This is a genomic window from Arthrobacter globiformis (assembly GCF_003261175.1).
In the GTDB taxonomy this organism is placed as follows: domain Bacteria; phylum Actinomycetota; class Actinomycetes; order Actinomycetales; family Micrococcaceae; genus Arthrobacter; species Arthrobacter globiformis_A.
The window spans coordinates 1-57,671 of the sequence record NZ_QLNP01000090.1 but is presented as its reverse complement, the minus strand read 5'-3'; the positions used below and the strand labels follow the sequence as shown (position 1 = coordinate 57,671).

The window sequence follows — 57,671 nt, the reverse complement described above, 5'->3', positions numbered from 1 at the left end:
CGTCACCACGCACATCGGCCTCATCGACGCCATCAACAGGATCGAGCCGGGCCTGGTGGAGCGGACGGTGCGCCGCGGCAACAGCGCCATGCAGCGCGCCGGCATTGCCACCCCGAAGATCGGCGTCTGCGCCATCAACCCGCACGCCGGCGAGAACGGCCTCTTCGGCTACGGCGAGGAAGCGGAGAAAATCACCCCGGCCATCGAGAAGCTGCAGGCCGACGGCATCGACGCGGTCGGCCCGCTCCCGGCCGACACCGCGTTCTTCCTGGCGGGCCGTGGCGACTACGACCTCATAGTGGCCATGTACCACGACCAGGGCCACGGGCCGGTCAAGGTACTGGGCATCGAGGCAGGCGTCAACATCACGGTGGGCCTGCCCGTCATCCGCACGTCAGTGGACCACGGCACGGCGTTCGACATCGCGGGCAAGGGCATCGTGGACGTGCGCAGCATGATCGAGGCGCTGCGCCAGGCGGCGGAAATGTCGCCCAGTCCCGCGGCAGCCTAGTCGGGCCCGCCGCAGCCTGAGCACTGCCGCGCAGGGCTGACTGTCAGGAAACCTGCAGGCCGCCGTTGATGTCGTACGTAGCGGCGGTGATGTATCCGGCGTCTTCCCCCATCAGGAATGCCATGAGGGCGGCGATGTCGCGGACTGTGCCCACCCGGCCCATGAGGATGTCCCTGGACATGTCGGTCTTGCGTTCATCGGTCAGGGTGCCGCCCATGATGTCGGTGTCCACGGGGCCGGGGGCGATGCAGTTGACGGTGATGTTGTACTGGCCCATTTCCCGTGCCAGCGCCCGGGTGAAGCCGATGATGGCTGCCTTCGATGCGCTGTAGGCCACCTTGGAGTACGTGCCGCCACCGCGCTGCGCGGAGATGGAGGAGACGCTGACCACCCGGCCGAGCCTGCGTTCGATCATGCCGCGGAGCACGCGCTGCGTGACCAGGAACGTGCCGGTCATGTTGATCCGGAACACCCGCTCCCACGCCTCGAGCGTCTCGTCCATGAACTCCGTGGGCGAGCTGATGCCTGCCAGGTTGGCCAGTCCCACAATGGGCGGCAGGTTGGCCTCCACTTCGTCGATGGCGGCGTTCACGGCGGCTTGGTCGGAGACGTCGGCGCCCACGCCCCTGGCCTCCCCCCCGTACACCGAGGAGATATCCTCCGCCGCGCGCCGTGCAGCGTCGCCGTCGATATCGAGGATGGCCACGGACCAGCCCTGGCTGGCGAGCATTTCCGCCGTTGCGCGGCCAATGCCCCGTGCGGAGGCGGCCCCGGTCAGCACCGCGGTGCGTTCGGCCGGGAACTTGTCGTGGTGCGTCATGTCCGTGATCCCCTCGTCGTTAGCTGCAGCGTCAGTACTTGGTGTCGTCGAACTCGTCGGCGGCGACTGCCTCTTCACCGACAGCAGCGTGGGTGCCCGGCTTCACATGCCCTTCGGGACGTTTGCGGGCGTACAGGAAGGTGGCGACGGCGGTAATAGCGAGGCAGGCGGACAGGAAGAGGAGGCCGGACCGGTTGTCGCCGGTGGCATCATTGAGCACACCCACGATGTACGGCGCCACGAACCCGCCCAGGTTGCCGAGCGAATTCACCATCGCGAGGCCGGCCGCGGCGGCCGCTCCCACCAGCGCGGTGGAAGGCATCGCCAGGAACGGGGCAATGGCCGAGTAGATGCCCATGGCCGCGAGGGTCAGGGCGATCAAGGCCAGGATGGCGTTGACCTGCACCAGGCTGCCGGCAGCTACCAGGCCGACGGCGGCCATCACCATGCTGATGCTGGCGTGCAGCACGCGGTTGCCGGTGCGGTCGGACCGCCTGCCCCAGTAGTACACGAACACCGCCGCAATCGTGTACGGGACGGCGACGATGAAGCCCACCTCCGTAGTGCTGAACTTGCCGAGCGCGGCGACGATGGTGGGCATCCACAGGCCCAGGCCGTAGATGCCGCAGACCAGGCCGAAGTACAGCGCCGAGTAGGCGATGGTCCGGGAATCCTTCAGGCCGGCGAGGAAGTGGTGAGGCTGGCCCTTTTGCTTGTGGGCCAGTTCCTCGTCCATGGTCCGGGTGAGCCATTCCCGTTCATCCGCGGCGAGCCACTGGGCGTGGCTTGGCTTGTCCGTCATCAGCACCGGGGTGAGCAGACCGAGGAGGATGGCCGGGATGCCTTCGATGATGTACAGCCACTGCCAGCCGTGCAGGCCTGCGATGCCTTCCATTTGCAGCAGAAGGCCGGACACCGGGGCGCCGAGCGCGTTGGAGACTGGCTGGGCGAGGATGAAGATGCCCAGCACCAGCACACGTTGCGCGGCGGGGAACCACAGCGTCAGGTAGAACAGGATGGCCGGGAAGAACCCGGCCTCGGCCGCTCCGAGCAGGAAGCGGATGATGTAGAAGGTGGTCTCCCCGTTCACCAGCGCCATGGCCGTGGCGAAGATGCCCCACGAGATCAGGATGCGGGCGATCCACTTCCGGGCGCCAAACCTGTACATGCCGGCGTTGCTGGGGATTTCCAGCAACGCGTAGCCGATGAAGAACATGCCCGCACCGAGGCCGTAGGCTGCAGCACTGAGGCCGATGTCCTCGCTCATGGTCAGCTTGGCGAACCCCACGTTGTTCCGGTCCAGGTACGCCACGAAGTAGAGCAGCACAATGAGCGGCATGAGGCGGCCGCGCACTTTTCGAAGGGTCCGCTGGCCCAGTTCGTCCAGGTGGTTCGCGGGATTCGCAGCGCTCATGGTGCACCTCGCAGGGAGAGACGGGGCCGCCGGGGTTCCTCGGCGGAACAATTAATGTTTACCACTCAACGCGCAGATAGTCATTATGCTTACTAAATTCTTGAGCGAGCGCTCCCCTTCCAATGAATGCTATTTCCTGCTGTTCAGCCATCCCAGCAGCCGGTCCAGCGGCCAGGTGGTGATGACGCGTTCAGCCGGAACCCCATTGCGTTCGGCCCGCTCGGCGCCGTACTGCAGGAAGTCGAGCTGCCCCGGCGCGTGGGCGTCACTGTCGATGCTGAAAAGGCAGCCTGCCTCGAGCGCCAGCTGCAGCAGGTTGTCCGGCGGGTCCTGCCGCTCCGGCCGGGAGTTAATTTCGACGGCGACATTGGCTTCCGCGCAGGCCGCGAAGACCCGCTCGGCATCGAATTCTGACTCGGGACGGGTCCCGCGGGACCCCTGCAGCAGGCGGCCGGTGCAGTGGCCCAGCACGTTGGTGTGCGGATCGGAGATGCCGCCGAGCATCCGCTCCGTCATGGTGCGCCGGTCCGAGCGGAGCTTGGAGTGCACGCTGGCCACAACCACGTCCAGCCGGTCCAGCATCTCCGGCGTCTGGTCCAGCTCGCCGTTTTCCAGGATGTCCACCTCGATGCCGGACAGCAGCCGGAAGCCGCCGTCGGCGTCGCCGTTCAGCCCGGCCACGACGTCCAGCTGTTCGGTGAGCCGCTCGGCCGTCAGCCCGTTGGCGATTTTGAGGTTCGGCGAGTGGTCCGTCAGGGCCAGGTATTCGCGGCCCAGGTGCCGCGCGGCGGCCGCCATCAGATCGGGAGGGGAACCGCCGTCGGACCAGTCACTGTGGCTGTGCAGGTCGCCGCGGAGCTGCGCACGGAGCCCGTCTCCCCCGGCCGCGAGTGGCTTGGTGCCGCCCTGCCGCAGCTTGTCCAGGTAGTCGGGCACATCGCCCTCCACAGCCTGCCGAATGACGTTGAAGGTGGTGTCCCCGATCCCCTTCGTTCGCTTGAGCCTGCCGTCGCGGGTGCGCTCCGCCACCTCATCAGGTGTCAGTCCGCTGATGACGCCGGCCGCCTTCCGGAAGGCCTGGACCTTGAACGTCGGCGCGGCGGAGCGCTCGAGCCAGAAGGCGATCTCGTTGAGGGCGTCGGCGGCGTCCATTCAGTGCTAGTCCTGGTGCAGCTGGATGTAGTTGCCGCAGCCGTCGTCGAACACGGCGGTAATCCCGAAGGGGTCCTCCGCGGGCTCGCCCTGGAACTGGACGCCGGCAGCGGTCAGCCGCTCATATTCAGCCCGCACATCCGGGGTTCCGAAGACTATGGCAGGGAGCCCGGCCTCGCGCAGTCCCTTGCTGTAGGCCGCGGCGATGGGATTGTCGCTGGGCTCCAGCAGCAGGCCCACGGTGCCGGCCGCTCCGGGGTCCTTGACGATGAAGAGGTTGTGTTCCGGCATGGCCATGAGCGTTTCGAAGCCGAGGGTCTCCGTGTAAAAGGAGTGCGCTGCGGCAGGGTCTTGGACGTGGATGCTGCACATTTTGAGTCGCATGGCGCCTACGCTACGCCGCGGCCGCCGCTGCAAACCAGCCCATTGACCAGCGCTTCAGTACAGGATGCAATTTAAGTGCGGCCCGAAATGCCGGGCAGCGCCCGTCCTTGGGAGGTGCAGTGGTGCCCGCAGTTTCCGAAGCCGCCCCGTTGGGGCTGCTGCAACTGGTCCTCTGGAGCGCAGTACTGGCGGCCGCCGTCGCCTGCACGGTTTTAGTTGTCCGGCACCATTTAGGGACGCCCGACGGCGACAGTCCAGATTTGTTGTTCTGGGACCTTTTCGGTGGCGCCGCAGTGATCGCCCCTGCGCTGCTCATCCCTGCGGTGGCCTCGCCGGCGGCAGGCCTGGCCATGGTGGCCGTGGCGGTGCTGAGCGGCGTTGCCGCCTACCGCGGCAGCCCTGCGGTGCTGTCTTGGTACGAAACCCGGCGGCGCCGGCGGGTGGACGACCCACTCTGCCGGGCGGCCGCCGTCGTGCATGACGAAATCCTGGGCCGCTGGGCGCGCTACGAGCTCGACCCCGCACTCGCCATCAGTTATCCGGACCTTGCGGACGTCGCACGGCCTGAGACCGCTGCTTTGGTGAAGGCCCTGCGGGAGGCGGAGACGCTGAAGACTGTCGGGGATTCGGGGTATCCGCGTGCCGTGGATCGCCTCGGCAAGGCGCTCGAGCGCGCCGAAACCGCAGCGGGGGTCCCGGCGGGCCTGCGGCCGTAGGATGGGGCCATGTCAACGTACTCCGTCACGCGCAGCACAGTCATCCCCGCCCCCGCCAAGGACGTGTTTCCACTGGTCAACAGCTTCCGCGAGTGGCCCAAGTGGTCGCCCTGGGAGTCTGTGGACCCGGACATGAAGCGGACTTACTCCGGCGCGGAAGCCGGCGTCGGCGCCAAGTATGCCTGGAGCGGCAACCGCAAGGCCGGTGCCGGCAACATGGAGATCACTGAATCGCGGGAACCTGACGAGATCCGGATCCGGCTTGAGTTCAGTAAGCCGTTCGCCGCAGTCAACCCCACTGCCTTTACTTTCGTTCCGGAGGGTGGAGGAACCCGTGTCACCTGGACCATGGTCGGCGAGCACAAGGGCATCGGCAAGGTTTTTGCGCTGTTCATGAACATGGACAAGATGGTGGGCGGCGACTTTGAGAAGGGCCTGGCGTCGCTGGCTGCAGCCGTCGGGAGCCGGCCGGCTTAGTCTGCGGTTCCTCGGCTACGGTTCTTGACAGCCCTTGTTCGAAGGGCCTTTTTCCGGAAAGGTAGTAAGCACCCTTAGCAGTTCCGGAAATCGCAAAGGAGAACACCATGCAGATCGACAAGTCCCAGATCCTCGAATTCCTCAAGTCCCGAGGCGACAACGACAAGGCCGCACAGGCCGAAAACGAGCTGCCGGACCAGGTGGACACCGACCAGCACGCCGGCCTCCTCTCCAAGTTCGGCATCAATCCTGCGGACCTGCTGGGGAAGCTTCCCGGCGGGTTGGGGGACAAGCTTGGGGGCCTCGGGCTGTAGCCGGACCGAGGTCTAGCTCGAACCGGCTCCGGCCGGACTGCAGTACATGGGCGACGGGTTCCCTCAAGGGGCCCGTCGTCCGTATGTTGCCCGGCCATGCCACCCGTCCGGCGGCATCACGGAGAAAATATAGTCTTAGACGACGTACCAGCGGGCGGGTCCAACCTCGTTCGGCTCGCGAGCGGAACGAATTGAGGACAGCGGCTTGGATGGAGTCTTAAAGGGATTCTTTGTGGTGGGCATGGTCCTGCTCGTCGGCTACATCTTGGCCAGGACAAACGCCCTTGGGCCGCACGGGACGAAGGTGCTGTCCACCCTGACCTTCATGGTCGGGCTGCCGAGCCTGATGTTCTCCACGATCGCTTCGCGGCACATCTCCGAAGTCCTCAGCCAGACAGGCCTCATCTCCGTCGTCACAGCACTTTGCTGCATGGCGCTGTTCGCGCTCAGCGGGGCAATCGGCAGGTGGGGCGTGCGGCGCACCACCGTCGGCGCGCTGGCCACGGGAATCGTCAATTCCACGAACCTCGGCGTTCCGCTGTCCCTGTACATTCTCGGCAGTGCCACGTTCGTCACGCCGATCATGTTGTTCCAACTGGCGCTTGTGACGCCGGTGGCGCTGACCATCCTGGACCTGACCGATCCTGACGGGAAAAAGACGTCTATGTGGAGCATCCTGTCCACTCCCCTGCGCAACCCTGTTACCGTGGCAGCCATCCTCGGCGTCATCGTCAGCGCAGCCGGGATTGAGCTTCCGGACCTGGTGCTGGATCCCCTGAAGCTGGTGGCCCAGCTGACGGTTCCGCTGATGCTGATCATCTTCGGCATGTCGCTCCACGGCCTGTCACCGCGCCAAGACTCGGTGGACCGCGTCCCCACCCTGTTCGCCGTCATTCTCAAGTCAGCCGTCCAACCGGCTCTCGCGTGGCTGCTGGCCGTGTTTGTGTTCCACCTCGACACCTTCAGCACCTTCGTTGTCACGGCCTGCGCGATCCTTCCCACCGGGCAGAACGTGGTCCTTTACGCCGTCCGGTACGGCGTAGGCCAGAACCTTGCGCAATCCACGGCCGTCATTACCTCGGCTTTGGCAATCCCCCTGCTTCTGGGGGCGGCCTGGCTGTTTGGCTGAGTCCTGCCCAGCTGCTGACGGCGGGCGCATTCCCGGCATAAACTCTGCCATGGACTTCGTGAACAGTGATGGGCCTTCGCTGGATCCCTTCCCGCAGTACGAAAAGATGCGGGAAGCCGCTCCCGTCTTCCACGACGAGCAATCCGGAAGCTGGCATGTGTTCCGGTACGACGACGTCCAGCGGGTTCTGTCCGAACACGGGACGTTCTCTTCGAGGATGGGAGGCGACGATCCATCCGAGACGGGCCAGCTGTTCGCGGCGAGCCTGATCACCGCCGATCCGCCGCGGCACCGGCAGCTGCGTTCGCTGGTGACCCAGGCGTTCACCCCGAAAGCAGTGGACGCCCTTGCGCCGCGCATCTCGGCGCTGACGGACGAACTGCTGGACGGGATTGCTTCCCGGGGTTCGGCAGACCTCATCGACGAGCTGGCCTACCCGCTGCCGGTGATTGTGATCGCCGAGCTCATGGGCATCCCCGCCGAGGACCGCGACCGCTTTAAGCACTGGTCCGATGTGATCGTCAGCCAGACGCAGACCGGTGCGCAGACTGCCGACCACAGTTCCACCAACCGGGAAATGACCGAGTACTTCCTGGCCCTCATCGAACGCCGCAGACGCCAGCCCGGAACTGATCTGATCAGCAACCTTCTGGTGGCAGAGATCGAAGGGCAGAAGCTGAGCGTGGCCGAACTGCTCGGCTTCTGCAGCCTCCTGCTCGTGGCCGGCAATGAAACCACCACCAACCTCATCGGCAACGCGGTCCTCAGTTTCACCGAACAGCCCGGAACGATGGAACGGCTCCGGGCCGAGCCGTCCCTGCTCACCCAGGCCATAGAAGAAGTGCTGCGCTACCGCTCTCCCGTCCAGTCGATGTACCGGGTGACAGCTGCTGACACCACGGTAGGCGCCGTCCAGGTCCCGGCCGGCGCCCCGCTGGTCGCCTGGATCGGCTCAGCCAACCGTGATGAGCACCAATTCCAACGTCCAGAACAGTTCGATATAGACCGGACACCGAACCGGCATCTCGCCTTCGGCCACGGCATCCATTTCTGCCTCGGCGCCCCGCTGGCCAGGCTCGAAGCCAAGATAGCGCTGCAGGGCATTCTGGACCGGCTCCCCGGGCTTACCCTCGCACCGGGAACCCGCCTCGAACGGATGGACAGCACCATTATTTACGGAGTCAAGGAGCTGCCTGTCTCTTGGCAGGCGTCAAATGAGCAGCAGTGACTGCGCTCAGCGACGACGCGCCCGGAGTGCTCCAGGCCTACTACCGCATCCTCGGTGCAGGAATGGGGACCTACGATCCGGCCGGCGAATTGTGGACGCTCCTCGCGGACGACCTGGAGTTTGAAGGGCCCTTGGCCGGCAGACGCACAGGTGCGGAAGGCATTAATTGCTGCCCTGCGCTTGCATTACGACGCCGCCGACTACACGGAAAAGGGCGGCCGCTGAAAGGCAGGTCGACCCCGCGGCCTCTTGACCTCGGCAGCCCGTGGAACGGATGCTTGTTCTTCGTTTTGTCACCGCGCGAGGAAGGCCGATCATGTCCGCTACTCGATCTGCTCTGTTAAAACTCCGGTGGCTTCCGGCGTTGGCCGCCACCGTTCTGCTGATGCTTCAGGCCGTACCGGCCGAGGCAGCCACCGCGGGCGTAGGCAATGATGTGTCGTGGCCCCAGTGTGGCAAGGCCCTGCCGAAGGGGCCGGCTTTCGGCATCGTGGGAGTCAACAACGGCCTCGCAAACACCACGAACCCGTGCCTGGCCCCGCAGCTGACATGGGCGGGTTCGTCGTCCGGCACCACAGGACAGCCCAAGGTGCAGCTGTACGTCAACACCGCAAACCCTGGACTGGCCGGCAGCTGGTGGCCCACCAGCAACGCCTACGCCGGAACCAAGGTCTTCAACCCCTACGGCGACTGCAAAGCGAACGACGTCGGTCCGGCCTGCTCCTATATGTACGGCTGGGCCAAGGCCTACGACGACGCGAACATCCGCGGCATCAGCAACCCGTCCGGCTACACGTGGTGGCTGGATGTGGAAACCGGGAACTCCTGGTCGGGTGACAAGGTGGCGAACCGGGCTGATCTGGAGGGAATGGTCGCCTACTTCGGCAGCATCAACGCGAGGACAGGCATCTACTCCACCGCCACCCAGTGGTCACAGATCGCCGGCACCGTCCGGGCTACCAGCCCGCTGTTCACGCTCCCCAGCTGGCTGGCCGGGGCACGCACCCTAAACGCTGCCGCCCGCAACTGCTCCAATGCCGCGCTGACGGGCGGCGGCTCAGTCTCGCTAACCCAGTACGTCTCCGGCGGCTTCGACTACGACTACTCCTGTATCTGACTTCCGAGGTCAAAGTGAGCTGCCGACTGCCGCTGCTCCTCGAGGTAGCCGAACAGCTGCCGGGGGTCCGAAGGTCTGCTCCGGGAGTTCCTCTGCCGCGCCGACCCGGTTGATGAGGGCGCCGTGGATGGCCCTCGCCCTGCTGTCCGTGGCCTACTCCAGCCTGACCGTTGCGGAGTTACAGCTCCACCGTGCCGCTTTCGCCGACGCTCATGCGGCTGTGGGTGACCTTCGACTTGACCCACTGCAGGACAGTCGCCGCAGTCCCGCCCGGGCTGGTCCAGTACTCCGCGGAGTCGGAGTCCACGCGCAGCAGGACCACCTCTGGGGTGTCCGGCCCGTCCGGGAACCAGGCATCGACGGACTGGTTCCATAGTTCGCGGATCTTGGCCCGGTCGCGCACCACTTCGGCGGTCCCGGCGACCGAGACCCACTCGGCCCGCTTGCCGAAGGACACATTGACCCTGGCGTCCGCAGTCACGTGGGCCACCTGGGAGGTTCCCTCCCCTGTGAAGAACCACATGTCGCCGTCGTCCTTCACGTCCTGGACTGCCAGCGGCCGGCTGACCAGGGCGCCTTCTCCGTTGATGGTGGTGAACATTCCGATGTGGGAATCGTTGATGATGTCCGTGACCTTGCTGATGCTTTCCGTGCCCGTCATGCTGTCACCTCGTTCTGCTCGAGTTCGTTCTCAGTACGTTCAGTTGGACCGGGTCAATGCCCTGGCGGCCACTCTATTAGTAAGTGTGCTTAGTTTCCAGTCAGAGTCCCCGCGCCAGCACCTTGCCCTTGAAGAACTCGGGCCGGACCCGGGCCATCACCAGCATGCTGACCACGCCGAGCAGGATGACGCCCATGCCCAGGATGAACACCATGCCCACCCCGCCCACGGATGAACCGGAACCGTACTCGGGGTCCATGGAGTCGTACGCGGTTTTGACGAACATCACCAGCAGAATCACCCCGCCCAGCAGCGGGGCCAGGAACTTGAAGAGGAAAGCCCGGGCGCTGCTGAACGCCATGGCACGGAAGAACCAGACACACGCGAGCGCCGTGATCCCGTAGTAGAAGCAGATCATCATGCCCAGCGCCGTGATAGTGTCCCACAGCGCATTCTCGGACGTGGTCCGGGTGATCACGTAGAACGCCGCCGCGGCAACAGCCGCCGCAATCGTGGCGTAGCTCGGTGACTTGAAGGTGGGGCTGACCTTGCCGAACTTCCCCGGCAGGGCTTTGTAGTGGCCCATGGCCAGCAGCGTCCGGGCCGGGGAGACGAACGTGGACTGCAGCGACGCCGCGGAACTGCTCAGGATGGCCAGCGACATAAGGATGGCGAACGGCCCCATGACCGGCCCGGACAGGACCGCGAAGATGCTGGACTGGTTGTCCGGATTGCCGGTGCCCAAGCCAGCCTCCCCCACGCCTGCGAAGGACAGGGTGGCCAGCGCGGCCGTCATGTAGATGGCCACGATGACGACGACGGTCACGGTCGCCGCCCGCCCGGGGGTCTTCTCAGGGTTCCGCGTCTCCTCGTTCATGGTCAGGGTCACGTCCCAGCCCCAGTAGATGAAGATCGACAGTGACACCCCGGCCGCGAAGGCTGAGAAGGAGTCCACGGCGAAGGGGTTGAACCAGTCCGGCGAGATGGCCGTGGCGTCGAAGGCGGTCCCGTTGGCCACGTGCACGAACGCGGAGGCGGCGAACCACCCCAGCACCAGCAGCTGGAACCCCACCAGGACGTACTGGACGCCCTTGGTGGTTTCCATGCCGCGGTAGGAGATCCAGCACGCCGCCGCGATGAACACCAGGGTGGTGGCGATGTTCAGCGGCAGGTTCTTAGACAGCTCAGCGATCCCGGGGTTGCCGAGCAGCTGGGCGAGCATCAGGTAGAAGAAGTCGACGGCGACCGCCGCCAGGTTGGACAGCACGATAATGGTGGCGGCGATCAGCCCCCACCCTCCCATCCAGCCGATCCACGGACCAAAGGCGCGCGTTGCCCACGTGAAGGAGGTTCCGGCGTCGGGCATTGCGTTGTTCAGCTCCCGGTAGCCCAGCGCCACGAGCAGCATGGGGATGAAGCCCACGAGGAAGACCGCCGGCAGGTGCACACCCACCTCGGACACGGTGGGGCCGAGGGCCGCGGTGAGCGTGTACGCCGGCGCGATGCAGGACACCCCGATCACCACCGCGCCGATCAGCCCGACGGACCCTGCCTTGAGGCCCTTTTCACTCAGGCTCTTGTGCGCGTCGGGGGTGACTGCGGCTTTTGTACTCATGGGATTGCCTCTTGTCATTCATCGTTGAATGGGAAATGCGCGGCTGCGCTGTTAGCCGGCGGCGGCCGTTGCGTTCGCCAGTTCAGGTGCACCCTGCGCTTCGGCGGACGCCGCAGCTGCGGCAATGCGGGCGGCCGTTGACTGGCCCATGCGGACCGCCCCGTCCACGTGCTGGTACCCTTCGGCGGCGAGGTCGGAGGAGCACCAGTAGATGGGGCCGACAGCTGCGTGCTGGTCCTTGCCGTACCGGTGCAGCCCGCCGAGGTCGTAGCTCGCGGCGTAGGCGCCGCGAGTCCACTCCTCGGAACCCCAGTCGGATTCGTAGTACACCTCGGGCTCGAGGGCCTTGTCCCCCAGGAAGCCGGCGATCGACTCCAGGATGGCCTTCTTGCGCTCCCCGGCGCTCAGTTCGAAGACGGCGTCGGCCTTTTCGTCGGAGATGAAGCCGACGAGTGTTCCGCGGGTGTCGCCGTGGTTGGTGTTGTCGTAGACCTCCTGGACCAGCGAGCCGGCGCCGAATCCGGTGCCGGAGAGCCCGTCCTCGCGCCAGAACGGCGTGCTGTAGACGGCGTGGACCTTAATGACCAGGCCCAGGGACTGGTGCTGGTGCATCTGGTGCTGGCGGCGCGGCAGCGGCGGGTTGAAGGAGACCCGGGAGTACAGGTTGGGCGGCACGGCCATGATCACGAAGCGCGCGTTCACCGTGGCCCGGTCAGAGACGGCGGTGACACGGTGGCCGTTTTCGCCGTCGGCCTCCCAGTTGATGGTGCGCACCGGGCTGTTAAGGACGACGTCGGCCCCGAGTTCCGCTGCCTGAAGCAGCGAGACCTGCTGCATCCCGCCGATCACCCGCTTGTCCAGAATAAAGTCCTCATCTGTCAGGTGGGTGAAGGAACCCGCGGAGGCGGCCATCAGGACGGCTTGCAGGGCGGAGAACGCGTGCGCGGGCTTGGTGAGCATGCCGCCGGCGATGAAGAGCCCGATGTTGTTGCAGGCTTCCTCGTCCGGGGAGTTCTGGCGCAGCCAGTGGTGGAAGGAGATGGTGTCCAGCTCCCGCGCCTTGGGGTGCGCCCAGGGTTCGGTAGCGCCGACCTCGGCCGCCAGTTCGTCCAGCAGTGCGATGAGCTTGTCCATCTCGGCAGCCGTGGTGGCGCTGACCGGAAACATGTCCCCGGTATAGCGGACCGGCGCGCCGTCCGCCCCGACGTAGACGGACTCGCCTTCACGGTAGCGGGAGTACGTTTTCAGGCCGAGCTCCTCCAGCAGGGCTAGCAGTGCGGTCTGGTCCGGCGATACCCACTGGCCGCCGACCTCGAGCATGGCTCCGTCCACGGTTTCGGTCCAGGTCCGGCCGCCCACGCGGTCTCGGGCTTCCAGCACGGCGACGGTCAGGCCGGCGTTTTTCAATTCGCGGGCGGCGGTGAGGCCGGAGGGGCCGGCACCGACGATCACTACGTCGCGGTCAAGATTCAGCATGATGTCCTCTCTCTGTGGCCGCGAGTGATGCGAACCACTAAATGAATGCCATTCATTTACAAAGAACTATAGAGCCTTTGGCGAGGGAGCGGAAGAGGCTGATGGAATAATGCGAAGGACGTTCACCCGCAGAAAGGTCAGCCATGCCGGCATCACCAGCCGTAGCAACAGCCGGTTCAGCCACAGCTGGCTCAGCAAAAGATGCGCAGGGCAGCCGGCGCCGCGCCGGACGCCCCGTGGGAGGCGTGCTGGACAAGGCTGGCATCACGGAAGCCGCGCTGCGGCTGATCGAGAAAAAGGGCTACGACGGCCTGACCATGGCCGCGCTGGCCCGCTCACTCAACGTCGCGCCGTCGGCCCTTTATAACCATGTGAAATCCAAGCGGGACGTGCTCCTGCTGCTGGAGGACCATCTCGCCTCCCTCGTGGATGTCTCGGCGTTCGGCGTCGGCCAGTGGGAGGATGCCGTCCGGACGTGGGCCTGGAGCTACCGCGACGTGTTCTCCCAGCACACCCCGCTGATTCCGGTCATTGCCGTACTGCCGGTAACCGACGCGCCGCAGACCCTGGCCATGTATGAAACGGTCAGCGCCGGCTTCCGTGACGCCGGTTTTCCCGAGGAGCGCATCGTTTCCTCCATCGTCGCGCTGGAATCCTTCATCTTCGGCTCGGCCTACGACGTAACGGCACCGGCGGACATCTTTGATCCCGGAAGCATGGCGGAGGCGACACCCAGCTTCACTGGTGCCGTCCGGAGCCTGGCCGAGCAGGGGCACGAACGGCCGGCCGACGTCGCCTTCGGTCTCGGCCTTGAGGCACTGATCAGCGGACTGGGCGGGCTGCGCGGCTGATCCCATTTCCCACACCGTCCAAGACGACTAAAATTCCTTAATACGCAACGTTGCGAGCTCAAGGACGGCGCCATGACCGTGTTCGACCCGGAATCGCTGTTCTTTGAGTACAAGCTCCGGTACCGCGGCACACCGGGACTGGAGCATGACCCCGCGGACTACCCGCTGCGCTGGGAAGTGGCGGTGAGCTGTCCAAGTCCCACTCCCGGCGGCGACGGGGAGCGGCAGCTGGGGAGCGCCGTCGTCCAGGTTGTTCCCAAAGCCGGCATGATCAATCTCTTCCTCACCACCGGCACGGCCGACCGGGAGATGGCCAAGGCCGTTAAGATGCTCACCGTGGACCGTCCGGACCTGATCAGGGAGTACCTGCAGGACGGCGGGGACCTGATGATCGTCTCCGCGCTCGAGATCTTCCCGGAGTACCGCGGCGGCAGGACGGGCTACTCGGTGCTCAACGCCGTCGTCGAAACGGTGGGCCGGTCCGTAAACCTGGTGGTGGTCCACGCCGCGCCGACGGACGGCGAAGGATCCCCGCCCGAGGGCTCGCTGGCGTATGACGAGGCCAAATCGGCTCTGCGGGCGTATTGGAAGGACTTCGGGTTCGAGGACGCCACGGGCGACTACCTCGTGTTCTTCCACAAGAAGATCCTGGCCTGACAACACGCCGGCTACAGCGCCGACACCGTGAACCAGTCGTCCAGTTCGGCGGCAGGTACGGGGCGGAGGATATGGAACCCCTGCGCCTGGTCGCAGCCGTAGCTGCCCAGCTGCTCCAGCGCACCGCCGTCCTCCACCCCTTCGGCGACCACCGTCAGGCCAAGGCTGTGCGCAAGGTTGATCGTGGAGGCCACCAGGGCAGCAGCCCGCGGGTCCTGTGTCATCGAAACGACGAAGGAGCGGTCAAGCTTCAGCTCGTTGATGGGGAGGTCCCGGAGGTAGGCCAGCGAGCTGTAGCCCGTGCCGAAGTCGTCAATGGCCACCCGTATGCCGCGGGACTGCAGCCCGGACAGGATGTCCCTGGCGCGGACCCGGTCAGGCATCATGAAATCCTCAGTGATCTCGACCATCAGGGCCGACTCCGCGAGGCCCCGCTCCTTGATCATGGCAGCAATCCGGTCCGGCAGTTCGGCGTCGATGAGTGAGCTGGCCGAGAGGTTCGCAGCCACGGTCATTGGCCTGCCTTGCGAATGCCAGACGGCTGCCTGGTCCAGGGCCAGGGTGAGCACGCGGTCATTCAGCGCGTTCATGAGCCCGCCCTCCTCTGCCAGCAGGAGGAACGAAGCGGGGGCCAGCAGTCCGTGCCGGGGATGGTTCCAGCGGACCAGCGCTTCCACGCCCTTCGCTTCCCCCGTGAGCGCGTCCACCTTGGGCTGGTAATGCAGCACGAGCTGGTCCTCGATGAGCGCGGCGCGGAGCTCCTGGAGCATCCTCAGCCGCTCTTCCCCGGGACTGTGGTCCTCGCTGGCGTACACGTGCCTGCCACTGCGCGAGGCTTTGGCCCGGTACATGGCCGTGTCCGCCTTGCGCAGCAGCGTCTTCAGGTCCTCTCCCTGCTCCGGGAACAGGGCGATGCCGACGCTGACACCGACCTGAAGGGCAATGCCCCTCAGCGTGAGGGGCTCACTGAGCGCTGCCCGGAGCCGGTCGGCGAGCTGAAGGGCCTCGTGCTCGCCGGCGTCAAGGAGGAGGATGGCGAATTCATCCCCGCCCAACCGGGCTATGAGGTCGTCGGGGCCCAGGCAGCGGCGAAGCCGTTCGCTGACCTGGATCAGCAAGCGGTCCCCCACATCATGGCCGAGGCTGTCGTTGATTTCCTTGAATCTGTCTGCGTCCAGCAGGAGGAAGGCGCACGGCGCACCCTGCCGCGCCTCGAGCACGGCGGGAGCGTCGGTGTACAGCGCCCGCCGGTTCGGCAGCGCCGTCAGTTCATCCGTCCTGGACTGCCGGCGCACCTCGGCGAGGGTGACCAGCTGGCGGAAGGCCAACTGGGTCCTGATGCCCGCTGACACCAGGGTGGCTGCGGCGAGCCCGACGGCGAGTTCCGGCACCGGTATTCCAGTGCCCACGATCAGGACCCCGAGCCCGGCGGCGGTGGCAACCATCGGAACCGCCGGCGTCCACGAGCCTTCACTGGTTCCCTGGGCTTTCTCCTCCTGCCGGGCGAACCCGTCCGCCCAGGTTGCAATGAGGCACAAACCCGCTGTCCAGCCGGCATCCAGCGGCGTGCCGAGGACGTAAGCGTCCGTGGCCAGCATGGAGGCGTACACAACGTCAGCGGCGGCGAACACCGTGAGCCCCAGCATCAGAGTTGGCCCGGTACGGGCCGTGGCAAGGCCAGGTACTGCCGCCATTCCGGCGGTCACGGCAAGGACGATGAGATCCAGGAGAGGGTAGGCCACGGCCACGGCCGTAGCCAGAGAGGAAAACCCGCCGGCGGCCGAGAGCAGCGGGCTGAGCAGAACCACCAGGACGGAGGCGGCACCGAGTGAGCCGACGACGGCGTCCAGCAGCACGGAGCGCGCCAGCCGCTGGCGGACCGGGAGCAAATAGACGAACAATCCGCCAAGTGCGAGCGGATAAAACAGCAGGTAGCCGGTATCCGCAGGCGACGGGAAGGGCAGCGAGCTGGCCCCCGCGAGCGCGGCCACGTAGTAGGTGCTCCCCGCCGCAAACGCAGACAACGCCATCGCCACCAGGGCGAGGGCCCAGTGGTCCCTGGCGCGGTAGGCCGCCAGCCAGGCCACGGCCGCGGGCGCCCACGCCGCGGGTACCCCGATCCAGACATTTACAAGCGGACTGAACCCGTCGCTGTCCAGCAGCAGGCCAGCCAGGTACAGGCCCAGCAACACCCACATGAGCCACAACAGGCTGCGCCGCGGACCCTTCCCTAGGCCCAGTGGATGGCCGTTTGGAATCACGCCTGCTTTCATCCGCCCCCCAGCATCAGATGCGCCCCACAGCACCCGACGGGTACAGGCAACCACATGTGACTCGTATCGTACGGCACGTGCAGGTTCCATCCGATAGCCGTCTCGTGATTGTGACCGCCTCTTGACTTCTGGTTACCGGACGGTAGCTTTAGGGAAGCGCTCCGGGACCCCAGATACCCGGAGGATGCGCCAAAGAAGCCCCGCACCGCCCTGTCACGGACGGTACGGGGCTTCCGCTTTCCCAGCTCAGGAAAACCGTCCTGTCAGGAGAACCGGGCCGGACGGAACGTGGACAGCATGGGGTGCCTGTTGCCGCTCAGGATCTCGCCGGCCAGCAGTTCGCCGACAACGAGGCCCAGGGTGGCTCCTGAGTGGGTGAACGCCACGAAGCAGCCGGGGACCTGGCCGAGCTCGCCCAGCACCGGCTCACCGTCACCCGGAATGGGTTTGTAGCCGATCTTCCAGCTCGCGGGCTTCAGCTCAGGGTTGCCGGCAATGAGCTTGGAGGCCTCGTCGGCGAGTTCCTGGACCACGTCGTCCGGGATGCTGAACGAACCGTCCCCGTGTTCCGTGATGTGCTCCTCGTACCAGTCGTGGTCCAGGGCAAAGGTGCCGCCCGGGTTGGGTCGCACGGCGGCCCGCGGCGTGTTCATCACCGTTCGGACGTCGTGCTCCACCGGCTTGGTCAGCACCAGCATGGACACCGGCGAACCGTTGGGGATGTCCACGCCGAGGGGCGCGACGACGGCGGGCGTCGCCGCCCCGCACGCCACCAGTACCGCGTCGGCGTCGTACGTCTCTCCCGCCTCCGTCTCGACGCCGACGGCCCGGCCGCCGTCGACCACCACGGAGGACTTGCCGGCACTCAGCACCAGCCGGCCGCCGCGCTCGTGGAACTCCTCCATCAGGAACTCCACCAGGTCCGGCAGGCTGACCCAGCCCTCGCCCGGGTTGAAGATCGCATTTTCCGGAACAGCGGCCGAATCGATGCCCGGAGTGAAGGCGGCAATGTCCTTCGGGGCCAGGAGCTTGGAGTCGTAGCCGATGGACTTCTCGTAGGCATGGCGGGCCTCTGTGACCTCCCGCTGGCCTTCGGCGTTCCACATCAGCCCGCCGCAGAACTGCAGCCACTCCCGGCTGGGGTCCGCAGCGAACAGGGTGCGGTACCGGTCCACTCCGGCGAGGCGGAGCTGGTGGTAGGGCGCGGAGCGTTCACCGGCGGAGTTGAGCCAGGAGAGCGAACGGCCGGTGGCTTCGCTCGCCAGCCCCTTCTCGGTCAGCAGCGTGACGGAGGCGCCTTCGCGGAGCAGGTGGACAGCGGTGGAGACGCCCAGGATGCCGCCGCCGATGATGGCGACGTTCTTGGTGGCGGTGGAGGACATGAGTTCTCCCTTTCTATGGCTTTGGACACGGTTGATAAGGACGCGGCTTTGGGTTCCGCCGCGTCCGGAATATTCAGGCGATGAGGGTCAGGCCAGACCCTAGACGACGGCGTGGATGCCTTCGATGATTTTGAGGACCTCGAGCGGTTCAGCAGGGTCGACGGGCAGCGGCCCCTCCCCCCGCAGGGCGGCGGCGAGTCGGACGTAGAACTCGGGGTACGCGCCGCGCTCTGCGGGAACCGGATCGGCGGCGCCATCCACGCCCAGAAGACCCCAGGACTCCTGCGGATCAACACCGTAAGTCGGATCCGACGGCATCATGCCGGCTGCGAGCGCGGGTTCCTGGCCGTCCAGACCCCACTTGGTGTAGCCGGATTCCGATCCGAGGACGTGGAAGCGGGGGCCCACCTGTGCTGCCATGCCGTTCATCCACAGCCTGGTGCGGACGCCGGACTCGTGCAGCAGGGAGACGAATGCCTCCGTGTCGGCGGCGCCGGGCTCGGACCCCCGATTGGCGGTCTCGCCGTAGCTCTGTTCCACCGGCCCGAACAGCTGGACGGCCTGGTCAATCAGGTGCGCGCCAAGGTCGTGGAGGATTCCGCCGCCCTGGGCCAGGGAGACGCGGTCCCGCCAGTTTCCAAATCCCTCCGGCCGCCACCATTCGAACCGTGATTCGAAGGTGCGCACCTCACCTAAGGCCTGCTGCCGGAGCAGCTTCTGCAGGGTCAGGAAATCGGCGTCCCACCGGCGGTTCTGGAACACCGTGAGCTGCACCCCGCCGTCGGACGCCAGTGCGATCAGCTCCGTCCCCTGGGCGGAGGTTGGCACGAAGGGCTTGTCCACCACCACGTTGAGGCCGTGGGCGATGGCTGCAGCCGCGAGGTCGAAGTGCGTGTGCGGCGGGGTGCCCAGGATGACGAGGTCCAGCTCCCCGGCCCGGGCAAACATCGCCTCCGGCGTCGGAACGATCCGCGCCTGCGGGTAGAGCCGCGCCGCCTCGGCGGCACGTGCCGGGTCCGCCGTCACGATCACGTCCAGTGAATACTGCGGATCCGCCGCGAGCAGCGGGGCGTGGAAAACCTTGCCGGAGATTCCAAAGCCGACGACGGCGGTCCGGATGGATGCCGCTGTAGCGTTCCCCATCACAGCACCTCCGAGAGGAAGCGCTGCAGGCGTTCGCTGCGCGGGTTGTCGAACAGTTCGGCCGGGGTCCCGGCCTCAACGACTTCCCCTTCGTCCATGAAGACCACCTGGTCGGCGACCTTGCGGGCGAAGCCCATTTCATGGGTGACCACCAGCATGGTCATGCCGCGCCGGCCGAGCCCGGCCATCAGGTTCAGGACGCCCTTGACCAGTTCGGGGTCCAGGGCGCTGGTGGCCTCGTCGAACAGCATCACTTCCGGTTCCATGGCCAGCGCCCGGGCGATTGCCACGCGCTGCTGCTGGCCGCCGGACAGGTCACGGGGCCGGTGGTCGGCCCGTTCGGCCAGGCCTACTTCGGCCAGGCCGCGGCTGGCGCGTTCCCTCGCTTCTGCCTTGGACATTCCTTTGACGCTCCAGAGGGCCAGCGCCACGTTTTCGAGTGCCGTGTGGTCCGGGAAGAGGTTGAAGTGCTGGAAGACCATCCCGATGCGGGCGCGCAGGATGTCCGGCTTGACCTGCAGGGCACTTTCGCCGGCCAGCAGCACGTCCCCGCTCTTGGGCTCATGCAGCCGGTTGACGCCGCGCAGCAGCGTGGACTTGCCCGAGCCCGAGGGCCCGATGATGCAGGTGGTGGTGCCCGGGGCGACTGAGAGGCTGACGTTGCGGAGGACCTCAATGTCCCCGTAGGCCATGGTCAGGTTCATAAGCTCCAGGCTGGAGCCGTGGAAGGTATGGCTTCCCGCGACCGTCTTGTTGGTGCTGGCGGTGTTGCTTGCGAGGTTCATGTGTTGCTCCCGGTGATCAGCGGCGAGGCCGCGTCGAGTTCGGTGACTTCCTTCAGGCCGGACGTGGGCGGAGTGGGCCGCCGGCGGCCGGTCCGGAACCTGTTGTCGAAGTAGTTGACCAAATGGGTCAGGGGCACGGTGATCACCAGGTAGAAGATGCCGGCCATGACCAGGGGCGAGAGGTTTCCTGAGAGCACGGCGGCGTCCTGGCCCACGCGGAAGAGTTCACGTTCGCTGACCAGCAGGCCCAGGAAGTAGACCAGGGAGGAGTCCTTGACGATGGCGATGAACTGGTTCACCAGGGCCGGCAGGACCCGGCGGACGCCCTGCGGGACCACCACGAGGGCCATGGACTTGGCGTAGCTCATGCCCAGGGCCCGGCAAGCCTCGCCCTGGCCCTTGTCCACGCTGAGGATGCCGGCGCGGAAGATCTCGCCGATGTAGGCGCTGGCGATGAGGCTCAACGCGATGATTCCCAGCGGGTAGGGCGAGGGCCCGAACACCGACTGGCTGAACCGGGCGAAACCCTGGCCGATCAGCAGGATGGTGAGGATGGCCGGCAGGCCACGGAAAAGGTCGGTGTAGATCCGGGCCGGAATGCGCAGCCAGCGGGACCGCGAGATGCCCATGACGGCCACCACCATGCCGAGCACCACGCCAAGGATGGTGGCGGCGACGGAGATGATCAGGGTGTTCAGGAGGCCAACCCCGAGGAGTTGGGGCAGCACCTCGAGCATGGCTTCAAAGTCGAAGAAGGTGCGGCCGATGATGTTGAGCCAGTCCATTGAGTGCTCTCAGACGTTAGTTGTTTGCTTCGGGTGCCGGGCGGGTGGTGGAGTGCCGCCCGCCCGGCATGGATCGTGGTGAATCGATCCGGCTTACTTGCTTGCCGTCGGGACAGGGGTGGCGGTCTGCTCGGCCTTGGGCAGGTACTGCTCCGGCATCGGCGAGCCCGGGAACCACTTTTGGTAGAGCTTCTTCCAGGTGCCGTCTTCCATGGCTGCGGCCAGGCCCTTGTTCAGCGCTTCCTTGAAGGCGGGCTTGTCCTTGGCGATGGCGAAACCCGCGGGGGCGTCGAAGGAGGGGATGTCAGCTGCACTGACCAGGCCGTACTGCTCCTGGTAGGCTTTGGCGGCCTCGTAGTCGAGGAAGTGCGCGTCCACCGAGCCGCTGTTGACGGCCGAGACAGCGGTGTTGTTGTCCGGAAACCGCACCAGGTTGGCGGAGGTGAAGTTCTTCACCGCGTAGGCTTCCTGCAGCGTTCCCTGGACTACGCCCAGGCGCTTGCCGTTGAGGCCGTCGACGTCCTTGATGCCGGAGGTCTTGGTGGTGATGACGGTCAGGTAGCCGGCGAGGTAGCCGCTGGAGAAGTCGACGGTTTCCTTGCGCTTGTCCGTGATGCCGATGGCTGCCACGCCAACGTCGAACTGGCCGTTGGCCACGGCGGAAAGCAGCCCGGAGAAGTCCTGGCCGGTGAAGACCACTTTGTCTACGCCGGCCCGGTGGGCCACGTCCTTGAACAGTTCGACGTCGAAGCCGGTGAAGTTACCCTGCGCATCGGTGAAGGTGTACGGCTTCGAGTCACCCAGGCTGGCCACCCGGATGGTGCCCGGTTCAATCAGCCCGTACGGGTTCTCGGCCGGACTCGAGGTCGCGGAGGAGGACCCGCCACAGCCCGAGAGAGCCAGGATGGCCGCCAGGGCGGCCGCAGCCACCGCGGCAGGGCGGAAGTTCAGTTTGATCACAGCGTTGTCCAATCGTGGGAGGGAAAGCGGTGCTGTCAGGGGCCGCCGAAGGATTTGGTCGATGAAGCTCTTGCTGAGTCCGGTCTCAGTCCCTACGATTGAGACCGGACTCACATCGATTGCTAGAAATGTAGCGGAACTCACACGCCGCGTCAACAGCCCCTCTGAAAGGTGAACATGAGCAGTGACGGAGCAAGACGGCGGGACGTAACAGTTGCCGACGTCGCAAAAGCTGCCCAGGTCTCCAAAGCCCAGGCGGCCCGTGCGCTGGGCAACTACGGTGCCGTCAGCGACGACGTCCGCGAGCGGGTTCTTGCCGCCGCGGAAGAGCTGGAGTACCGGCCCAACGAGCTGGCACGCAGCATGAATACCGGGAAATCGCACACCATCGGCGTAGTGGTGGGCGACATCGAGAACCCGCATTTCGGCCTGGCCACCAGGGGGATCACGGACACCGCGAAGAAGAGCGGGTACAACGTCATCCTGGTCAACACGGACGAGAACACCGCGGCAGAAGTCGACGCTGTCCGCGTGCTGCTCGACAAGCGGGTGGACGGCCTGATCGTCGCGCCGGCCTCGTCGGTGGAGACGCAGCACCTGCGGCGGGTCCACGAATCAGGCCGCCCGCTGGTGCTCCTGGACCGCTCTGCCGATGGCCTCGCGCTGGAGACGGTCGCCGTCGACATGGCCGCCATATCGTATGAATCAACGCGCTACCTTCTGGATGCCGGGCACCGAAGGATCGCCTTCATCTCGACGCTGCGCACCGACGCTGAGTACTCCGAGGAGACTCGGCTGGATTCATCGCAAATCTCGGACCGCCTGGCGGGGATGCGGCGGGCCTATGCTGACGCGGGGCGCGAGTTCCCGGGGGACCTCGTGCGGCTCAACGCCGGCGATGCCGGTTCCATCCGGAACCTCACGCGTGAGGTGCTGCTCGGCGGAGACCCGGCCACCGCCGTCGTGGCTTCAGACGGACTGATTGCCCTCAGCGTGGTGGAAGCCATCCAGGAGATGGGGCTCCGAATCCCGGATGACGTGTCGTTCCTGATGTACGACGACTTCGCCTGGACCCGCCTGACCACGCCACCCCTGACGGTGGTGGCGCAGCCTGTCTACGAGATGGGGGCCGCGGCGGCGAGCGCCCTGATCAGGCAGATCGAGGGCCGCCCGCCTCTGGCCCCGGCGCCGGAGTTCAACGCCACGCTGGTCCGCCGGGGCTCGGTAGGCGCGGTGCCGGACTCAGAGCCGGCTCACTCGGCGGCGTCGTCGTCCTTCTCCCCTTCCTTGAGGACCAGTGCCGTGCCCTGATAGGCGCCCAGCTCCAGGAAGAAGCTGTGCAGGTCGTCGACCTGCCCCACGGCCTCGCCGCTGAAGAGGTCGTGGACGCTGCTGCCGGGAACCAGGTGGGTCGATTGGATGCTGCCCGCGATGTCCTGGCCGGAGAAGTTGAGCACCGTGGCCTGAAGGTTCCCGTCCCCCAGCCGGTTGACCAGGACCAGCAGGCCGCGGTGGGAAACCTCCGGCACGTCCAGCAGGGTGCTGGTGGCAATGCCGCTCTGTTCCCGGACGGCAAGGATTTTCTGCAGCCGCCGGGCGAACGAAGCCGGGTCCTTGAGCTGGTCGGGCAAGGGGCCGTACAGGCTGCGGGCACGCGGCATGCCGGCGGAGGAGGCCGTCGCGTCGGGGCTGGTGCCCATGATGTCGTGTGCGCCGCGGTTGATCCAGCGGGTGTCTCCCTGCGCGGTGAGCTCCCCTACCTTCTGGCGGTCAAGGGTGACTATGCCGGTGAGGTCCCAGCCGGACAGGGCAAAGACGCCGGGCTGCAGGGCGTTGTACATGGACAGCAGGACATGGACGTCCAGGATCTGGGCCCGCTGTTCCTCCGTGAGGTTTTCCGGGTCCTGGATGCCCAGGGCGGCCATGATGACGCTCGCCGTCGTGCAGGCGATGCCGTTGGTGGTGAACAACGCGTTGTACGGAGCGTTCGGGCCCGTCAGCCGGTCCCGCAGGGTTTGCTGGACGTGCTCTGCCAGTTCGGCGCCGGTGAGCTCCTGGCCGTTGAGTTCGAAGACGTCGTCCCGGTGGCCGGCGGCGAAATGGACCAGCTCATAGGTCAGTTCATCGTGGTTCTGCAGGGCATGGACCAGTGACGCCTGGTCCACGCCGATGTCCATGGCGAGCCGCAGGGTCAGGCGCAGGAACTCCGTATCGGCGGTCACGAGCGCGTAGTGGTAGGCCGGCCTGGTGACGAAGTCGTAAGAAAGGTCGGGACCCGCCTCCGAGGTGGCCTTGATGTCGTCGATGGTCAGGTTGAGTTCCTGAAAGGAGAACCCGCCCACCTTGCGGATCATGGACCCGATCAGCTGGTTGGCAGCTTCGGACAGCGGGTGCCCCTCCGACCAGCCAGGCTGCTCCTCGGCGCTCTTCTCCACGCCCAGGAACCCGTTCGCGTCCAGCCGCAGCGCCCCCGTGCCCAGGTCGAGCAGCGAGTGCAGCGCATCCCCGACCACCAGGCGCATGCCCGCAAACGTTGGGTCCAGCCAGTTGATGGACGGCTGCCCGGCCTTGAAGTAGTGAAGGTAGACCCAGCGCCGGGTTTTCCCGGCCGTGTCCACGATCGCCCGGGTGGCGCTCCAGTTTGTCTCCTTGACCCCCGGCTCGTAGAAGATCACGCGTTGCAGCCGGCCGATGATGTACCCGGCCTTCTGCAGTGCCTGCTCCGCGTCGGGGCTGATGTTGACCGAGTCTTCGCCTTCGGGAACGTCCGGCAGCAGGTGCCAGTCCTCTTCCGGGATATCGATCATGTGATAGATGCCGGGGTAGTCCCGGAAGTTCATCTCGGCCAGGCGGAAGTCGGCTCCCTTGCCGGTGTGGCCGGGAACGATGTCATCGATCACCGTGCCTTCGTGGCTGGCCGCGACCTCGCACATTTTGCGGAATTCGTCCTCGGTGCCGAACACCGGGTCGATTGCCATGCTGATGCGGTCGAAGTGCCCGTCCACACTCGGCGTCTGGGACCAGCCGCTGATGCCGCCGGCGAGCTTGACCGGGCCGGTGTGCAGGCCCCTGATCCCGATCTCGCGGAAAGCATCCCACAACTCAGGATCTCCCAAAGCCGAGAGGAAGGACTGACCCGGCCGGGTGATGAAGGACAGCGGGTAGGCGGTAAACCAGACGGGTGCGCGTTCCACGGCCGCCCGCGGGTTGGGATGGGCATACGAGTTCTGCCACATGCTGGCCTGCCCTGAGAGCTGCCGCGCCATGACGTTCGCGTCCCCCAGCATCGCCTGGTTCCGCAGCCACTCGACGTAGGCCGCGTTGCGCCCGTCAAACTCCAGCGATGGGCGGTCGGCAAAGAACTGGCGACGGCGGGCGATCGGCCTCAGCGCCTTGGGACGGGCGGGATAGAACTGCTCGTCGTAGGTGATGTCGGCTGCCTCAGTGACTTCGGGCGCTTCGCCTGCTTCGGCCGATTCTGGCGCTTCGGCTACTGAGTCAGCCTTAACCGCTTCGTCGGCTGGGACCGCTCCTGCCTCGGGTCCGAATCCGTTGCTCTCGCCGTCAAACTCATCGGCTGCTGAAACGCTGTTGTTGAAGCTTGCTTCCCGCACAGAGTTCTCCTTTATCGGTGGTTCCGGCGTGGCACCTCCCCCGGGGGTGTTTCTTCAAGTCCTTCCGTACCCCGGCGTCGGGAGAGTATTCACGCTTGTCCGCTTCGCCCACCCTATGCCGACGACGACGGGAATCACGATTGTTTTACGGGTGCGGTTCTTATGTGCTGAGGTTCCAGTGGGCCCGGATTGCCTCTGCAATCGGACTAACGGTGACGTCCACCCGGAAAGCAACGGGCGCGGTTCCTGTCTCTTCGATTACCGAGTCACGGTACACGCGGCCGCATGAGGGACAGAGCGTGTAAAGATCCTCATCGGCGGGCCATTGCGCCAGCTCCGCGGGGATGGAGGCGTTCGCGCCGGCGTAAACGGGCACGCCCTGTGAGTTGGCCTGGATCAATCCGTCCCTGCTGACGGTGTTGCCGCACACGCAGGTGATGGTGGTGACGTCATGACCGGTCACGTCGGCGGTTTCAGTGTCCACGATGAGCTCCCCGGTGCTGGAAGCGACCTTCTGGTATTAGCTTATGCCTGCCGGAAACGTTTGTGTCGCTGCACAGAAAAGCCCCGGACCCAAAGGTCCGGGGCTGCACAAGGTTGCGTTATCGCTCGATGCTGACGGTGAGATCCAGGTGGATGTCCGTGTCGGCGGCAAGGCGGGTCTGGAGGTAGCGGGCAAGACTCGCGTCGGTGGCAGTATGAGCGCTTTGCGGGATCGCACCGCGGAGGAGAGCCTTGGTGTTGGTGGACTTGACCACGTCCAACGGCGCCCAACCACGGTGGGTGGAAGTAAGGCGTTCCAAGTCGGTGCCGAAGGAGCGGCTGTGGTCGTCGCGGACCGTGGCGCACATGGTGAATGGGATGAAGGCAGGCAAAAATGTCCTTTCGCGGGGCAGCCGGTTGTCGGCGCCCGCTTAGAACAAGGTCCCTTCGGCCGTTGGTATTCCGCTGAAGCAGGTTAAGAGTCCGACGTCACGGCAGGGGGAACCTGGCCGCGCGGTGGCGAGCTAGGTCCTGCAGTGCCGGGGACGGCGGTCGTTGCCGGCTTTCCGGAACACCGTCAGCCCGTCCTTCTGGTGGACCATGGCGCGGCCCTTGCCGTCCTCCTGGAGGATCCAGAAAACGCTGCCGTCCAGGGCCACCATGTCAACGCGGCCGGCTGCCACCTTCCGGCGGTTGCGGCACACGGTCACCTCGTCGGCACGCGAAAGCTTGCACCAGTTGGGGACGGGCTCGAGCGGGTTGAGGCGGGCGGGCTCGCCTGCGGCGACGGTCCGCTGCCGCAGACGGTGCAGGCGGGGAGTGGGTGCGATCAGAGTGGACATGGGGCTTTCCTTTTGAAGAGTGCGGGATATGGCTGAGGCGGGCCGGGATCCCGTACGGGTGCCGGCCCGCCTCTTACCAAACGGTGCTTCGGGTACTAAAACTGGCCGCCGTCGGCCTTGACGGCCAATACGGGACGGTCAGACTGCATAAGGATGCGCTGGGCGTGGCTGCCAAGGATGAACTTGCCCACCTGCGTGCGGTGCCGCAGCCCGATGACAATCAGGGAGGCGTTTTCCTCGCGGGCGACGTCGAGGAACTCATCCGCCAGGTCGTGCTGGTAGGGAGGCTGGATCACCCTTGCGGTCACGCCGGCCTCTGCCGCCTGCTTGGAGGCCTTGGCCAGCACGTCGTCGGGTGCCACCGATTTGTCCACCAGGGCGCCTTCACGGGCGGAGTTGACGATGACCAGGTCCTGGTTGCGGAGGCGGGCCTCCGCAATGCCAGCCGCGAGGGCCGCCTCCCCCGCCGGCGTGGGAACAAATCCAACGATGATGCTCATACCTTCTCCTTGATTTCTGTGGCGGCGGTTCCCGCGGGGACGATGGCCTTGCGCTTGGCCAGCGCGGAGCGGATGCCCGGCAGCGCGGCCACGAGGACGAACACAATGAGGAGCGTGGCGGAGATGGGCCGGCCGAAGAAGCCCAGCGGGTCACCGCCGAACACCAGCAGGGCGCGGCGCAGCGAGCTCTCGAGCAGGGAGCCGAGCACGAAGGCCAGCACCAGCGGGCCGGGCTCGAAGCCGAATTTCTTCATCAGGTAGCCCACGATGCCGAAGACCACCACGAGCGTGACGTCGAACATGCTGTTGTTGATCGTGTACGCGCCGAGCAGGGTGATCAGCGCCGTGATGGGCGCCAGGATGGCGGCGCGGACGCGGAGGATCTTCACGAAGATCCCCACCAGCGGCAGGCTCATGATCAGCAGCAGGATGTTGCCGATGTACATGGAGTTCACCACGCCCCAGAACAGTCCAGGGTCCTGTTCCACGAGCTGCGGGCCAGGAGTGACGCCCTGGATCAGCAGCGCGCCGAACATCAGTGCCATGGTGGCGTTGGCCGGAATGCCGAGGGTGAGCAGCGGGATGAAGGAGGACGTCGCCGCGGCGTTGTTGGCGGTTTCCGGCCCGGCCACGCCTTCCGGCGCACCCTTGCCGAAGCGCTCGGGCTGCTTGGCCCGCTTCTTCTCCATGGCATAGGAGGCCATCGAGGCGATGGTGGCGCCGCCACCGGGCAGGATGCCCAGGAAGAAGCCGAGGACCGAGCCGCGCCCGATGGCACCGGACGCCTGCTTGAGGTCACGCCGGGAGGGCCTGACGTTTGCGACGGCGGAGGGCGCCTTGGCGGCGCGGTGGCGCTCCTCGAGGTTGTACATGATCTCGCCGAGGCCGAAGATGCCCATGGCGATCGGCACGAAGTCGATGCCGTCGGCCAGCTCCAAACTGCCGAAGGTGAAGCGGTTTTCGCCGGTGAAGATGTCCCGGCCAACGGTTGCCAGCAGCAGGCCGAGGGCGGCCGCGATGAGTGCCTTGGTCTTGGAGCCGCTGCTGATGGTGGCCACCAGCAGGATGCCGAGCAGCGCCAAGGCGGTGTACTCGGCGGGACCGAAGTCCAGGGCGAAGCTCGCCACGATCGGAGCCAGGAACGTCAGTCCGATGATCGATGCGGTACCTCCGATAAAAGAACCGATCGATGCCAGGCCCAGTGCCGTGCCGGCCCGTCCTTGCTTGGCCATCTGGTAACCGTCGAAGACGGTGACCACCGAGGACGCCTCGCCGGGCAGGCGCAGGAGCACAGAGGTGATGGTGCCGCCGTACTGGGCACCGTAGAAGATGCCGGCCAGCATGATGATGGCGGTGACGGGCTCAACGTTGTAGGTGAGCGGAAGCAGGATGGCGATGGTTGCCGCGGGCCCCAGACCGGGCAATACACCGATCAGCATGCCGATGACGACGCCAATCAGGCAGTACAGGAGGTTCATTGGCTCCAGGACGACTGCAAATCCGTTGATCACGGGATTCAGAAAATCCACGGTGGTCTCCTAGAAGAGGTGGGGGATGGAAGTGTTGAGCGCCATCACGAAGATGCCGTAGAAAGCTGCCACGACGACGGCGCTGACCAGGAGCGTGGAGCGCCAGGTTTCACCGCCGAGGAAGCGCATCCAGATGATGCACAGCACCAGGGCCGGCAGCTCGAAACCGGCGATTGGCATGAGGGCCACCATGGCGGCAAGCGTGACCAGCCCGGTCAGCGGGGCCGCGGACATGCGGGTGAACTTCTCCGCGTCCCGGTTGTGACGGCCCATGATCAGCTGGAACAGCCCGAGGGCCACCATGACGCAGCTGATCATGAACGGCCAAAGGCCGGGCTGCGGGGCGGACGGCGTGCCCAGGCCCATGGCGATGGACAGGACCACGGCTCCGATGCCGACGCCGATGACCACGAGCGAGGATCCGACATTGGCAAGCGCGCCGGCGGCCGGAGGCTTTTCTTCCTCCCACTGGGCTGCCAGCTGTTCTGGAGTGAGGTCATCCACCTCGGTACCGGAAAGATCGCTACCGGGAAGGTCATTGGTGCCGTTCCCGGCGGAGGAAACAGCGTTGGAGCTGTTCCCTCCGCCGGATACCGGGAATGCTGCCTGCACTGGAATCACTTGTTCCCGGCGAGGCTGATGTCGTACTTCTCCACCAGGGCCTTGTACTTGGCTGCGTAGTCCTTCCACTGGGTGACAACTTCTTCACCCGAGATTTCCTTCGGAGTCAGCATGTTCTTCTTGTTGAACTCCTTGTAGGAATCCGACTTCAGGGTTTCCTGGATGGCGGCAACGAGCTTGTCCTTGACTTCCTTCGGGGTTCCCTTGGGGGCGGCGACGGCGCGGTACTGCGCAACCGGAACGTCGTAGCCGGATTCCTTGGCGGTGGGCGTGTCCGGCAGGAAGGAGTTGCGCTCTTCCGAGAAGACGAGCAGCGGGGATACCTTGCCGGCCTCAATCTGCGGCATGGCCTCGCCGAGCTGGATGGTTGCCAGTTCCACCTGGTTGCCCAGGACAGCAGTCAGGGCGGGCTTGCCACTGTCGAACGGCACGTCGGTGCCCTTCACGTTGGCCTGCTTGAAGAGAACGGTCTGGGCGAGCTGGCTGCCGGTGCCGACGCCGGTGGTGCCGTACGTGATGTTGCGGCCGGCCGAGGTCACGTCCTTGATGGACTTGAAACCGGACTTCTCGCTGGCAACCAGCACGTAGTCGTCCTGGGACAGGCCCGAGATGATGTCGAAGTCATCGATGTTGACGGCCTCGTCCGCGGTCACGGCCAGCGGGGTGATCGTGATCAGGGAAGCGGTGAGCAGCAGCAGGTTCTGGCCGTCGGCCGGCTTACCCGCCACCTCCTTGCTGGCGAGTGCGCCGTTGGCGCCGGGCTTGTTCACCACGGGCATCGGGGCGCCGAGGGTCTTTGCCGCTCCTTCGGAGACGGCGCGAGCGATGAGGTCGGTGCTGCCGCCGGGCGCCTGGCCCACGGTCAGGGTGACCGGGCCATTCGGGTACTTCGATGAATCGGCGGTGCCGCCGGAAACGTTGCCGCACGCGGTCATGGCCAGCAGGGTGATGGCCGACGCCGCTCCGAGAACGGCGCGGCGGGTGGGGAAGTGCATCATTGAAACTCCTCGTTTGCACTGCGGGCTGCCTCAGCCCGCAGGTCTGTGTGAACCGCGTCACTGCCGGTTCGCTAGGTCGAGTGTAGGGAGGCGTTATGATGCATGTCTAAGCCCAAATATGCATCAAGTAATACCGGGAGGGCATCATGTTTACCTTCGACCAGCTGACCGGCTTCATCGCCGTCGCCGAGGAACTGCACTTCGGCCGGGCCGCCGAACGCCTCAACATGACCCAGCCGCCGCTCAGCCGCCAGATCCAGAAGCTGGAGAAGACCGTGGGTGCCGAACTGCTCGAACGGGATAACCGCCGGGTTGAGCTGACCGCAGCCGGACGCGCCTTCCTTGACGAGGCCCGCAGGCTCATGGCGCTGGCCAGCAGGGCTCCCGTGACGGCGCGGCGTATTGCCTCCGGCCGGCAGGGCCATCTCCGCATCGGTTTCACGGCCGCGAGCGGCTTCAGCATTCTGGGCCCGCTGCTGGAAGAAATCGGTGCAATCGTGCCCGACGTGGACATCGACCTGCAGGAGCTGGTCACGGGCGAGCAGATCCAAGGCCTGCTCACCGGAGAACTGGATCTCGGCCTAGCGCGGCCACCCTTCGATACTGCAGTTTTCGACTCCCACCTGCTGTACCGCGAGTCGATGGTGCTGGCGGTACCGGCATCACACTCCCTCGCGGACCTCAACCGGGACATCCGGAACGAGGACCTCAAGGACGAGCCGCTCATTATGCACTCCCCCACACAGGCCAGGTACTTCTACGACCTCGTGGTCCGCCTGCACGACATCCGGCACGAGAACGTGGTGCACACCGTCAGCCAGATCCTCACCATGGTCTCGCTCGTGGCGGCCAAGCGCGGGGTGGCCTTCGTGCCGCACTCGGCAACAGCCCTTGGAATCCGCGGGGTGTCGTTCCTGCGGCTGGCCAGCGGGGAAGAGGAGCCCGTGGAGTTGCATGCCATCTGGAACCGGGATGCCAAGAACCCTGCGTTGGTTCGCCTGCTGCGCGACCTGGAATTTGCCGCCAACTAAACTCGTCCGGTCGCGGCCCGCTCCATGCACGGAGGGTATCAATGGATACAAAAATGCACTTAGACAGGCATAGCGGCAGTCCCTAGGCTGAAAAGGAAGCACACCGCCTCCGCCGCCCCCGGCACCGACTCCAAGGACAATCCCGTGGCTAAACTTTCACCCCAGGAACTCGCCAACACCCTCAAGGACGGGCTGCTGTCCTTCCCCGTGACCTCCTTCGATGCAGAGCTGCAGTTCGACGAGGAAAACTACCGCAAGCACCTGGCCTGGCAGGCCAGCTACCCCGTTGCCGGCCTCTTCGCCGCCGGCGGCACGGGTGAGGGCTTCTCCCTCACCCCCGCGGAGTCGGCCCGCGTGGTCCGTGCCGCCGTCGAAGAAGTCGGCAGCACCGTTCCCGTCCTGGCCTCTGCCGGCGGATCCACCGCCCAGGCCATCGAGAACGCCAAGGCTGCCGAGGCCGCCGGTGCCGAGGGAATCCTGCTCCTGCCGCCGTACCTGACCGAAGCCGACCAGGGCGGCCTGATCGAGCACGTCAGCGCGGTCTGCAGCTCAACGTCCCTCGGCGTCATCATTTACAACCGCGCCAACGCCATCTACAAGGACACCACCGTGGCCACCCTGGCCGACCGCCACGAAAACCTGATCGGCTTCAAGGACGGCGTGGGCGACCTCGAGCACGACGCCCGCGTCTATGCCAAGCTCGGCGACCGTCTGTTTTACCTGGGTGGCCTTCCCACGGCAGAGACCTTCGCACTGCCGCTCCTGCAGCTGGGCATGAGCACCTACTCCAGCGCCATGTACAACTTCGTCCCGCAGTTCGCGCTCGACTTCTACCAGGACGTTCGCAACCAGGACCGCGTGGCCGTCAACCAGAAGCTCAACGACTTCGTTATCCCGTACCTGGACATCCGCGACCGCGTGAAGGGCTACGCCGTCTCCATCGTCAAGGGCGGTCTCGACGCGATCGGCCGCTCGGCCGGCGGCGTCCGTCCCCCGCTGCAGAACCTTGCGCCGCAGGACCTGGCCGACCTCAAGGCACTCATCGCCAAGGTCTCCTAACCGCTGGCCCACACCTTAACCCAGGAGGAACAAACTGTGACCCTCACCGGACACTCTCTGATCGCCGGACAAACCGTTGCAGGCGAAGGCAAGACCACCTTCGCCTTCAACCCGGCCAGCAACGAACAGCTCGAGCCCGCCTACACCCTGCTCACCGAGGAGCAGCTCAAGGCCGCCACTGCCGCGGCCGCCGAGGCCTTCGCCTCGTTCAGCACGCTTGACCCCGAAACCCACGCCGCGTTCCTGGACGCCATTGCGGACAACATCGAAGCCATTGGCGACGAACTGATTGTCCGCGCGGGCCAAGAGACGGGCTTGCCCGCAGCCCGCCTCACGGGTGAACGCGCCCGCACCACCGGCCAGCTGCGGCTCTTCGCGAACGTGGTCCGCCAGGGCGACTTCCGCGGCGTTCGCATCGATCCGGCGATCCCCGACCGCACGCCTTTGCCGCGCGCCGACATCCGCCAGCGCCAGATCCCGCTCGGTCCTGTCGCCGTCTTCGGTGCCAGCAACTTTCCGCTGGCCTTCTCGACGGCGGGTGGAGACACCGCTTCTGCCCTCGCCGCCGGCTGCCCCGTCGTTTTCAAGGCCCACAACGCCCACCCGGGCACCAGCGAACTCGTAGGCCAGGCAATCGCCAAGGCCGTTGCTGACCTCGGCCTGCACCCGGGCGTTTTCTCCCTCATCTACGGCCCGGGCAGCAGCATCGGCCAGGCCCTCGTGGCGGACCCGGCCATCAAGGCCGTGGGCTTCACCGGCTCGCAGAGCGCCGGCATCGCCCTGATGCGCGCCGCCGCCGCCCGCCCGGAACCCATCCCCGTGTACGCGGAGATGTCCTCGCTCAACCCGGTCTTCGTCTTCCCCGGCGCCCTGAACGGCTCCGCCGAGCAGATTGACGCCCTGGCACAGCAGTACGTCACCGCCGTCACCGGCAGCTCCGGCCAGCTCTGCACCTCCCCCGGCCTGCTGTTCGCCCCCGCCGATGAGGCGGGCGACAAACTGGCTGCCGCCGTCGGCCGCGCTGTTTCCGCCTGCGCCGGCCAGACCATGCTCACCGCCGGCATCGCCGGCTCCTGGACCTCCGGGACCGAGGCACTTGGCGCCGCCGAGAACGTGACCGTCGTCGGCACCGGAACCCCCGGCCCCACCGAAAACGCACCCGCACCCGCCATCTACGGCACCGAAATCCGCGACTTCATCAGCAACGAGGTGCTGCACGCGGAAATCTTCGGCGCGGCCAGCCTGGTCATCCGCTACTCCTCCGCCGAGGAACTGGTGGAGGCCACCCACCGGATCGAGGGGCAGCTCACCGCTTCCCTGCAGCTCACCGAAGAGGACTACCCGACGGCGGCACAGCTGATCCCGGCGCTGGAACAGAAGGTGGGGCGCATCATCGTGAACGGCTGGCCCACCGGCGTCGAGGTTGGGCACGCCATGGTCCACGGCGGACCTTTCCCCGCCACCTCTGACACGCGCACCACCTCCGTGGGTACGCTGGCCATCAACCGGTTCATCCGGCCGGTCGCCTACCAGAACATGCCCCAGGAACTGCTGCCCGCACCGCTCCAGGACGCCAACCCGTGGCAGCTGAACCGCCGGATCGACGGCGTCGTGGTCCCCGCCGCTGACGCCGCTCGGACAGAGAAAGAGGAGGTCAACGCATGACCGCCCAGCCGACAATCGCCCGCGTGGAGGTAGTCCCGGTTGCGGGCTACGACAGCATGCTGATGAACCTCAGCGGCGCCCACGGGCCGTTCTTCACCCGGAACGTGGTCATCGTGACCGACTCCGACGGCCGGACCGGCCTCGGCGAGGTCCCGGGCGGCGAGAAGATCCGCACCACCATCGAGGAAGCCGGGGCGCTGATTGCCGGCAGGCCGGTGGCCCGCTACCGTTCGCTGCTGCGCGAGATCGCCGCGGAGTTCGCAGACCGCGACGCCGGCGGCCGCGGCCTGCAGACCTTCGACCTGCGCACCACCGTCCACGCCGTCACCGCCGTCGAGTCCGCACTGCTGGACCTGCATGGCCAGTTCCTTGGCGTTCCGGTGGCAGAACTGCTGGGCGACGGCCAGCAGCGCACCTCCGTGCCGATGCTGGGCTACCTGTTCTTCGTTGGTGACCACAAGCGGACGGATCTGCCGTACCTCGTGGAGGACGCGCCGTCGGACCGCTGGGAGGAACTGCGCCGCCAGGAGGCAATGACCCCCGAGGCCGTCGTTGCCCTGGCCGAAGCAGCGCAGGAGCGCTACGGCTTCAGCGACTTCAAGCTCAAGGGCGGCGTGCTGTCCGGCGACGACGAAGTGGACGTGGTCACCGCACTGGCCAAGCGCTTCCCCGATGCCCGCGTCACGCTTGACCCGAACGGCGGCTGGCTGCTCGAGGAAGCCATCCGGCTGGGCAAGCGGATGCAGGGCGTCGTGGCCTACGCCGAGGACCCCTGCGGCGCCGAAGGCCGCTTCTCCGGACGCGAGGTCATGGCCGAGTTCCGCCGTGCCACCGGCCTGAAGACGGCCACCAACATGATCGCCACGGACTGGCGCGAAATGGCGCACGCCATCCGCAGCAACGCCGTGGACATCCCGCTGGCCGACCCGCACTTCTGGACCATGCACGGTTCTGTCCGCGTGGCGCAGCTGTGCAACGAGTTCGGGCTGACCTGGGGCTCCCACTCGAACAACCACTTCGACATCTCGCTGGCCATGTTCACGCATACCGGCGCGGCGGCCCCCGGCGAGATCACCGCGCTGGACACGCACTGGATCTGGCAGGACGGGCAGGGCCTCACCAAGAACCCCCTGCAGATCAAGGGCGGTGCCATCGAGGTTCCTGCTGCGCCCGGACTGGGCATCGAGCTGGACCGCGAGGCGCTGGACAAGGCGCACCAGCTGTACCTGCAGCACGGCCTGGATGCCCGCGACGACAGCATCGGCATGCAGTACTACATCGACGGCTGGTCCTTCGACCCGAAGCGCCCCTGCCTGGTCAGGTAGGTTATTAGACTTCCGCACGGCCGCCCTTCCTCCGCAAACGGGGAGACGGCCGTGCGGGGTGCACATGAACAGAAGGGTCAAGAGTGGGCGGCGTTGTCTCCGGAATACTCATCGTTTCGGCAGTCATCGCCGTCGGTTACCTCGCTGCCAGGTTCCGCATTCTGGGGCCGGAAGTCCAGGGCGCACTGACCCGCACTGCCTTCTACATCACCAACCCCGCCCTGCTTTACACCGTGGTAGCCGGTTCGGACATCCGGGCGGCCCTCGGCACCGATGCCCCGCTGGCGCTGCTTTCTGCAGCGGCAGTGGGGCTTCTTTACTGGCTGCTCAGCTTCCTGTTCTTCCGGCGCCCTGCTGCGGAGACCGCCGTCGGCGCGATGGCCAGCAGCTACGCCAACGCCAACAACATCGGCATTCCGGTCTCGCTGTACGCTGTCGGCACCGCCCAGCACGTGGCGCCGGTGCTGCTGGTTCAGCTCCTGGTTCTGGCCCCGTTCTACCTCACGCTGCTGGGGATCTTCGGCGGGGCCCGGATTTCGTGGAAGAAGGTGCTCCTCCAGCCACTGTCCAACCCCATGATCATCGCCTCGGCACTCGGCGTCGTCGTGGCACTGACAGGCTGGCAGGAACCCGACTTGCTGCAGAAACCCATCGACATGCTGGCAGGCGGCGCGGTTCCCATGGTGCTTCTCGCCTTTGGCCTGTCACTTGCCGGGAGGGCACCGCTGCAGAAAGACGACGGCCGGACCGAGACTCTCGTGGCAACCTTTCTGAAGATCGCCGGCATGCCTGCGATTGTCTGGCTGCTGGGACGTTATGTCTTTGGCCTGGAGGGGCAGCATCTGCTGGCCAGTGTGATCATGGGGACGCTGCCCACCGCGCAGAACGTCTTCCTCTTCGCCTCCCCCTACGGCCGGGGCATGACCGTGGCCCGCGACGTGATTCTCTGCACCACCATCCTGTGCGTGGGGGCGCTGCTGGTGGTTGCCTGGGCTGCGGGGTAGGGAGCGGCGGATTCTTATTTGCCCCCATCCAACGTCACACAACGCGACGGCATCCGGATCCGGACCAGCTGCGTCCTACCCTTGACTGGTGACTTTGACTAAGATCCGCACCGCCGCCGCGAGCTCCCTCGCCGCCGCAGGTCTCCTGTTTACTCTCGCCGCCTGCTCCGCGCCGGCCGCCACCCAGCCGTCCACCTCAGCACCCGCTTCCACGGCAGCGGCTTCGTCCAGCGCCGCGGCCGGGCCCTGCGCCGGCGTGAAGGTCGTCGTCGCTTCGGGCGCCCTGAAGCAGGCCGCTGCTGATACTTCTGTTTGCGTGCCTGTAGACGCGCCGACTCTCGCGTCCAAGGTGCTCGACGAGGCCAAGGTGAAGACCGAGGGCACTGACCAATATCCCAAGGAACTGGTGTGCCGTGTGAACGGTGTGCCGGCCGCAGACTTCGACATCACCCACAAGGGCGGCACGTACCGGGAAGAATGCAAGAAGATGCCGGCCGCCTTTGCCTACTGGTCGCTGTGGGTTAAGCCGGCCTCCGGCGCCTGGGCATACGCGCAGGAAGGCCTCGCCACCCTGAAGGTCAGCCCGGGACAGAGCCTGGAACTGCTCTACACGGTCGACGGCGCGCCGGCCACACCCGCCGCGTGACCTTTCGACCCGCGCCGTTACGCGCAGCGGCGGCTCTCGCCGTCGTCTTCATCGCGGCGCGGGTCATCTACCGCATCCTTTTCAACGGGGCGGGCACCGATGGCCCGGTTCTGCTCGACATTCCGCCGGTGCCGCTGCCTGCCCCGTACGCCCATGTGGTCCTCCTCGGTCCGGTCACAGCATCCGGCCTGTGGGAGGCGGTCCTGTCCGCCCTGCCTATTGCCGGGATGATCCTTGGTTTCGGCGTGCTCAACGCCTGGGTGGATGTGGCCCGCGGCTTCGTGCACCTGGCCCGTGGCGGCCCCATGCAGGGCATCGCCCGGATGCTTGTGGTGGCCTGGGCGGCGCTCCCGGCGCTCTCCGACGCCGTGAAGTCCGTGCGCCTCGCTTTTCGGTTGCGGGGCGAACGCTTCGGGCCCCGCGCCCTGGTCCCCGTGCTCGAGCGCACCCTCGAGCACGCAAGCCGGGTTGCCGCTGCCCTGGAGCTGCGCGGCTTCGGGAGCCGGGCAGCACAGCAACCCGTCCGCGGCATCGAAGCACCGGTTCTCGTCCGGGGCGCACGATTCCGTATCGGTAACGCGCAGGTGCACGTTGCCGATTTTGCGCCGCCGAGCGGTTCAATCACGGCCATTACCGGGCCCACCGGCTCCGGCAAGTCCACGATCCTTCGGGGCTTCGCGGGCCTCCTCTCACACATTGACGGCGGGGAAATTTCCGGGACGGTATGCGTGGCCGGAACGGACCGTGCCACCGCACCGCCGCGCGATACCGCCCGCCTCGTCGGCGTCGTCCTGCAGAATCCCCGCGCCGCATTCGCCACCACCCGGGTCCGGGACGAAATCGCCCTCGCACTTGACCTTCGCGGCGTGGCATCCGGCACCGCCAAAGCCCGCGTGCTGGAGGTAGCGGAGCGCATCGGAGTGTCGGCCCTGCTGGACCGGAATGTCAGCACGCTCTCGGCGGGTGAGGCAGCGCTCGTAGCCATCGCGGCCGCGGTGGTGGAGCACCCGGCCCTCCTCCTGGTTGACGAGCCCCTGGCCGACCTCGACACCGCAGCACGCACCCGCGTCATTGCGGTGCTCAACGCCCTCGCCCGCGACGGCGTCTGCGTTATCGTGGCGGAGCACCGGGCGGAACCGCTCGTGCCCGTCGCCGACTCGTGGTGGGCCATCGACGACGGCGCCCTGGTGCCGGGCGTGGCGCCCGTACCTTCGCACCCGGCGAGGGAACGTCCGACGCCGGCGCAGCCGGTCGTCCAGCAACTGCAGCACGCGCCCGTGCTGACTGCGACGAACCTCGCGGTGCACCGCGAGGGCAAGCCGGTCGTGCGCAGCGCATCCCTGACCCTGCACCGCGGTGAAGTGGTCGCCTTGGTGGGACCGAACGGCGCCGGGAAGTCGTCCCTGCTTGTGTCACTCGCGCTCGGTAAAGGCAGGCCCGATGGAAAAACGGCCGACGGCGGGCGGGTCGCCCTTGTGCCGGACGCCTCCGATGACCTCTTTACCAGGGACACCGTCGCCGCAGAGCTCCGCGCGGCCGACAGGCGCCAGGCGCGCGCTTTGCGTCGCTCCGGCAGTGACCGCATTCGTCCAAGGTCTGCGGAGTCTCACCTTGCCCGGTTGCGGGGAGACGTTCGAATCCCCATTGGGCACGAGCATCCCCGGGACCTCTCCGCAGGCGAACGCCGTATCCTCGCCATCGCGCTGCAGACCATGGACAGCCCGGAGGTACTCCTGATCGATGAGCCCACCCGCGGACTCGATCCTGCGGCACGCACAGCAGTCTCGGCGGCGCTGCGGGCCGCAGCGGATGAGGGCGCGGCGGTCCTGATCGCCACCCACGACCACGATTTTGCGCACCGCCTCGGCGCCCGGATCCTCCCGATGCGTGACGGCGTCGCCCCCGCAACCCTGACAGAAGCAACGTCTGCAGAAGCCGTCCCGATCGGCGCCACCCCGGCCGGTCCGGCCACACCACAGCGCATCACAGCACCAGGCATCACAGCACCAGCGTTCATCGACCGGCGAACAGACATTCCAGCTACGGAGAAAGCCCGCCGCTTCCGCATGCCACGGACTGCGGAGCTCATCGTCCTCGCGGCTGCAAACCTTCTGGCTCTCGGTGCATTCTGCTGGCCATTGCTCGCTGCGGCACTCCCCGAGGATGCCGCAGCGGCCGTCCCCTACGCGGCCCTGGCCATTGCCCCCCTGGCCGTCGTGGCCATCGTGGTGTCCCTCGACGGCTCGGTCCGCTCCGCACACACGGTGGCATTGCTCGGCGTCCTGGCAGCCGTCGGATCGGCGGTGCGGGTGGCCAGCACCGGCGTCGGGGGTGTGGAGGCAGTCTTTATCCTGCTGATCCTGGCCGGCCGGGCCTTCGGCGCCCGTTTCGGCATGCTCCTCGGCGCCGCCACCATCGCCGTCTCAAGCGCCTTGTGGAGCGGTATCGGCCCGTGGTCACCATTCCAGATTTTCGCCTGTGCGTGGGTGGGCGCCGGGGCAGGCCTGCTCCCCCGGCGGGTGCGCGGGGGGGCCGAACTCTGGATGCTTTGCGGCTACGGCGTCCTGGCGTCCTACGTGTTCGGCCTGCTGACCAATCTGTGGTTCTGGCCCTTCGCGGTGGGCGCCGGCACCGGCATCTCCTACCAGCCCGGCGCGCCGCTGGCCACCAACCTCAGCAGCTTCCTGCTCTACTCGCTTTTGACCTCGACGGCGGGCTGGGACACCCTTCGCGCCGTCACCACGATCATCGGAATCACCGTGGTGGGGCGGGCAATCCTGGCCGCACTGCGGCGGGTAAAGCCGGTCTCCGGCCCGGGTGGAAGCCCGGGCGGGCTACCTGCCCGGGCTCAATCTGTACAGGACAGGGACGGGCGTCAGCTCACACCTTGAAGTACTTCGCCTCCGGGTGGTGGAACACGAAGGCGTCGGTGGACTGTTCGGGGTGCAGCATCAGCTCGTCGCTCAGGACCACGCCCATCCGCTCGGGGTGCAGCAGCTCCACCACCTTGCGGCGGTCCTCCATGTCCGGGCATGCGGGGTATCCGAGCGAGAACCGCGCACCACGGTAGTCGAGCTTGAACAGCCCGGCCTTGTCCTTCGGCTCCTCGGCCGCAAAGCCCAACTCCGAGCGGATGCGCGCATGCCAGAACTCCGCGAGCGCCTCCGTGAGCTGCATGACCAGGCCGTTGAGCTCGTAGTAGTCCCGGTAGTGATCGCCGGCGAAAAGTTTGGCAGTCACCTCATCGACGTTGCCGCCTGCGGTGACCAGCTGCACCGGCAGCACGTCGATCTGACCCGCTTCGCGCGAGCGGACGAAGTCGGCGAGGCACAGGTGCCGGTCGCGGCGCTGGCGCGGGAAGTCAAACCGCAGCCGCTCGGTGCCGATCGGACCGCCTGACCCGCCGTCCGGGGCGAGGAGCCCCGGGGTGCCGAGGACGCCGTCGGGATCCGTACCGTGGTGCAGCACCACCACCTGCTCGCCCTCGGAAACCACCGGGAAATAGCCGTAGGCGACGGACGCGTCGAGCATGCCCTCGCCGAGGATGCGGTCCATCCAGTACCGCAGGCGCGGCCGGCCCTCGCGTTCCACCAGCTCCTCATAGGAGGCGCCGTCCTCGCCGCGGCCGGGCTTGAGCCCCCACTGTCCCATGAACGTGGCGCGCTCATCGAGGAACGCCGCGAAGTCGTGGAGGGCCACACCGCGCACGATGCGCGTACCCCAGAACGGCGGCGAAGGCACGGTGTTGTCGGAGGCCACGTCGGAACGCCCGGGCATGGCCTCAGGCTCGGTCAACGTGACCTTCGCACCCGTTCGATGGAGGCGCTTCTTCAAAGCGGGGAGGCCGACGGCGTCCGGCGCCTCGCCCCGGGCAACGCGCACCAGCGGCTCCATCAGCGAAAGGCCTTCGAAGGCATCCTTCGCGTAACGCACCTCGCCGTCGAACTGGCCCGCCAGGTCCTGCTCGACGTAGGCACGGGTCAGGGCAGCTCCACCGAGGATCACCGGCCACTTCTTCCCGAGGCCACGGGACTGCAGCTCGGCCAGGTTCTCTTTCATCACCACGGTGGACTTCACCAGCAGCCCGGACATGCCGATGACGTCGGCATTGTGCTCCTCGGCCGCAGCGATGATGTCGGCGATCGGCTGCTTGATGCCAAGGTTGATCACCTTGTAGCCGTTGTTGGTGAGGATGATGTCCACCAGGTTCTTGCCGATGTCGTGCACGTCGCCGCGCACGGTGGCGATCACCATGGTGCCCTTGCCGGACGCGTCCGATTTCTCCATGTGCGGCTCGAGCAGCGCGACCGCGTTCTTCATTACTTCGGCGGACTGCAGCACGAACGGCAGCTGCATCTCGCCGGCCCCGAAGCGTTCGCCCACCACCTTCATGCCTTCAAGCAGCTGGTCGTTGATGATGCCAAGCGGGGTCATGCCTTCGCTGCGTGCGAGGTCGAGGTCCTCCTCGAGGCCCTTGCCCTCGCCGTCGATGATGCGCCGCTGCAGGCGTTCGCCGGTGGGCAGCGCAGCAAGTTCCGCTGCGCGCTGGTCGCGCAGCGCCGCGGTGTCGACGCCGGCGAACATGTCCAGCATGCTGGCCAGGGGGTCGTACGTGACATTGCCGTCGGCGTCGTATTCGCGGCGGTCCCAGACGAGGTCCAGTGCCACCTTGCGCTGCTCCTCCGGCAGTGAAGCAAGCGGCACGATCTTGGCGGCGTCGATGATGCCGCTGGACAGGCCCGCCTCCACGGCTTCGTGCAGGAACACCGAGTTCAGGACGATGCGCGCTGCGGGGTTCAGGCCGAAAGATACATTCGAGACGCCGAGGGTGGTGTGGACGCCGGGGTACTTCGTGGTGATCTGGCGGATGGCCTCGATCGTTTCGATGCCGTCCCGGCGGGTCTCCTCCTGGCCGGTGGCGATGGGGAAGGTCAGGGCGTCGACGATGATGTCTTCGACGCGCATCCCCCATTCACCCACCAGGGCGTCGATGAGGCGCGAGGCGATCGCCACCTTGCCCTCGGTGGTGCGTGCCTGGCCGTGCTCGTCGATGGTCAGGGCGATCACGGCGGTGCCGTGTTCCTTCACGAGCGGCATGATGCGTGCGAAACGGCTGTCCGGGCCGTCGCCGTCCTCATAGTTGACGGAGTTGATGACCGGACGCCCGCCGATGTGTTCGAGCCCGGCCTGCAGCACGGGCGGTTCGGTGGAGTCGATCACCAGCGGGAGCGTGGAGGCCGAAGCGAAACGTGAGACGACCTCCTTGATGTCCGCGACGCCGTCGCGCCCCACGTAGTCAATGCACACGTCGAGCAGGTGTGCACCGACGCGGATCTGCTCGCGGGCAATATCGACGCAGTCATCCCAGCGCTCCTCAAGCATCGCCTGGCGGAACGCCTTCGAACCGTTGGCGTTGGTGCGCTCACCGATGGCGAGGTACGACGATTCCTGGTCGAAGTTCACATGCTGGTAGAGGGAGGCGATGCCCGCTTCCCGTTCGGTGGGAACGCGGCCGGCTGTTTTGCTCCCGCTGGCGGCGCTGGTACCAGCGTTGGTGCCCGGGGCTGCCGTGCGGAAGGGCGCAAGACGTTCGACGACGGCGGCCATGTGCTCCGGCGTCGTACCGCAACATCCGCCCACCAGGCCCAGACCGAACTCCCGTACGAACTGCTCGTGCGAGGTGGCGAGTTCGGAAGGCGACAGTGGATAGTGCGCGCCGTCTGCGGTAAGCACGGGCAGGCCTGCGTTGGGCATGCAGGCGATCGCCACGGAGGACTGCTTGGACAGGTGGCGCAGGTGCTCGCTCATCTCGTCCGGCCCGGTGGCGCAGTTCAGGCCGATGGCGTCGACGCCGAGGGGTTCGAGCGCGGTGAGGGCCGCGCCGATTTCGGATCCCATCAGCATGGTTCCGGTGGTCTCGACGGTCACCTCGACGAAAATCGGGAGGCGGATGCCGCGGGCCACGATGGCCTGCTTGCAGCCGTTGACCGCAGCCTTGGTCTGCAGGAGGTCCTGGCTCGTCTCGATGAGGAAGGCGTCCGCCCCGCCGTCGATGAGGCCTTGGGCCTGCAGCGCGAACGTCTGCTTGAGGTAGTCATAGCTGGTGTGTCCCAGGCTGGGCAGCTTCGTGCCCGGACCCATCGAACCCAGGACCCAGCGCATGCGTCCGTCCGTTTTTTCTGCCGCTTCGGCACGCTCGCGGGCGATCTCTGCGCCCTTCCGCGCGAGCTCCTCGATCCGGTCGTCGATGCCGTAGTCGGAGAGATTTGACCAGTTCGCACCGAAGGTGTTGGTTTCGACCGCGTCGATGCCTGTGGCGAAGTAGGCGTCGTGGATGTCCCCGATGACATCAGGGCGCGTGTCGTTGAGGATCTCGTTGCAGCCCTCGAGGTTCTGGAAGTCGGCCTCGAGCGACAGTTCGCGGTCCTGCAGCATGGTGCCCATCGCCCCGTCGGCAATGACGACCCGTTGGTTCACTGCATCGAGAAGCTCCTGCGAACGGTCGGGGCGGGGGACGGAGTCGATATCAAGCGCAAAACGAGGCATATAAACAGACTACGGCCGGGGCCTGTAACAGTGCGCCGTATTTCCATGTGCTACGCCCTGGGGGGCGCACCGAAGTCAGGCTCGCCGCTGCTAGCGCATCGTCGATGTCTTTAGCTCAGGCAAGTTGTTTAGTCGGACTGCTTGCGCAGTGCTGCCCAGGCTTGGAAACCGCCGATAAGGTCGGTCGCGCGTGTCAGCCCCAGCCGCTGCAGGGTGTGTGCTGCGAGGCTGGAGCTGTAGCCCTCATTGCAGACGATTACGATACGCCGAGCGGGGTCGCCAGCAATCGGGAGCCGGTGCGGGCTGGAAGGATCGAGCCGCCACTCGAGAACGTTTCGGTCAATGACGACCGCTCCCGGAATGCCACCGTCGCGGTCTCGCTGATCGACCGGCCGTGTGTCAACAACAAGGGCGCCCGCGGCCATCTCCCGCTCAAGATCCGAAGCGTGAACACGCTCGAGCCCGATGCGGCTCTCAAGTAGTAATTCGTTGATCGTAAAAGTCCCGGGGGAATCGCTCGAATCTAAACTGCCTTGGCAGATCGCGACGCCGTCCTCGGAGATATGACACCGCTTCACCATTTTCCTCGCTTTGCCTGCTGATCGGTCGGTCGTACCGTCGTGAAGCGAAATGATGAGCTATTTTGGGCGTCGATTCAAGGGTATGAAGGAAGTCGGGTCAACGGGAGATCAGATCGGGACTCCAGGTTGCGCGCCCCCACCTAAGTTCCTTGACGACTCGCGCGCCACGCACCGAAACGGCTGGCGAGAGGCCTCAGCAAGGTCCGCAACCAAAATCGGATAACCCGGTCGAGAGCGGCGGGATCGACAACGAAGAGGATGACTGCCTGATTTTGGGCCTCCAAAGCAGCCTCGCGAAGGCGCTCCCAGTCTGCGTTTGCCATCGCGGCCGAAACTAAGGCAAGCCGTTAGGCGGCGGGGTTTACTCCCGGCTCACGAATAACCGTGCTTGCCAATACAAAGCAGGCGGGGGAGCGCCTGTAAAAGGGGCTGATTCGGGCCGTCGCTCGTGGCGCTTTTGCCGAAATCACTAGCAGTCTCCTGTGGAGGCCACCCCTTGGGCGGTGAGGCTTACCGTCGATGGATCCTTGTGGTCCTGAACGGGCACGTTATGGATGTAGCCGACTTCTTCAAGCTGCAGGAGCACTGGCGAAAGGCTTCCGGTTCCGGCAACAGCTCACTGATCTCCCGGCCCGGACGGGGGCTTTTCTCCCACAGGGCGAGCGCCACCAAATATTGCCGATGCGTCATGTTAAATTCCTGAAGAACAGGGGTGCAGGCGCTTTCGACCGCACGCGAAGCCGCGGTCGAAAGCGCCAACTGCCATTCACAGGGTCCGGACTAGCCCTCCGTCGCAGCGAAGCGCTGTGCCAGTGACATACGAGGCAAGACCGCTGCACAGAAAAGCCGCCGTCGCTCCGAACTCCTCGGTGCTTCCGTAGCGCCCCGCCGGTATGGATGCACGCGATTCTGCCTCGATCACCTCAGCCGTGACTCCGCGCCGTCGAGCCGCGGCCTGGTCAAGGCAACGGGTCCGCTCCGTCGCGATTCGTCCAGGAAGCAGCATGTTGACTGTGACATCGTCCGAAGCCACCTCCGCCGCGAGCGTTTTCAGGTACCCGGCCAGGGCGGCCCGGCCGGTGTTGGACAGCGCCAGATTTGGCAATGGGGCGGCCACGCCACTTGAACCTATTGCCAGAACCCGGCCCCAACGACGGTTTCTCATGCCGGGCAGAAAACTGCTTACGAGTGCGTGCTGGGGCCGAAGCAAGAGATCAAACGCGGAGGACATATCTGCACTGCTGAGGCCAGCCGCTGTTCCCGGGGCCGGCCCGGGTCCGTTAAGCACAAGGATGTCCACCGACCCAAAGCGTGCGTTAGCGGCTGCAACAGCCGCGGTGAGGCCGTCATGCGTGCAGAGATCCGCCTCAACACCGATCGCTGCGGCTGGTAACTCTGCTGCGATGCATCTGGCCTCCTCGCCGCGTCGGCCCGTAATAACGAGATTGGCACCTTCCCCGGCTAGTGCCGAGGCGACGGCCAATCCCAGGCCGCCGGTAGATGCCGCCACGAAGGCTGTTTTCCCCTGAATGCCGAGATCCATTAGGAAGCCCCTCGTCCCGGGGGCAGTGCAAGGGCGTGGATCCGGGCTTGTCCTGATGCATTCACGTAGCGTGCCTCCTTGGCGTCAAAGGGTCAGGGCGATGTATTTCATGTCCTGGTATTCCTCGATCCCTGTGGGTCCACCTTCGCGGCCGAGACCCGATGACTTGATGCCGCCGAACGGTGAGGCCGCCTCGGAAATAATCGCTCTGTTGATGCCCACCATTCCTGTCTCCAGGCGTTCGGCCGCCCTCATCGCCTTGCTGAGATTCTGGGTGTACAGGTATGCCACGAGCCCGTACTCGGTGTCGTTCGCCATGTCGATGGCATCGTCGTCGGACTCGGCCGCATAAAGAACAGCGACGGGACCAAAGATTTCTGCTCGCGCGATCGTGGAGCCCGGCGCCACCCCGTCGATAACGGTGGGCTCCATAAAGAAGCCTTCCCCTTCGATCGCATGGCCGCCCGCGAGAACATTTGCACCCTCGCCCTTGGCCGTTTCCAGGAGATTCAGCACGGAGTCCCGCTGTTTGGCGTCGATGAGCGGACCAACCGTGGTTCCGGCGGCTGTGCCGGCGCCGATGCGGAGTTCGGTCACCCGCTTCAGGAAGCTTTCCCGGAAGGCAGGCAGCACATCCTTGTGAACAATGATCCGGTTGGCCGCGACGCATGCCTGGCCCGCATTGCGGAACTTCGCGGTGACCGCCCCCTCCGCGGCCGCCTCGACGTCGGCGTCAGAGAGGACCAGGAATGGCCCGTTGCCCCCCAGCTCCATGGAGGATGCCATGACGTTGTCCGCCGCCTGCTTAAGCAGTGCCGTGCCGACCCCGGTGGAGCCGGTAAAGCTGACTTTGCGCAGGCGCCGATCGCTCATCAGGGCCGAAGACTGTGCCCCTGACCTGCTGGTGGTGACGAGGTTAACCACGCCATCGGGGATACCGACCGAACGCAGGACCTCCACGAAGAGGTGCATGGTCAACGGGGTCTGGGAGGCCGGCTTGATGATCACAGTGCAGCCGGCGGCCAATGCTGCTCCGACTTTCCGGGTTCCCATGGCGAGGGGGAAATTCCAAGGCGTGATCAGCAATGACGGGCCCACTGGCTGGTAAGTGGTGATTATCCTGTAGTCACCATCGGGCGCGGGCCCGTAATTGCCGGTCTGGGACGGCACTTGTTCGGAGAACCAGCGGAGAAACTCTGCCGCGTACGCTACTTCGCCTCTGGCCTCCGCCAGGGGCTTGCCCATTTCGGTGGCCACGGTCCATGCGAAGTCTTCCGTGCGGGCGATGACGGCGTCGAAGGCCTTACGCAGGAGCTCGGCCCGCACGCGCGGCTTAGTGAGCCCCCATGTTTCCTGGGCCCCGGAGGCGGCGTCGAGGGCGTCTGCCGCGTCTTTGAGGGAGGCGTCGGAGACGGCTGCAAACTCTTCACCGGTGGCCGGATTGATCACCGGGATGAGTGCCCCGTCCTGCGCGGGCCGCCACTCTCCATTGAGGAAGAGGCCTGTGGGGATACTGAAGGTACCGTGATCGGCGTTAAGTTTTGTGGTGCTTGGGATCTCAACCATGTGAGTGCTCTGCTCCCTGTTGAAGGTGTCAAGTCCGCAAATTGAAGGCGTCCAACCATGAAATATGAGGCCTGCGGTTGACTTACATGTTACATGCAGACATCCTGTGTGAGGTAATTAACTCCCCAGCACCGAAAGGCAATGGAGCCTCCATGAGTACTAAGACCGATTCAGCCAGCGCTATTCCCCGGAGAGTCGCAGCGGCTTCGATGATCGGCACCACCATTGAGTGGTACGACTACTACATCTTCGGCACCGCTGCCGTACTGGTCCTGAACAACCAGTTCTTCCCCACGCTCGATCCGGCAGCGGCCACCCTCGCGTCCCTCGCCACGTTCGCTGTCGCTTTCATTGCCCGCCCCTTCGGGGGCGCCATCTTCGGGCATTTCGGCGACAAGTACAGTCGCAAGAAGATGCTGGTGTGGTCCCTCCTGATGATGGGTGCATCAACGTTTATCGTCGGCCTCCTCCCAAACTACGACGCGATCGGCATCGCTGCGCCGATCATCCTCGTTGCCCTGCGCTTCCTGCAGGGCCTTGCCGTCGGCGGTGAATGGGGCGGGGCCGTGCTGATGGCACTTGAGCACGCTCCCGCAAACCGCCGCGCCTTCTACGCCTCGTGGACCCAGTGCGGCGTACCTGCGGCCCTCGTGCTCTCCAGCGGCATCTTCTTCCTCATGCAGAAGACCCCGGCCGAGTTCTTCAACACCTGGGGCTGGCGCATCCCATTCCTCCTCTCGGCACTGTTGATCGTGGTGGGACTCTTCATCCGGCTGCGCGTCTCCGAATCGCCGGAGTTCCTCAAGATGAAGTCGGACGAGAAAGACGTCCGGGTGCCCTTCCTCGAAGTATTCCGGAGCGCCAAGAAGCCGCTCATCCTGGGCTCCCTGGCCATGGCCTCGCCGAACATCATCTTCTACATCTGTTCCGTCTACATGCTCAGCTACGGCCCCGGAGTAGTCGGGGTCAGCCGGGACGTCATTTTCCTCTCCGTTATCTTCGCCGCCTTTATCCAGGTCTTCACCATCCCCCTGGTCGCTACAGTGGCGGACAGGCTTGGCAAGAAGAAGGTCCTCCAGGCCGGAGCCCTGGCCGTCGCCGTCTTGGCCTACCCGGTATTCCTGCTGGTCGACACGGGAGAGACACTCCTGATCGTCCTGGCCATGGTCCTCGCCCTGCCCGTGGCCCATGCCATGGCATATTCCGTCATCGCGAGCTTTATCCCCGAGCTTTTCGAGCCGGAGGTTCGTTTCACAGGTGCCTCGCTGGCCTACCAGATCGGCGGCATCATCACCTCGGCACCGGCCCCCTTCCTGGCTGCCCTGCTGTACACGGAAACAGGCGCGTCTTGGGGTGTCGCGCTCTACATCGCGGGAGCCGCGCTCATCGGGCTGCTCGCGATCACCCTCGGCAAGGAACGCAAGGGCGCAACGGCCCTCCGGGCCGAAGAACTCACACACATCTAAAGATCGTAAAAGGAAAATTTCGTGACCGAGCTCATCAAGGCCGCTGTCCTCACGGCTGTGAACAAGCCGCTGGAACTGCAGGAATTCCCTGCACCCGCCCCGTCTAGCGGAGGCGCCGTGGTCGCGGTGGCCTACGCGGGCATCTGCGGCACCGACATCCATCTAAAGTCAGGGAATCTCCCTGTTCCCATGCCCATCGTCATGGGCCACGAAGCCGTCGGCACCATCGCGGCTCTCGATCCGGCGCTGTCGACCGACATCAATGGCGCGCCGCTCCGGGTGGGCGACAGAGTTGTCTGGTCCAACAACATTCCCTGCGGCCGTTGCCATGAGTGCCTCGTCCTCAAAGAACGCACCCTGTGTAAATCCCGCAAAATCTACGGCATCAACCGGACCAGCAGCGACGCCCCGCATTTGCTCGGCGGGATGGCCGGCCAGATCGCCCTCGAAGCCGGCACGGCGATCATCCGGATCCCCGATGATGTGACCTTCGAGGAAGTGATCGCTCTGGGCTGCGCCGGCCCCACCGCTCTCCACGGCATGCTGGAAAACCTCACGATCCACCCTGGAGACACGGTAGCAGTGCAAGGCAGCGGCCCCGTTGGACTTGCCGCAGCGATCTACGCCAAGCAAATGGGCGCGGACAAGGTCATCCTCCTCGGCGCACCGGCGTCCCGCCTTGAACTGGCCCTTGAGATCGGCGCTTGCGACGAGGTCATAGACATGGGCATCTACACGGACCCCGCCGCGCGCCTGGAGAAGCTTCGGCAGATGACCCCGCAGGAACGGGGCGCGGACGTAGTTATCGAATGCGCCGGGGTGCCGGCAGCGGTGGCAGAAAGCCTGGACTTGGCCCGCCCCAACGGACAGGTCCTGGTTCTGGGACAATACACCGACCACGGGGCCACGCCCATCAATCCGCACTACATCACGAAAAAGCAGCTCAAGATCTTCGGCTCATGGGGTTTCGCTGAAGCCCATTACGTGAAATATGTGGAGTCGCTTTCCCAGCTCCGCAAACGGCATGACCTGGGCGCGCTCTTGACTGTCTTCGCCCTCGAAGACGTCAATGATGCAATGGATACCGTCGCCGCGGGACAGTGCACTAAGGCAGTGCTCAGGCCCTGATCCTCACAGGCGGCTCAGGAATAGACGTTGGGCCACCGCAGGGCCTCGGTGACGGCGGCGGCGTCGAACTCCTGGTTGTCCCCGGCTTCCTGCGCGATCAGCAGCTCTGCCGTATTGAGGATGTGGCGGCGCATGGCGGCTGCGGCCGCCGGTCCGTCATGCGCTGAGATCGCTTCGACAATGTCGAGGTGGTCATCGACGACGTCCTGGCAGGATCGGGCGGCCGGGGCGGTCCCCACCCCCCTCGTCAGCACCAAATTGCGGAGGTTTTCAAGGACGTCGACCAGTTTCTTGTTGCCTGCATTCTCCATAATCTGCAGGTGGAAATCGCGGTCGGCCCGAAGGGTTGCCTGGGCGTCATCCACGTCGGCAGCGGCCTGCATATCGGCGAAACACTCGAGGATGCGGCTCAATCCCGCCTCGGAAACGGTCCGGGCGACCCTGGCCGCGGCGGGTACTTCAAGCATCATCCGGATCTGGAAGACCTCCACCAGATCGGTGAGCGTGGTCGCGAGGATCGTGGCCCCCTTGTTCTTGTCAATCCGGATCATCCCCGCCCGGGCCAGCTGAAGCAGGGCCTCGCGGGCCGGGGTTCTGGAGACGCCGATGCGCTCACCCAGGCTGTTGGCCGAATACGTTTCGCCTGCAACCAACTCGCCGGAAGTGATCGCTTCACGAAAAAGCTCCACGGCTTGATCGGTAAGGGACGTACTACGGCTCAGTTTTTTCACTTCACCATCATTTCAGCAACGGAAGAAAAGTAATGACAACGAATCGAATTGCAGTGATCGGCGGCGGAATCATTGGCACCGCCGTGGCCAGGCAGCTGTCCCGGATGGTCGACGGCGCCCAGGTCACCCTCTTTGAGAAAGAGTCCGACCTGGCCGGACACCAGACCGGCCACAACTCCGGCGTCGTCCACGCCGGCCTCTACTACGAACCCGGGTCGCTCAAGGCCCGGCTCTGCCGCCGCGGGGTTGATCTGCTGGCCGAATACGCCGCCGAGAACAACATCGCCTACGACGAGTGCGGAAAGGTGGTCGTAGCGCACAACAGCCTCGAGCTCGACCGGCTGCACAGCATCTTCGAGCGGGCCAAGGCTAACGGCGTCCCGGACGTCGCCATTATCGACCGCGACCGGCTGCGTGAGCTGGAACCCGCCTGCACCGGAGGCATCGCCGCGCTGCACTCCCCTCACACCGCCATCATCGACTACCCCGCACTGACCCGGTCGCTCGGCAAGGACGTCGAGGCCAACGGCGGCCAGATCCGTCTCGGCGCCTTTGTCACCGGGCTGGACGTGACCGGATCCGAGGTCAGGGTCTCCGGCTCCGGCTTCGACACTGAGGCCTTCGACCTCGTCATCACGTGCGCCGGCCTGCAGTCCGACAGGCTCGCCAACACCGTCACTGGCCGGACGGGTACCCCCGGGAAGAAGGACGACGGACCGCAGATCGTGCCGTTCTACGGCGACTACTTCCTGCTCCGGCCCGAGCGCTCCTCACTGGTCAACGGGCTCATCTACCCTGTCCCGGACCCCCGGTACCCCTTCCTCGGCGTGCACCTGACCAAGCGCGTGGACGGCGCCGTCATGCTCGGCCCCAACGCCTTCCTGTCACTTGCCCGGGAAAACTACCGGAACAATGCACCCAACCTCCGCGACCTCGCAGACACGCTCACGTACCCGGGCTTCTGGAAATTCGCTGCCGATAACATTCCCGCGACGCTCCAACAGGTCCGCACTGCGGTCAGCAAGAAAGCCTTTGTTGAGGAAGCCCGCAAGTTCGTGCCGGCCATCGAGTCAGCCGATGTGGTCAAGGGCGTGCGCGGTATCCGCGCGCAGGCCCTCAACTCGGACGGAAGCCTTGTAGACGACTTCGTTATCCGCTCCACCGGCAGGCTCGTTCAGGTTCGCAACGCACCTTCCCCCGGGGCGACGGCTTCCCTCGCCATCGCCGAACACATCGTCGAGGAAGCCCTCGCCCAAGTGGCATAGGAACGGGACGCGGTGTACCAATTCTTTGCGGGGCCGCCCATGGCTGGCGGGGCGTAGCCATGGGCGGCCCCACGCGCGCCCCCCGACCGTTTTTCGGATCGCCAGCACTGGATCTTATGTCTAGTAGAACAGTGACTATTGCATCAGATGAACGATCACTCCTCCTCCGCCCACTGCCACCCGGTACCGCGTCAGTTGAAGCAGAAAAATTGCCTGTTACGTGCGCAAACGCCCTGAGACTGGCCGGCGGGGGCTGCCCGCAGGTCCTACCGGCCAGCCCCTCTAGGCTGGAGCGCATCAAGCTGATATGCCCTCAAATCCGTGGACGAGTTCTTCGGGGACCTAGGATCCCGCACCTCCCACGGCAGGGCCTTACAACTCCGCCTGCACCGGGTCAACAAACAAAAACCCAGACAGCACCTCCGGCGCTGTCCGAAATCAAAAATGTGCGGCCAGGAAGCGCGTTTTGAGCGAGTTGCGAGGGGCGGCCGCTGTGGACGGCTCGCCAGTCCGCAGCGGGAGGGCGATCAGTAGTCCCAGGTCCCGGACGAACAGCGGCTCCATCATCGTCGTCGTCTTCTGCTTCCTGTCGAGCATCTCAATGCTGCCTGGCACTGACAGCATGCCGGTCCAGTTCCCGTCCCGGCGCAGCAAGGGCACGAGCATCGGCAGCCTCGGCGCGAATCTCTTGCCGGCAGGAGCCCGCAGCACCGCCCAGCAGACCACCAGCGCCTCGATCACCCGCGGACCATAAACCGGGGGCCGAAGCGGACGGGCCCGCACAGGGCTTAGTTCCAAAGCCTCCCGCAAAGCCCGCCGCGCATAGTCCCGGTTCCAGCCCGTCAGCTCCACAAACTCATCCAGGATCCGCACCTTCTCTGTCCTGCTCCCGCGGGCATACGCCCGGGCCTTGATCACCGTGACGGCCTTACGCTGGCTCATCGTCAGTCCCATCCCTCAAGGATGTCCGTCCCGCCTCTTTCTGGACCTTTTCCAATAAGGCAATGTATCCCGCTACGCGGACCTTTTCCCATGAGTCAACGCGACCCCTCGACATCCCTACTAAGGGTGCTTAGTATTGAGGCTCCTTAGGTACCTATTTCGCAAAGGTGTCTGTCAGCCCGGTTTTCCGGGAATGCCAGCCGCCTTAATCCTGGGCCTCCCGCCCATTTTTGGGGGGACTCAGAGGTCCAAATAGTATCCCCACTCCCTTGCGGCTCACGTACGCGTACCCGGGTGACGTGCGCCCTGGACGGCACACGTCCGCGCCCCGCAGGGTGGACACAGGAAGAGAGCGGAACAGTGAAAGCAGTAGTTTACAAAGGACCGAAAGACGTCAGTGTCGAGGAGATCCCCGACGCCAAAATTGAGCACCCCGCCGACGTGCTGGTGCGGATCACTACGACTAACATCTGCGGTTCGGACCTGCACATGTACGAAGGCCGCACGAGCTTTGAACCCGGCCGCTCCTTCGGGCACGAAAACCTGGGTGAGGTGGTGGAGGTCGGCCCGGCGGTGAGCAAAGTAAAGGTGGGCGAGCGTGTCGTGCTGCCGTTCAACATCGCCTGCGGATTCTGTAAAAACTGCGAACGCGGCTTCACCAACTACTGCCTCACCATGCAGCCCGAACCCAAGCTCGCCGGCGCGGCCTACGGGTTCGCGGACATGGGCCCGTACCAGGGCGGCCAGGCCGAGTACTTGCGCGTGCCCTATGGGGACTTCAACTGCCTGCGCCTGGGCGAAGACGCAGCGGAGAAAGAACTCGACTACGTCATGGTCGCCGACATCTTCCCCACGGGCTGGCACGCCACCGAGATGGCCGGAGTCTACCCGGGCGACTCCGTCGTCATTTACGGTGCAGGACCCGTCGGACTGATGGCCGCCTACTCGGCCATTATCAAGGGCGCCGGCAAGGTCATGGTGGTGGACCGCCAAAAAGACCGCCTGAAGCTGGCGGAACAGATCGGCGCCATCCCGGTGGACGATTCCGCGGTGGACCCTGTCGAGTTCGTCAAGGACCAGACCATGGGATTCGGGGCCGACCGGGGCTGTGAATGCGTCGGCTACCAGGCGCACGACCCGGCCGGAAACGAACAGCCCAACCTGACCCTGAACCGGCTCGTGGACTCCGTCCGGTTCGTCGGCGGCATCGGCGTGGTAGGCGTGTTCATTCCCCAGGACCCTGGGTCCCCCGACAAGCTCGCCCAGCAGGGCAAGCTGGCCTTCGACTACGGAAACTTCTGGTTCAAGGGACAGACGATGGGATCGGGTCAGTGCCCGGTCAAGAAGTACAACCGGGCCCTGCGCGACCTCATCGCGGGCGGAAAGGCCAGCCCCTCCTTCATCGTCAGCCACGAACTGCCGCTGGATCAGGCCCCCGAGGGCTACCGGAACTTTGACAGCCGCGAAGACGGCTGGACCAAAGTCGTCCTCCACCCGGCCGGAACCTGACAGAACCCGGACAGGAGAACCTTCGATGTTGAAACGAACGATTTACAGGACGTGGTACTGATGCGGGCAATGGTTTACCGCGGACCGTACAAAGTACGGGTCGAAGAAAAAGACATTCCGAAGATCGAGCACCCGAACGACGCGATCGTGAGGGTGAGCAGGGGCGCCATTTGCGGGTCGGACCTGCACCTTTATCACGGCATGATGCCGGACACCCGGGTGGGGATGACGTTCGGGCACGAGTTCGTGGGCACTGTGCATGAAGTGGGCTCCTCGGTGCAGAACGTGTCGGTGGGCGACCGGGTGATGGTGCCGTTCAACGTCTACTGCGGCTCCTGCTACTTCTGCTCCCGTGGCCTGTACTCCAACTGCCACAACGTGAACCCCAACGCCACGGCGGTGGGCGGCATCTACGGCTACTCCCACACCTGCGGAGGCTACGACGGCGGCCAGGCAGAATTCGTCCGTGTCCCCTTCGCGGACGTGGGGCCTTCGAAGATTCCTGACTGGATGGACGAAGAGGACGCCGTGCTGCTCACCGACGCCTGCCCCACCGGCTACTTCGGCGCCCAACTGGGCGACATCGTTGAGGGCGACACCGTGGTGGTGTTCGGGGCCGGGCCCGTCGGCCTGTTCGCGGCCAAGTCCTCCTGGCTGATGGGCGCAGGGCGCGTGATCGTCATCGACCACCTGGAGTACCGGCTGGAAAAGGCGCGGACCTTCGCGCACGCCGAGACGTACAACTTCACCGAGTACGACGACATCGTGGTGCACCTGAAGAAGGAGACCGACTACCTGGGCGCCGACGTCGTCATTGACGCAGTGGGGGCCGAAGCGGACGGCAACTTCCTCCAGCACGTGACCGCCGCGAAACTGAAGCTGCAGGGCGGCTCCCCCATTGCCCTGAACTGGGCTATCGATTCGGTCCGGAAAGGCGGGACGGTATCCGTGGTGGGGGCCTACGGACCGCTCTTCAGCGCCGTGAAGTTCGGCGACGCCATGAACAAGGGCCTGACCCTGCGGATGAACCAGTGCCCGGTCAAACGCCAATGGCCGCGGCTCTTCGAGCACATCCGTAACGGCTACCTGAAACCCAGCGACATCGTCACCCACCGCATCCCCTTGGAACACATCGCAGAGGGATACCACATCTTCTCCGCCAAACTGGACAACATCATCAAGCCGCTCGTAGTCGCCGGCCAGTCCTGAAAGGAGACCTGCACCATGACCGAGACAGCCACACCATACATTGCCAACAAACGCATCCCACCCAGGTCCGCCGAAGACCTCCGGGCCCAAATCCCAGGATGGGGCGCAGACCTCGACCACGCAGACCGCCCCTCCTACCCCCGCGAACAACCCGGAATCGAGACAGGCGCGCGTTGGGACTTCCCCGAACGCCAACCCGAAAAATGGCCCCGGGAACGCTCCGTCGAACACGCATTCCTACCCCCGGTCTTCGGGACCTCCACGCCTCCCGCCGGGGTCTCCGGCGCCATCCGGAAATACGCCTACAAATACAGCGAAGGCCGGGCCGCGCATTGGCTGCTGCTCATCGCCGCTGACCGCGTGGACGCCACGGAACACCACCTGAAGTCTCTGGCGACCCTGCACCCGGACAACCCCATCACCGAAACCGGAGTGCTCAGCGAGTTCTCCCACCACCCCATCCAGTCCCGATACGGACAAAAACGCGCCGACACCAACCACCAATGGATCGACCCAATCATCGTCGCCGGACCCTGGGTGCTGGCGGCCGTAGGGCTCGCAACGGCCTATAAGACCTTGCGAAAGGGGCGCACACAGGCTGACGACTGATCTGCCAGGGGTCGAAGGGTGTCACCGGCAGCGCGTGTGCGGGTGACATCCCCACGTCATCCTGGCCCAGATTCGTGACCAAGTTGATGGAGACCGCGATCAGGACTGCGGTTCCCAGAGCATTTGTCATTCCATCCCCAGCCCAGCTTGTGGTCTAAAAGGGCTGCCGAATGCAAACGGGTGCCGGATCGTCTCTGCCGGAGGTCTGCCCCGCCCGCTGGCCGGCGCCTGGCTTGTTAGCCGGCGTAGGGGTCGGCGATGCCGATGTACTGGGTGTAGAGGTATTCCTCGATGCCTTCGAGGCCGCCTTCACGGCCCAGGCCGGACTGCTTGACGCCGCCGAAGGGTGCCGCGGCGTTGGAGACGACGCCGGCGTTCAGGCCCAGCATGCCGGTCTCGAGCCGCTCGCCCATCCGGATGCCGCGGTTGAGGTCCTTCGTGAAGACGTAGGCCACCAGCCCGTATTCGGTGTTGTTGGCCAGGCGCACGGCCTCGTCCTCGGAGGAGAACGTGATGATCGGGGCGACCGGGCCGAAGATCTCCTCGGACAGGATCCGGGTTCCCTCGGTGACGCCCTTAAGGATGGTGGGCTGGTAGAAGTAGCCCGGCCCGTCCACGGGCGCGCCGCCCACCACGGTGGTGGCACCCGCGGAGACGGCATCGGTGACCAGTTCGTGGACCTTGTCCCGGCTCTTCGCGTCGATCAGCGGGCCCACCTTGGACTCGGGCTCGGTGCCGCGGGCGGTGGTCATGTCCTTCATCTTCGCGGCGAACTTCTCGGCGAATTCGTCGGCGACGGACTCGTGCACGATGAAGCGGTTCGCGGCGGTGCAGGCCTCGCCCATGTTCCGCAGCTTGGCCAGCATGGCGCCGGCGACGGCGGCATCGACGTCGGCGTCTTCAAACACCACGAACGGGGCGTTGCCGCCCAGTTCCATCGAGGTCCGCAGGACCGTCTCGGAGGCGTCGGACAGCAGCCGGCGGCCCACCTCGGTGGAACCGGTGAAGGAGAGCTTCCGCAGCCGGGAGTCCTTGATCAGCGGCCCGGTGGTGGCCCCTGCGCTGGAGGACGGAATCACGTTGAGCACCCCGGCTGGGAGGCCGGCCTCCTGCATCACGGCGGCGAACAGCATCGACGTCAAAGGGGTGAGCTTCGCGGGTTTGAGGACCATGGTGCAGCCGGCGGCGACGGCGGGGGCAATCTTGCGGGTGGCCATGGCCAGCGGGAAGTTCCACGGCGTGATCAGCAGGCACGGGCCCACCGGCTTCTTGGTCACCAGCAGCCGGGACTTGCCATCCGGGGAGACGGAGTAGCGGCCGAAGGCGCGGACGGCTTCCTCGGAGAACCAGCGCAGAAACTCGGCGCCATAGGTGACTTCGCCGCGTGCTTCGGCCAGCGGCTTGCCCAT

General features: G+C 65.7%; 51 protein-coding genes (1 of these 51 running past the window's edge). 23 read left to right on the top strand and 28 right to left on the bottom strand.

What is annotated here, in order from left to right; all coding sequences use genetic code 11:
• Positions 1–511 carry the 3' end of a 4-hydroxythreonine-4-phosphate dehydrogenase PdxA gene (gene pdxA, locus DBZ45_RS14770; protein WP_111904641.1) on the top strand. The gene continues 1,850 nt to the left of window position 1, outside the view, so 511 of the gene's 2,361 nt are visible here — the last part of the coding sequence; its start codon lies off the left edge, out of view; its stop codon occupies positions 509–511.
• A gap of 43 nt (positions 512–554) precedes the next feature.
• Here pdxA and DBZ45_RS14765 read toward each other — a convergent pair whose 3' ends face one another.
• From DBZ45_RS14765 to DBZ45_RS14750, 4 genes are all read right to left on the bottom strand, one after another.
• The gene (locus DBZ45_RS14765; RefSeq protein ID WP_111904640.1) at positions 555–1,331 is read right to left on the bottom strand and encodes an SDR family NAD(P)-dependent oxidoreductase; all 777 of its coding nucleotides are present in this window, start codon (positions 1,329–1,331) and stop codon (positions 555–557) included.
• 31 nt (positions 1,332–1,362) lie between these two features.
• Positions 1,363–2,745: an MFS transporter gene (locus DBZ45_RS14760; protein WP_111904639.1), complete on the bottom strand. Its 1,383-nt coding sequence runs from the start codon at positions 2,743–2,745 to the stop codon at positions 1,363–1,365.
• Positions 2,746–2,874: 129 nt separating this feature from the next.
• Positions 2,875–3,897, bottom strand: coding sequence for a PHP domain-containing protein (locus tag DBZ45_RS14755; protein WP_111904638.1), 1,023 nt, complete (start codon positions 3,895–3,897; stop codon positions 2,875–2,877).
• A gap of 6 nt (positions 3,898–3,903) precedes the next feature.
• Complete coding sequence (locus DBZ45_RS14750) at positions 3,904–4,281, bottom strand: VOC family protein (protein WP_111904637.1); 378 nt, start codon at positions 4,279–4,281, stop codon at positions 3,904–3,906.
• 122 nt (positions 4,282–4,403) lie between these two features.
• Between DBZ45_RS14750 and DBZ45_RS14745 the strand changes: the two genes are divergently transcribed.
• The 6 genes from DBZ45_RS14745 to DBZ45_RS14720 all read left to right on the top strand — a co-directional run bounded on the left by DBZ45_RS14745 (position 4,404) and on the right by DBZ45_RS14720 (position 9,262).
• Positions 4,404–4,997 (top strand): hypothetical protein, encoded by a 594-nt coding sequence (locus DBZ45_RS14745; RefSeq protein WP_111904658.1) that lies wholly within the window; start codon positions 4,404–4,406, stop codon positions 4,995–4,997.
• Positions 4,998–5,006: 9 nt separating this feature from the next.
• Positions 5,007–5,474 carry an SRPBCC family protein gene (locus DBZ45_RS14740; RefSeq protein WP_111904636.1) on the top strand — a complete coding sequence of 156 codons (468 nt, stop codon included), beginning with the start codon at positions 5,007–5,009 and terminating at the stop codon, positions 5,472–5,474.
• Between the two features lie 107 nt (positions 5,475–5,581).
• Positions 5,582–5,788, top strand: coding sequence for a hypothetical protein (locus DBZ45_RS14735; protein ID WP_111904635.1), 207 nt, complete (start codon positions 5,582–5,584; stop codon positions 5,786–5,788).
• A gap of 205 nt (positions 5,789–5,993) precedes the next feature.
• A complete protein-coding gene (locus DBZ45_RS14730; protein ID WP_111904634.1) occupies positions 5,994–6,917 on the top strand; it encodes an AEC family transporter in 924 nt (307 codons plus the stop codon).
• 49 nt (positions 6,918–6,966) lie between these two features.
• Complete coding sequence (locus DBZ45_RS14725) at positions 6,967–8,145, top strand: cytochrome P450 (RefSeq protein ID WP_111904633.1); 1,179 nt, start codon at positions 6,967–6,969, stop codon at positions 8,143–8,145.
• A 385-nt stretch (positions 8,146–8,530) separates the two neighbouring features.
• Positions 8,531–9,262 carry a hypothetical protein gene (locus tag DBZ45_RS14720; RefSeq protein ID WP_317616966.1) on the top strand — a complete coding sequence of 244 codons (732 nt, stop codon included), beginning with the start codon at positions 8,531–8,533 and terminating at the stop codon, positions 9,260–9,262.
• A gap of 178 nt (positions 9,263–9,440) precedes the next feature.
• On the opposite strand, the gene DBZ45_RS14715 is transcribed toward DBZ45_RS14720, so the two are convergent.
• From DBZ45_RS14715 to DBZ45_RS14705, 3 genes are all read right to left on the bottom strand, one after another.
• On the bottom strand, positions 9,441–9,923 hold the full coding sequence (locus tag DBZ45_RS14715) for a pyridoxamine 5'-phosphate oxidase family protein (protein ID WP_111904632.1): 483 nt from the start codon (positions 9,921–9,923) through the stop codon (positions 9,441–9,443).
• A 100-nt stretch (positions 9,924–10,023) separates the two neighbouring features.
• Complete coding sequence (locus DBZ45_RS14710; RefSeq protein WP_111904631.1) at positions 10,024–11,538, bottom strand: APC family permease; 1,515 nt, start codon at positions 11,536–11,538, stop codon at positions 10,024–10,026.
• A 51-nt stretch (positions 11,539–11,589) separates the two neighbouring features.
• The gene (locus DBZ45_RS14705) at positions 11,590–13,014 is read right to left on the bottom strand and encodes a flavin monoamine oxidase family protein (RefSeq protein ID WP_111904630.1); all 1,425 of its coding nucleotides are present in this window, start codon (positions 13,012–13,014) and stop codon (positions 11,590–11,592) included.
• Positions 13,015–13,157: 143 nt separating this feature from the next.
• Between DBZ45_RS14705 and DBZ45_RS14700 the strand changes: the two genes are divergently transcribed.
• Both DBZ45_RS14700 and DBZ45_RS14695 read left to right on the top strand, forming a co-directional pair.
• Positions 13,158–13,865, top strand: a complete 708-nt coding sequence (locus tag DBZ45_RS14700) for a TetR/AcrR family transcriptional regulator (protein ID WP_223257093.1) — start codon at positions 13,158–13,160, stop codon at positions 13,863–13,865.
• A gap of 72 nt (positions 13,866–13,937) precedes the next feature.
• Positions 13,938–14,522, top strand: a complete 585-nt coding sequence (locus DBZ45_RS14695) for a hypothetical protein (protein WP_111904629.1) — start codon at positions 13,938–13,940, stop codon at positions 14,520–14,522.
• Positions 14,523–14,533: 11 nt separating this feature from the next.
• Here DBZ45_RS14695 and DBZ45_RS14690 read toward each other — a convergent pair whose 3' ends face one another.
• From DBZ45_RS14690 to DBZ45_RS14665, 6 genes are all read right to left on the bottom strand, one after another.
• Positions 14,534–16,720 carry a putative bifunctional diguanylate cyclase/phosphodiesterase gene (locus tag DBZ45_RS14690; RefSeq protein WP_190243145.1) on the bottom strand — a complete coding sequence of 729 codons (2,187 nt, stop codon included), beginning with the start codon at positions 16,718–16,720 and terminating at the stop codon, positions 14,534–14,536.
• A 338-nt stretch (positions 16,721–17,058) separates the two neighbouring features.
• Positions 17,059–18,177 carry an NAD(P)/FAD-dependent oxidoreductase gene (locus DBZ45_RS14685; protein WP_111904627.1) on the bottom strand — a complete coding sequence of 373 codons (1,119 nt, stop codon included), beginning with the start codon at positions 18,175–18,177 and terminating at the stop codon, positions 17,059–17,061.
• A 99-nt stretch (positions 18,178–18,276) separates the two neighbouring features.
• Positions 18,277–19,320: a Gfo/Idh/MocA family protein gene (locus DBZ45_RS14680; protein ID WP_111904626.1), complete on the bottom strand. Its 1,044-nt coding sequence runs from the start codon at positions 19,318–19,320 to the stop codon at positions 18,277–18,279.
• Positions 19,320–20,105, bottom strand: coding sequence for an amino acid ABC transporter ATP-binding protein (locus DBZ45_RS14675; protein WP_111904625.1), 786 nt, complete (start codon positions 20,103–20,105; stop codon positions 19,320–19,322). The genes DBZ45_RS14680 and DBZ45_RS14675 overlap by 1 nt, the downstream gene beginning before the upstream one ends.
• Entirely contained in the window at positions 20,102–20,890 is a 789-nt protein-coding gene (locus DBZ45_RS14670; protein ID WP_111904624.1) for an amino acid ABC transporter permease, read from the bottom strand. Before DBZ45_RS14670 ends, DBZ45_RS14675 begins: the two co-directional genes overlap by 4 nt.
• A 93-nt stretch (positions 20,891–20,983) precedes the next feature.
• Positions 20,984–21,850, bottom strand: a complete 867-nt coding sequence (locus DBZ45_RS14665) for an ABC transporter substrate-binding protein (RefSeq protein ID WP_111904623.1) — start codon at positions 21,848–21,850, stop codon at positions 20,984–20,986.
• 177 nt (positions 21,851–22,027) lie between these two features.
• Between DBZ45_RS14665 and DBZ45_RS14660 the strand changes: the two genes are divergently transcribed.
• Positions 22,028–23,161 (top strand): LacI family DNA-binding transcriptional regulator, encoded by a 1,134-nt coding sequence (locus DBZ45_RS14660; RefSeq protein ID WP_111904622.1) that lies wholly within the window; start codon positions 22,028–22,030, stop codon positions 23,159–23,161.
• Here DBZ45_RS14660 and treS read toward each other — a convergent pair.
• From treS to DBZ45_RS14620, 8 genes are all read right to left on the bottom strand, one after another.
• Positions 23,104–25,464 carry a maltose alpha-D-glucosyltransferase gene (gene treS, locus DBZ45_RS14655; protein ID WP_111904621.1) on the bottom strand — a complete coding sequence of 787 codons (2,361 nt, stop codon included), beginning with the start codon at positions 25,462–25,464 and terminating at the stop codon, positions 23,104–23,106. The genes DBZ45_RS14660 and treS overlap by 58 nt on opposite strands.
• Before the next feature lie 160 nt (positions 25,465–25,624).
• Positions 25,625–25,948 (bottom strand): hypothetical protein, encoded by a 324-nt coding sequence (locus tag DBZ45_RS14650; RefSeq protein WP_111904620.1) that lies wholly within the window; start codon positions 25,946–25,948, stop codon positions 25,625–25,627.
• Between the two features lie 118 nt (positions 25,949–26,066).
• Positions 26,067–26,339, bottom strand: a complete 273-nt coding sequence (locus DBZ45_RS14645; RefSeq protein ID WP_111904619.1) for a hypothetical protein — start codon at positions 26,337–26,339, stop codon at positions 26,067–26,069.
• Positions 26,340–26,471: 132 nt separating this feature from the next.
• Positions 26,472–26,789 carry a hypothetical protein gene (locus DBZ45_RS14640; RefSeq protein WP_111904618.1) on the bottom strand — a complete coding sequence of 106 codons (318 nt, stop codon included), beginning with the start codon at positions 26,787–26,789 and terminating at the stop codon, positions 26,472–26,474.
• Positions 26,790–26,884: 95 nt separating this feature from the next.
• Positions 26,885–27,289 carry a universal stress protein gene (locus tag DBZ45_RS14635; RefSeq protein WP_111904617.1) on the bottom strand — a complete coding sequence of 135 codons (405 nt, stop codon included), beginning with the start codon at positions 27,287–27,289 and terminating at the stop codon, positions 26,885–26,887.
• Positions 27,286–28,818: a tripartite tricarboxylate transporter permease gene (locus tag DBZ45_RS14630; protein WP_111904616.1), complete on the bottom strand. Its 1,533-nt coding sequence runs from the start codon at positions 28,816–28,818 to the stop codon at positions 27,286–27,288. The genes DBZ45_RS14635 and DBZ45_RS14630 overlap by 4 nt, the downstream gene beginning before the upstream one ends.
• 9 nt (positions 28,819–28,827) lie before the next feature.
• Entirely contained in the window at positions 28,828–29,430 is a 603-nt protein-coding gene (locus tag DBZ45_RS14625) for a tripartite tricarboxylate transporter TctB family protein (protein ID WP_111904655.1), read from the bottom strand.
• 5 nt (positions 29,431–29,435) lie between these two features.
• The gene (locus DBZ45_RS14620; protein ID WP_111904615.1) at positions 29,436–30,437 is read right to left on the bottom strand and encodes a Bug family tripartite tricarboxylate transporter substrate binding protein; all 1,002 of its coding nucleotides are present in this window, start codon (positions 30,435–30,437) and stop codon (positions 29,436–29,438) included.
• Between the two features lie 146 nt (positions 30,438–30,583).
• Here DBZ45_RS14620 and DBZ45_RS14615 point away from each other — a divergent pair, with 146 nt between their 5' ends.
• The 7 genes from DBZ45_RS14615 (at position 30,584) to DBZ45_RS14585 (ending at position 40,058) form a co-directional block, all read left to right on the top strand.
• On the top strand, positions 30,584–31,468 hold the full coding sequence (locus tag DBZ45_RS14615; protein ID WP_111904614.1) for a LysR family transcriptional regulator: 885 nt from the start codon (positions 30,584–30,586) through the stop codon (positions 31,466–31,468).
• Positions 31,469–31,612: 144 nt separating this feature from the next.
• Complete coding sequence (gene kdgD, locus DBZ45_RS14610) at positions 31,613–32,527, top strand: 5-dehydro-4-deoxyglucarate dehydratase (RefSeq protein WP_111904613.1); 915 nt, start codon at positions 31,613–31,615, stop codon at positions 32,525–32,527.
• Positions 32,528–32,563: 36 nt separating this feature from the next.
• On the top strand, positions 32,564–34,192 hold the full coding sequence (locus DBZ45_RS14605; protein ID WP_111904612.1) for an aldehyde dehydrogenase (NADP(+)): 1,629 nt from the start codon (positions 32,564–32,566) through the stop codon (positions 34,190–34,192).
• The gene (locus DBZ45_RS14600) at positions 34,189–35,517 is read left to right on the top strand and encodes an enolase C-terminal domain-like protein (protein ID WP_111904611.1); all 1,329 of its coding nucleotides are present in this window, start codon (positions 34,189–34,191) and stop codon (positions 35,515–35,517) included. Before DBZ45_RS14605 ends, DBZ45_RS14600 begins: the two co-directional genes overlap by 4 nt.
• Before the next feature lie 83 nt (positions 35,518–35,600).
• Positions 35,601–36,521, top strand: a complete 921-nt coding sequence (locus tag DBZ45_RS14595) for an AEC family transporter (RefSeq protein WP_111904610.1) — start codon at positions 35,601–35,603, stop codon at positions 36,519–36,521.
• A gap of 88 nt (positions 36,522–36,609) precedes the next feature.
• Complete coding sequence (locus DBZ45_RS14590; protein ID WP_111904609.1) at positions 36,610–37,167, top strand: hypothetical protein; 558 nt, start codon at positions 36,610–36,612, stop codon at positions 37,165–37,167.
• Positions 37,164–40,058, top strand: a complete 2,895-nt coding sequence (locus DBZ45_RS14585) for an ATP-binding cassette domain-containing protein (RefSeq protein WP_111904608.1) — start codon at positions 37,164–37,166, stop codon at positions 40,056–40,058. Before DBZ45_RS14590 ends, DBZ45_RS14585 begins: the two co-directional genes overlap by 4 nt.
• Here DBZ45_RS14585 and metH read toward each other — a convergent pair.
• The 4 genes from metH to DBZ45_RS14565 form a co-directional block, all read right to left on the bottom strand.
• Complete coding sequence (gene metH, locus DBZ45_RS14580; RefSeq protein WP_111904607.1) at positions 40,048–43,713, bottom strand: methionine synthase; 3,666 nt, start codon at positions 43,711–43,713, stop codon at positions 40,048–40,050. The genes DBZ45_RS14585 and metH overlap by 11 nt on opposite strands.
• Before the next feature lie 128 nt (positions 43,714–43,841).
• Positions 43,842–44,294, bottom strand: a complete 453-nt coding sequence (locus DBZ45_RS14575; protein ID WP_111904606.1) for a rhodanese-like domain-containing protein — start codon at positions 44,292–44,294, stop codon at positions 43,842–43,844.
• Between the two features lie 766 nt (positions 44,295–45,060).
• The gene (locus DBZ45_RS14570; protein ID WP_111904605.1) at positions 45,061–45,837 is read right to left on the bottom strand and encodes an SDR family oxidoreductase; all 777 of its coding nucleotides are present in this window, start codon (positions 45,835–45,837) and stop codon (positions 45,061–45,063) included.
• Positions 45,838–45,921: 84 nt separating this feature from the next.
• Entirely contained in the window at positions 45,922–47,403 is a 1,482-nt protein-coding gene (locus DBZ45_RS14565) for an NAD-dependent succinate-semialdehyde dehydrogenase (protein WP_111904604.1), read from the bottom strand.
• 152 nt (positions 47,404–47,555) lie between these two features.
• Between DBZ45_RS14565 and DBZ45_RS14560 the strand changes: the two genes are divergently transcribed.
• A complete protein-coding gene (locus DBZ45_RS14560; RefSeq protein ID WP_111904603.1) occupies positions 47,556–48,869 on the top strand; it encodes an MFS transporter in 1,314 nt (437 codons plus the stop codon).
• Between the two features lie 21 nt (positions 48,870–48,890).
• Complete coding sequence (locus DBZ45_RS14555) at positions 48,891–49,997, top strand: zinc-binding dehydrogenase (RefSeq protein ID WP_111904602.1); 1,107 nt, start codon at positions 48,891–48,893, stop codon at positions 49,995–49,997.
• Between the two features lie 14 nt (positions 49,998–50,011).
• Here the strand turns inward: DBZ45_RS14555 and DBZ45_RS14550 are convergent, their stop codons facing one another.
• Positions 50,012–50,728 carry a GntR family transcriptional regulator gene (locus DBZ45_RS14550; RefSeq protein ID WP_111904601.1) on the bottom strand — a complete coding sequence of 239 codons (717 nt, stop codon included), beginning with the start codon at positions 50,726–50,728 and terminating at the stop codon, positions 50,012–50,014.
• 32 nt (positions 50,729–50,760) lie between these two features.
• Here DBZ45_RS14550 and lhgO point away from each other — a divergent pair, with 32 nt between their 5' ends.
• Entirely contained in the window at positions 50,761–51,993 is a 1,233-nt protein-coding gene (gene lhgO / locus DBZ45_RS14545; RefSeq protein ID WP_111904600.1) for an L-2-hydroxyglutarate oxidase, read from the top strand.
• A gap of 438 nt (positions 51,994–52,431) precedes the next feature.
• On the opposite strand, the gene DBZ45_RS14540 is transcribed toward lhgO, so the two are convergent.
• Positions 52,432–52,935, bottom strand: coding sequence for a hypothetical protein (locus DBZ45_RS14540; RefSeq protein WP_146617528.1), 504 nt, complete (start codon positions 52,933–52,935; stop codon positions 52,432–52,434).
• A gap of 360 nt (positions 52,936–53,295) precedes the next feature.
• Between DBZ45_RS14540 and DBZ45_RS14535 the strand changes: the two genes are divergently transcribed.
• Genes DBZ45_RS14535 through DBZ45_RS14525 form a run of 3 tightly spaced genes read left to right on the top strand, consistent with a single transcriptional unit; the run spans position 53,296 to position 56,262 of the window.
• Positions 53,296–54,444, top strand: coding sequence for a glutathione-independent formaldehyde dehydrogenase (locus DBZ45_RS14535; protein ID WP_111904598.1), 1,149 nt, complete (start codon positions 53,296–53,298; stop codon positions 54,442–54,444).
• A 60-nt stretch (positions 54,445–54,504) separates the two neighbouring features.
• On the top strand, positions 54,505–55,653 hold the full coding sequence (locus DBZ45_RS14530; RefSeq protein ID WP_111904597.1) for a zinc-dependent alcohol dehydrogenase: 1,149 nt from the start codon (positions 54,505–54,507) through the stop codon (positions 55,651–55,653).
• Positions 55,654–55,668: 15 nt separating this feature from the next.
• A complete protein-coding gene (locus tag DBZ45_RS14525) occupies positions 55,669–56,262 on the top strand; it encodes a hypothetical protein (protein ID WP_111904596.1) in 594 nt (197 codons plus the stop codon).
• 236 nt (positions 56,263–56,498) lie between these two features.
• Here the strand turns inward: DBZ45_RS14525 and DBZ45_RS14520 are convergent.
• The coding region (locus tag DBZ45_RS14520; protein WP_111904493.1) for an NAD-dependent succinate-semialdehyde dehydrogenase at positions 56,499–57,671 on the bottom strand (1,173 nt) is incomplete at its 5' end.

What these genes read in the sequence shown, in the direction of transcription:
- DBZ45_RS14765 (WP_111904640.1), bottom strand. Translation starts at nt 1,331, where the DNA reads ATGACGCACCACGACAAGTTCCCGGCCGAACGCACCGCGGTGCTGACC.
- DBZ45_RS14760 (WP_111904639.1), bottom strand. Translation starts at nt 2,745, where the DNA reads ATGAGCGCTGCGAATCCCGCGAACCACCTGGACGAACTGGGCCAGCGG.
- DBZ45_RS14755 (WP_111904638.1), bottom strand. Translation starts at nt 3,897, where the DNA reads ATGGACGCCGCCGACGCCCTCAACGAGATCGCCTTCTGGCTCGAGCGC.
- DBZ45_RS14750 (WP_111904637.1), bottom strand. Translation starts at nt 4,281, where the DNA reads ATGCGACTCAAAATGTGCAGCATCCACGTCCAAGACCCTGCCGCAGCG.
- DBZ45_RS14740 (WP_111904636.1), top strand. Translation starts at nt 5,007, where the DNA reads ATGTCAACGTACTCCGTCACGCGCAGCACAGTCATCCCCGCCCCCGCC.
- DBZ45_RS14735 (WP_111904635.1), top strand. Translation starts at nt 5,582, where the DNA reads ATGCAGATCGACAAGTCCCAGATCCTCGAATTCCTCAAGTCCCGAGGC.
- DBZ45_RS14725 (WP_111904633.1), top strand. Translation starts at nt 6,967, where the DNA reads ATGGACTTCGTGAACAGTGATGGGCCTTCGCTGGATCCCTTCCCGCAG.
- DBZ45_RS14720 (WP_317616966.1), top strand. Translation starts at nt 8,531, where the DNA reads ATGCTTCAGGCCGTACCGGCCGAGGCAGCCACCGCGGGCGTAGGCAAT.
- DBZ45_RS14715 (WP_111904632.1), bottom strand. Translation starts at nt 9,923, where the DNA reads ATGACGGGCACGGAAAGCATCAGCAAGGTCACGGACATCATCAACGAT.
- DBZ45_RS14710 (WP_111904631.1), bottom strand. Translation starts at nt 11,538, where the DNA reads ATGAGTACAAAAGCCGCAGTCACCCCCGACGCGCACAAGAGCCTGAGT.
- DBZ45_RS14705 (WP_111904630.1), bottom strand. Translation starts at nt 13,014, where the DNA reads ATGCTGAATCTTGACCGCGACGTAGTGATCGTCGGTGCCGGCCCCTCC.
- DBZ45_RS14700 (WP_223257093.1), top strand. Translation starts at nt 13,158, where the DNA reads ATGCCGGCATCACCAGCCGTAGCAACAGCCGGTTCAGCCACAGCTGGC.
- DBZ45_RS14695 (WP_111904629.1), top strand. Translation starts at nt 13,938, where the DNA reads ATGACCGTGTTCGACCCGGAATCGCTGTTCTTTGAGTACAAGCTCCGG.
- DBZ45_RS14690 (WP_190243145.1), bottom strand. Translation starts at nt 16,720, where the DNA reads ATGTGGGTGTTGCTGGGCCTGTACCTGGCTGGCCTGCTGCTGGACAGC.
- DBZ45_RS14685 (WP_111904627.1), bottom strand. Translation starts at nt 18,177, where the DNA reads ATGTCCTCCACCGCCACCAAGAACGTCGCCATCATCGGCGGCGGCATC.
- DBZ45_RS14680 (WP_111904626.1), bottom strand. Translation starts at nt 19,320, where the DNA reads ATGGGGAACGCTACAGCGGCATCCATCCGGACCGCCGTCGTCGGCTTT.
- DBZ45_RS14675 (WP_111904625.1), bottom strand. Translation starts at nt 20,105, where the DNA reads ATGAACCTCGCAAGCAACACCGCCAGCACCAACAAGACGGTCGCGGGA.
- DBZ45_RS14670 (WP_111904624.1), bottom strand. Translation starts at nt 20,890, where the DNA reads ATGGACTGGCTCAACATCATCGGCCGCACCTTCTTCGACTTTGAAGCC.
- DBZ45_RS14660 (WP_111904622.1), top strand. Translation starts at nt 22,028, where the DNA reads ATGAGCAGTGACGGAGCAAGACGGCGGGACGTAACAGTTGCCGACGTC.
- DBZ45_RS14640 (WP_111904618.1), bottom strand. Translation starts at nt 26,789, where the DNA reads ATGTCCACTCTGATCGCACCCACTCCCCGCCTGCACCGTCTGCGGCAG.
- DBZ45_RS14635 (WP_111904617.1), bottom strand. Translation starts at nt 27,289, where the DNA reads ATGAGCATCATCGTTGGATTTGTTCCCACGCCGGCGGGGGAGGCGGCC.
- DBZ45_RS14620 (WP_111904615.1), bottom strand. Translation starts at nt 30,437, where the DNA reads ATGATGCACTTCCCCACCCGCCGCGCCGTTCTCGGAGCGGCGTCGGCC.
- DBZ45_RS14615 (WP_111904614.1), top strand. Translation starts at nt 30,584, where the DNA reads ATGTTTACCTTCGACCAGCTGACCGGCTTCATCGCCGTCGCCGAGGAA.
- DBZ45_RS14600 (WP_111904611.1), top strand. Translation starts at nt 34,189, where the DNA reads ATGACCGCCCAGCCGACAATCGCCCGCGTGGAGGTAGTCCCGGTTGCG.
- metH (WP_111904607.1), bottom strand. Translation starts at nt 43,713, where the DNA reads ATGCCTCGTTTTGCGCTTGATATCGACTCCGTCCCCCGCCCCGACCGT.
- DBZ45_RS14575 (WP_111904606.1), bottom strand. Translation starts at nt 44,294, where the DNA reads ATGGTGAAGCGGTGTCATATCTCCGAGGACGGCGTCGCGATCTGCCAA.
- DBZ45_RS14570 (WP_111904605.1), bottom strand. Translation starts at nt 45,837, where the DNA reads ATGGATCTCGGCATTCAGGGGAAAACAGCCTTCGTGGCGGCATCTACC.
- DBZ45_RS14565 (WP_111904604.1), bottom strand. Translation starts at nt 47,403, where the DNA reads ATGGTTGAGATCCCAAGCACCACAAAACTTAACGCCGATCACGGTACC.
- DBZ45_RS14560 (WP_111904603.1), top strand. Translation starts at nt 47,556, where the DNA reads ATGAGTACTAAGACCGATTCAGCCAGCGCTATTCCCCGGAGAGTCGCA.
- lhgO (WP_111904600.1), top strand. Translation starts at nt 50,761, where the DNA reads ATGACAACGAATCGAATTGCAGTGATCGGCGGCGGAATCATTGGCACC.
- DBZ45_RS14540 (WP_146617528.1), bottom strand. Translation starts at nt 52,935, where the DNA reads ATGAGCCAGCGTAAGGCCGTCACGGTGATCAAGGCCCGGGCGTATGCC.
- DBZ45_RS14530 (WP_111904597.1), top strand. Translation starts at nt 54,505, where the DNA reads ATGCGGGCAATGGTTTACCGCGGACCGTACAAAGTACGGGTCGAAGAA.
- DBZ45_RS14525 (WP_111904596.1), top strand. Translation starts at nt 55,669, where the DNA reads ATGACCGAGACAGCCACACCATACATTGCCAACAAACGCATCCCACCC.